The 57,671-nt window shown below is 54.7% G+C and carries 50 protein-coding genes (1 of these 50 running past the window's edge); 22 read left to right on the top strand and 28 right to left on the bottom strand.

Going from position 1 to position 57,671, the window contains the following annotated elements; genetic code table 11:
- Positions 1-457, bottom strand: partial view of a cobalamin-independent methionine synthase II family protein gene (locus QLG09_RS16420; RefSeq protein ID WP_047356507.1) — the beginning only. It extends 647 nt beyond the left edge of the window; only the first 457 of its 1,104 coding nucleotides appear in the window; it begins with the start codon at positions 455-457; the stop codon falls past the left edge of the window.
- 156 nt (positions 458-613) lie between these two features.
- Positions 614-1,027: a rhodanese-like domain-containing protein gene (locus QLG09_RS16415; protein ID WP_020884168.1), complete on the bottom strand. Its 414-nt coding sequence runs from the start codon at positions 1,025-1,027 to the stop codon at positions 614-616.
- Between the two features lie 73 nt (positions 1,028-1,100).
- On the opposite strand from QLG09_RS16415, the gene ftrA reads away from it, so the two are divergent.
- On the top strand, positions 1,101-2,102 hold the full coding sequence (ftrA, locus tag QLG09_RS16410; RefSeq protein WP_032670382.1) for a transcriptional regulator FtrA: 1,002 nt from the start codon (positions 1,101-1,103) through the stop codon (positions 2,100-2,102).
- A 158-nt stretch (positions 2,103-2,260) separates the two neighbouring features.
- Here the strand turns inward: ftrA and QLG09_RS16405 are convergent, their stop codons facing one another.
- Positions 2,261-2,623, bottom strand: a complete 363-nt coding sequence (locus QLG09_RS16405) for a hypothetical protein (protein WP_020884170.1) — start codon at positions 2,621-2,623, stop codon at positions 2,261-2,263.
- A 242-nt stretch (positions 2,624-2,865) separates the two neighbouring features.
- Between QLG09_RS16405 and QLG09_RS16400 the strand changes: the two genes are divergently transcribed.
- Complete coding sequence (locus tag QLG09_RS16400; RefSeq protein WP_025204219.1) at positions 2,866-3,096, top strand: DUF2554 family protein; 231 nt, start codon at positions 2,866-2,868, stop codon at positions 3,094-3,096.
- Here QLG09_RS16400 and QLG09_RS16395 read toward each other — a convergent pair whose 3' ends face one another.
- Together QLG09_RS16395 and QLG09_RS16390 are read right to left on the bottom strand one after the other, a co-directional pair.
- Positions 3,097-5,061 (bottom strand): U32 family peptidase, encoded by a 1,965-nt coding sequence (locus QLG09_RS16395; RefSeq protein WP_040017455.1) that lies wholly within the window; start codon positions 5,059-5,061, stop codon positions 3,097-3,099.
- 80 nt (positions 5,062-5,141) lie between these two features.
- Positions 5,142-5,669, bottom strand: a complete 528-nt coding sequence (locus tag QLG09_RS16390; RefSeq protein ID WP_185791222.1) for an XRE family transcriptional regulator — start codon at positions 5,667-5,669, stop codon at positions 5,142-5,144.
- A gap of 92 nt (positions 5,670-5,761) precedes the next feature.
- On the opposite strand from QLG09_RS16390, the gene QLG09_RS16385 reads away from it, so the two are divergent.
- Positions 5,762-6,928 carry a benzoate/H(+) symporter BenE family transporter gene (locus QLG09_RS16385; protein WP_185791223.1) on the top strand — a complete coding sequence of 389 codons (1,167 nt, stop codon included), beginning with the start codon at positions 5,762-5,764 and terminating at the stop codon, positions 6,926-6,928.
- Here the strand turns inward: QLG09_RS16385 and QLG09_RS16380 are convergent.
- Entirely contained in the window at positions 6,908-7,780 is an 873-nt protein-coding gene (locus tag QLG09_RS16380; protein WP_025204220.1) for an AraC family transcriptional regulator, read from the bottom strand. The two genes, QLG09_RS16385 and QLG09_RS16380, sit on opposite strands and share 21 nt — an antisense overlap.
- Positions 7,781-7,953: 173 nt before the next feature.
- Between QLG09_RS16380 and QLG09_RS16375 the strand changes: the two genes are divergently transcribed.
- Positions 7,954-8,850, top strand: coding sequence for an EamA family transporter (locus QLG09_RS16375; RefSeq protein WP_014170023.1), 897 nt, complete (start codon positions 7,954-7,956; stop codon positions 8,848-8,850).
- A gap of 33 nt (positions 8,851-8,883) precedes the next feature.
- Here QLG09_RS16375 and QLG09_RS16370 read toward each other — a convergent pair whose 3' ends face one another.
- Together QLG09_RS16370 and QLG09_RS16365 are read right to left on the bottom strand one after the other, a co-directional pair.
- Positions 8,884-9,558, bottom strand: a complete 675-nt coding sequence (locus QLG09_RS16370) for a DUF3313 domain-containing protein (protein ID WP_020884175.1) — start codon at positions 9,556-9,558, stop codon at positions 8,884-8,886.
- Between the two features lie 135 nt (positions 9,559-9,693).
- Positions 9,694-11,289 carry an ABC transporter substrate-binding protein gene (locus QLG09_RS16365; protein ID WP_025204222.1) on the bottom strand — a complete coding sequence of 532 codons (1,596 nt, stop codon included), beginning with the start codon at positions 11,287-11,289 and terminating at the stop codon, positions 9,694-9,696.
- A 111-nt stretch (positions 11,290-11,400) separates the two neighbouring features.
- Between QLG09_RS16365 and pepT the strand changes: the two genes are divergently transcribed.
- The gene (gene pepT, locus QLG09_RS16360; protein WP_282489086.1) at positions 11,401-12,630 is read left to right on the top strand and encodes a peptidase T; all 1,230 of its coding nucleotides are present in this window, start codon (positions 11,401-11,403) and stop codon (positions 12,628-12,630) included.
- Here the strand turns inward: pepT and tehB are convergent.
- Positions 12,627-13,220 carry a tellurite resistance methyltransferase TehB gene (tehB, locus tag QLG09_RS16355; RefSeq protein WP_282489085.1) on the bottom strand — a complete coding sequence of 198 codons (594 nt, stop codon included), beginning with the start codon at positions 13,218-13,220 and terminating at the stop codon, positions 12,627-12,629. The genes pepT and tehB overlap by 4 nt on opposite strands.
- Positions 13,220-14,221: a dicarboxylate transporter/tellurite-resistance protein TehA gene (tehA, locus tag QLG09_RS16350; protein ID WP_282489084.1), complete on the bottom strand. Its 1,002-nt coding sequence runs from the start codon at positions 14,219-14,221 to the stop codon at positions 13,220-13,222. The genes tehB and tehA overlap by 1 nt, the downstream gene beginning before the upstream one ends.
- A 122-nt stretch (positions 14,222-14,343) precedes the next feature.
- Between tehA and ydcK the strand changes: the two genes are divergently transcribed.
- On the top strand, positions 14,344-15,324 hold the full coding sequence (ydcK, locus tag QLG09_RS16345) for a YdcK family protein (protein WP_025204226.1): 981 nt from the start codon (positions 14,344-14,346) through the stop codon (positions 15,322-15,324).
- Here ydcK and rimL read toward each other — a convergent pair.
- The 4 genes from rimL to QLG09_RS16325 all read right to left on the bottom strand — a co-directional run bounded on the left by rimL (position 15,319) and on the right by QLG09_RS16325 (position 19,766).
- A complete protein-coding gene (rimL, locus tag QLG09_RS16340; RefSeq protein ID WP_025204227.1) occupies positions 15,319-15,867 on the bottom strand; it encodes a 50S ribosomal protein L7/L12-serine acetyltransferase in 549 nt (182 codons plus the stop codon). The two genes, ydcK and rimL, sit on opposite strands and share 6 nt — an antisense overlap.
- A 47-nt stretch (positions 15,868-15,914) precedes the next feature.
- Entirely contained in the window at positions 15,915-17,570 is a 1,656-nt protein-coding gene (locus QLG09_RS16335; RefSeq protein WP_282489083.1) for a glucan biosynthesis protein, read from the bottom strand.
- A 242-nt stretch (positions 17,571-17,812) separates the two neighbouring features.
- The gene (locus QLG09_RS16330) at positions 17,813-18,586 is read right to left on the bottom strand and encodes a transporter substrate-binding domain-containing protein (protein ID WP_025204230.1); all 774 of its coding nucleotides are present in this window, start codon (positions 18,584-18,586) and stop codon (positions 17,813-17,815) included.
- A 10-nt stretch (positions 18,587-18,596) separates the two neighbouring features.
- Positions 18,597-19,766 carry a pyridoxal phosphate-dependent aminotransferase gene (locus tag QLG09_RS16325; protein ID WP_014170012.1) on the bottom strand — a complete coding sequence of 390 codons (1,170 nt, stop codon included), beginning with the start codon at positions 19,764-19,766 and terminating at the stop codon, positions 18,597-18,599.
- A 113-nt stretch (positions 19,767-19,879) separates the two neighbouring features.
- On the opposite strand from QLG09_RS16325, the gene QLG09_RS16320 reads away from it, so the two are divergent.
- Positions 19,880-20,737: a LysR family transcriptional regulator gene (locus tag QLG09_RS16320; RefSeq protein ID WP_047356516.1), complete on the top strand. Its 858-nt coding sequence runs from the start codon at positions 19,880-19,882 to the stop codon at positions 20,735-20,737.
- Here the strand turns inward: QLG09_RS16320 and QLG09_RS16315 are convergent.
- Together QLG09_RS16315 and QLG09_RS16310 are read right to left on the bottom strand one after the other, a co-directional pair.
- Positions 20,709-22,214, bottom strand: coding sequence for a carboxylesterase/lipase family protein (locus tag QLG09_RS16315; RefSeq protein WP_050736770.1), 1,506 nt, complete (start codon positions 22,212-22,214; stop codon positions 20,709-20,711). The genes QLG09_RS16320 and QLG09_RS16315 overlap by 29 nt on opposite strands.
- A gap of 42 nt (positions 22,215-22,256) precedes the next feature.
- Positions 22,257-23,600, bottom strand: a complete 1,344-nt coding sequence (locus QLG09_RS16310) for a VOC family protein (protein ID WP_014170009.1) — start codon at positions 23,598-23,600, stop codon at positions 22,257-22,259.
- Positions 23,601-24,244: 644 nt separating this feature from the next.
- Here QLG09_RS16310 and QLG09_RS16305 point away from each other — a divergent pair.
- The 8 genes from QLG09_RS16305 (at position 24,245) to QLG09_RS16270 (ending at position 30,774) form a co-directional block, all read left to right on the top strand.
- Positions 24,245-24,424, top strand: coding sequence for a general stress protein (locus tag QLG09_RS16305; RefSeq protein WP_020884187.1), 180 nt, complete (start codon positions 24,245-24,247; stop codon positions 24,422-24,424).
- A gap of 91 nt (positions 24,425-24,515) precedes the next feature.
- On the top strand, positions 24,516-25,010 hold the full coding sequence (locus tag QLG09_RS16300) for a ferritin-like domain-containing protein (protein ID WP_020884188.1): 495 nt from the start codon (positions 24,516-24,518) through the stop codon (positions 25,008-25,010).
- Positions 25,011-25,033: 23 nt separating this feature from the next.
- Positions 25,034-25,237, top strand: coding sequence for a hypothetical protein (locus tag QLG09_RS16295; protein ID WP_020884189.1), 204 nt, complete (start codon positions 25,034-25,036; stop codon positions 25,235-25,237).
- 25 nt (positions 25,238-25,262) lie between these two features.
- Positions 25,263-25,769, top strand: coding sequence for a ferritin-like domain-containing protein (locus tag QLG09_RS16290; RefSeq protein ID WP_014170004.1), 507 nt, complete (start codon positions 25,263-25,265; stop codon positions 25,767-25,769).
- Between the two features lie 16 nt (positions 25,770-25,785).
- Positions 25,786-26,658, top strand: a complete 873-nt coding sequence (locus QLG09_RS16285; RefSeq protein ID WP_020884190.1) for a manganese catalase family protein — start codon at positions 25,786-25,788, stop codon at positions 26,656-26,658.
- A 68-nt stretch (positions 26,659-26,726) separates the two neighbouring features.
- On the top strand, positions 26,727-28,130 hold the full coding sequence (locus QLG09_RS16280) for a cytochrome ubiquinol oxidase subunit I (RefSeq protein ID WP_049023362.1): 1,404 nt from the start codon (positions 26,727-26,729) through the stop codon (positions 28,128-28,130).
- On the top strand, positions 28,130-29,140 hold the full coding sequence (gene cydB, locus QLG09_RS16275) for a cytochrome d ubiquinol oxidase subunit II (protein ID WP_282489198.1): 1,011 nt from the start codon (positions 28,130-28,132) through the stop codon (positions 29,138-29,140). The genes QLG09_RS16280 and cydB overlap by 1 nt, the downstream gene beginning before the upstream one ends.
- Before the next feature lie 8 nt (positions 29,141-29,148).
- On the top strand, positions 29,149-30,774 hold the full coding sequence (locus QLG09_RS16270) for an alpha-amylase family protein (protein WP_068794619.1): 1,626 nt from the start codon (positions 29,149-29,151) through the stop codon (positions 30,772-30,774).
- On the opposite strand, the gene QLG09_RS16265 is transcribed toward QLG09_RS16270, so the two are convergent.
- Genes QLG09_RS16265 through QLG09_RS16250 form a run of 4 tightly spaced genes read right to left on the bottom strand, consistent with a single transcriptional unit; the run spans position 30,775 to position 33,268 of the window.
- Complete coding sequence (locus tag QLG09_RS16265; RefSeq protein WP_025204235.1) at positions 30,775-31,761, bottom strand: SDR family oxidoreductase; 987 nt, start codon at positions 31,759-31,761, stop codon at positions 30,775-30,777.
- A gap of 17 nt (positions 31,762-31,778) precedes the next feature.
- Positions 31,779-32,297, bottom strand: coding sequence for a 2-oxo-tetronate isomerase (locus QLG09_RS16260; protein WP_014169998.1), 519 nt, complete (start codon positions 32,295-32,297; stop codon positions 31,779-31,781).
- 11 nt (positions 32,298-32,308) lie between these two features.
- On the bottom strand, positions 32,309-32,755 hold the full coding sequence (locus QLG09_RS16255; RefSeq protein WP_020884195.1) for a YetF domain-containing protein: 447 nt from the start codon (positions 32,753-32,755) through the stop codon (positions 32,309-32,311).
- Between the two features lie 9 nt (positions 32,756-32,764).
- Entirely contained in the window at positions 32,765-33,268 is a 504-nt protein-coding gene (locus QLG09_RS16250; protein WP_032678124.1) for a hypothetical protein, read from the bottom strand.
- A gap of 138 nt (positions 33,269-33,406) precedes the next feature.
- Here QLG09_RS16250 and QLG09_RS16245 point away from each other — a divergent pair, with 138 nt between their 5' ends.
- The 4 genes from QLG09_RS16245 to QLG09_RS16230 all read left to right on the top strand — a co-directional run bounded on the left by QLG09_RS16245 (position 33,407) and on the right by QLG09_RS16230 (position 38,519).
- Positions 33,407-33,796 carry a YdeI family stress tolerance OB fold protein gene (locus QLG09_RS16245; protein WP_020884197.1) on the top strand — a complete coding sequence of 130 codons (390 nt, stop codon included), beginning with the start codon at positions 33,407-33,409 and terminating at the stop codon, positions 33,794-33,796.
- A gap of 64 nt (positions 33,797-33,860) precedes the next feature.
- Positions 33,861-34,745 carry an SDR family oxidoreductase gene (locus QLG09_RS16240; protein ID WP_014169994.1) on the top strand — a complete coding sequence of 295 codons (885 nt, stop codon included), beginning with the start codon at positions 33,861-33,863 and terminating at the stop codon, positions 34,743-34,745.
- Positions 34,746-34,931: 186 nt separating this feature from the next.
- Positions 34,932-35,855, top strand: a complete 924-nt coding sequence (locus QLG09_RS16235; RefSeq protein ID WP_014169993.1) for a LysR substrate-binding domain-containing protein — start codon at positions 34,932-34,934, stop codon at positions 35,853-35,855.
- Positions 35,856-36,137: 282 nt separating this feature from the next.
- Positions 36,138-38,519, top strand: coding sequence for a glucose/quinate/shikimate family membrane-bound PQQ-dependent dehydrogenase (locus QLG09_RS16230; protein ID WP_160890622.1), 2,382 nt, complete (start codon positions 36,138-36,140; stop codon positions 38,517-38,519).
- Positions 38,520-38,575: 56 nt separating this feature from the next.
- Here the strand turns inward: QLG09_RS16230 and QLG09_RS16225 are convergent, their stop codons facing one another.
- The 4 genes from QLG09_RS16225 to QLG09_RS16210 all read right to left on the bottom strand — a co-directional run bounded on the left by QLG09_RS16225 (position 38,576) and on the right by QLG09_RS16210 (position 42,957).
- Positions 38,576-40,267, bottom strand: coding sequence for a methyl-accepting chemotaxis protein (locus tag QLG09_RS16225; RefSeq protein ID WP_025204238.1), 1,692 nt, complete (start codon positions 40,265-40,267; stop codon positions 38,576-38,578).
- 161 nt (positions 40,268-40,428) lie between these two features.
- On the bottom strand, positions 40,429-41,547 hold the full coding sequence (locus QLG09_RS16220; protein ID WP_014169990.1) for an S-(hydroxymethyl)glutathione dehydrogenase/class III alcohol dehydrogenase: 1,119 nt from the start codon (positions 41,545-41,547) through the stop codon (positions 40,429-40,431).
- Between the two features lie 33 nt (positions 41,548-41,580).
- Complete coding sequence (locus QLG09_RS16215) at positions 41,581-41,856, bottom strand: metal/formaldehyde-sensitive transcriptional repressor (RefSeq protein ID WP_014169989.1); 276 nt, start codon at positions 41,854-41,856, stop codon at positions 41,581-41,583.
- A 297-nt stretch (positions 41,857-42,153) separates the two neighbouring features.
- The gene (locus tag QLG09_RS16210; protein ID WP_020884201.1) at positions 42,154-42,957 is read right to left on the bottom strand and encodes a DUF6694 family lipoprotein; all 804 of its coding nucleotides are present in this window, start codon (positions 42,955-42,957) and stop codon (positions 42,154-42,156) included.
- An 802-nt stretch (positions 42,958-43,759) separates the two neighbouring features.
- Here QLG09_RS16210 and QLG09_RS16205 point away from each other — a divergent pair.
- Complete coding sequence (locus QLG09_RS16205) at positions 43,760-44,428, top strand: epoxyqueuosine reductase QueH (RefSeq protein WP_282489197.1); 669 nt, start codon at positions 43,760-43,762, stop codon at positions 44,426-44,428.
- A gap of 119 nt (positions 44,429-44,547) precedes the next feature.
- On the top strand, positions 44,548-44,820 hold the full coding sequence (locus tag QLG09_RS16200; RefSeq protein ID WP_014169987.1) for a CsbD family protein: 273 nt from the start codon (positions 44,548-44,550) through the stop codon (positions 44,818-44,820).
- Between the two features lie 32 nt (positions 44,821-44,852).
- Here QLG09_RS16200 and QLG09_RS16195 read toward each other — a convergent pair whose 3' ends face one another.
- Positions 44,853-46,316, bottom strand: coding sequence for an EAL domain-containing protein (locus tag QLG09_RS16195; protein ID WP_282489082.1), 1,464 nt, complete (start codon positions 46,314-46,316; stop codon positions 44,853-44,855).
- 290 nt (positions 46,317-46,606) lie between these two features.
- Here QLG09_RS16195 and QLG09_RS16190 point away from each other — a divergent pair, with 290 nt between their 5' ends.
- Positions 46,607-47,491 (top strand): MarR family transcriptional regulator, encoded by an 885-nt coding sequence (locus QLG09_RS16190; RefSeq protein WP_014169985.1) that lies wholly within the window; start codon positions 46,607-46,609, stop codon positions 47,489-47,491.
- A 35-nt stretch (positions 47,492-47,526) separates the two neighbouring features.
- On the opposite strand, the gene QLG09_RS16185 is transcribed toward QLG09_RS16190, so the two are convergent.
- The 3 genes from QLG09_RS16185 to QLG09_RS16175 all read right to left on the bottom strand — a co-directional run.
- Complete coding sequence (locus tag QLG09_RS16185; RefSeq protein WP_214578941.1) at positions 47,527-48,702, bottom strand: HlyD family type I secretion periplasmic adaptor subunit; 1,176 nt, start codon at positions 48,700-48,702, stop codon at positions 47,527-47,529.
- Positions 48,699-50,879 carry a type I secretion system permease/ATPase gene (locus QLG09_RS16180; protein ID WP_282489081.1) on the bottom strand — a complete coding sequence of 727 codons (2,181 nt, stop codon included), beginning with the start codon at positions 50,877-50,879 and terminating at the stop codon, positions 48,699-48,701. The genes QLG09_RS16185 and QLG09_RS16180 overlap by 4 nt, the downstream gene beginning before the upstream one ends.
- 76 nt (positions 50,880-50,955) lie before the next feature.
- On the bottom strand, positions 50,956-57,671 hold a 6,716-nt coding region (locus tag QLG09_RS16175; protein ID WP_282489079.1), incomplete at its 5' end, for an Ig-like domain-containing protein.

Genomic DNA, 57,671 nt, shown 5'->3' with positions numbered 1-57,671 from the left:
CAATGTCTTTGCGTCCACCGCGGAAATGCAGCACGCTCGGGCTGGGAATGGTCATCTTCGGCTGAGCATTCCCGCTAATGCTTTTCAGGTAGCGGAAATCCTCCAGCATCGGGTGATCGCCAAAGCCCAGCTTGCCGGTCACGCGCACGCCGTGGGCTTTGGTCTGTACACCGTTGAACTGAATACCCTGCTGAGAATCGTAACGCTCAACACCCTGCAGACCGTCGAAGAAATCAAAGTGCCACCAGGCACGACGAAATTCACCGTCGGTCACCACATGCAAGCCACAGGCGCACTGCTGCTCGACAACATGGCGGATCGCCTCATCCTCAACCGCACGAAGCTGCCCGGCATCAATTTCGCCGCTGGCGAATTTCAGGCGAGCCTGTTTGATGGCATCCGGACGTAAAAAGCTGCCAACTACATCGGCGCGGTATGGGGCATGGTGTCGTTGCATGGAAATCTCCTTTATCTGCCGACAATAATTGCCTGCAGTGATAATTCATTATTTGAATCTTTAGACTTCTGGATGTCTAAATGTCCAAAAAAGATGTCATACCTGCCGCCAGCCGGCAAACGAGAAAATTTCACGGGTGTTGAAAAAAATTCATCTTCACAGTGCGGAGAGCGATTCCTGGCTCGCAAACTCAAACTTTTCATCTTCCCAGCCGGTGATCCCACCGAGCATAATTTTCACCGGCAGCCCCAGACGCGCCAGCTTCAGCGCGGCTCTGTCCGCACCGTTGCAGTGAGGCCCGGCGCAATAGACCACAAAAAGCGTGCCGTCAGGCCACTGGGCCATGCGTTCGGCGGTGATCTGACGCCACGGCATATGTAGCGCACCGGGAACGTGACGGCGGGTGAACTGCTGCGGGCTCCCGACGACGTGCAGCAGGACGAAATCCTGCTCGTGATTCGTGATGGCATGATGCACATCGGCGCAATCGGTCTCGACGCTCAGGCGGCGCAGAAAATGGGTAACGGCTTCCTGGGGTTCAGCAGCCGGAAATTCAGTAACATAACTCATGATCCTTCCTCATCTTTGGCGTTTGTGTTAACACTACTCTATCCACAAATTCAGCCCGTGAATGCGCTCGCTTATGCCAGAAAACAGCAAAAAGATGACAAACTTAAGACAGATTTCCCGCCCTCAGGTCATTGTGCTGGCGTATGACGGTTTGTGTACCTTTGAGTTTGGCGTGGCAGTGGAAATCTTTGGTCTGCCGCGTCCGGAGCTGGGAGACGAATGGTATCGTTTTGCCGTCGCGGGTGTAGACAGCGGTGAACTTCGGGCGACCGGCGGGATTCGCCTCATCACCGACGGCGATTTAACCCTGCTTGAGACGGCCGACCTGATCGTTGTGCCCGGCTGGCGAGGACTGGATTCACCGGTTCCGCCCGCGCTCTGCGCGGCATTACGTAAGGCCAATGCGCGGGGATGCCAGCTTTTGTCGATCTGTTCCGGCGTGTTTGTTCTTGCCGCTGCCGGGCTGCTGGATGGGCGTAAAGCCACAACGCACTGGCGCTATATTGAGGCGCTTAAGGCCCGTTACCCGGCCATTGAAGTAGTTGAAGATGTACTTTATCAGGACGACGGCGACATTCTCACCTCGGCGGGCAGCGCGGCAGGCATCGATTTATGCCTGCACGTAGTCCGGCGGGATTATGGGATGGAAATCGCCAACACCGTAGCGCGTCGTCTGGTCATTCCCCCGCACCGGGATGGCTCACAGCCGCAGCAGCTAAGCCGCCCGGTGGCGCAACTGCGCGAAAGTCAGCGTCTCGGTCAGCTGTTTGATTTTCTGCACACCCATCTTGCCGTATCGCACAGCGTTGATTCACTGGCGCGTCGGGTCGGCATGAGTCAACGCACCTTTCTGCGCCGCTTTCAGGATGCGACCGGCACCACGCCCGCGCGCTGGCTGCTCAATGAGCGCCTGCTGAGGGCAAAAGATTATCTGGAAAGCAGTCGCTTAAGTATCGACAGCATCGCGGAGCAGACCGGATTCGGTCAGGCATCGACCCTGCGTCACCATTTTCGGCAGCAGTTTGCCCTTTCACCGGCCCAGTATCGCAAACACTATTCGCGTCCTGCCCGCTAGTGGCCGGATTGCAGACAAAAAAAACCGCCATAATATGGCGGTAAATGCTTGCATGGATAGATTTGTATTTTGGTCTCTACGTCCCGACACTCCATGGCCGGGCAGCGGATCTCTTACAAACTAACATCCATAGTCTCAATGAAAGGTAAACAGCCTGATTAACCCGCTTTGGTATTGATTTGCAAATAACGCATCAGACCCTGCTCCGCGCTCTGTTTTGCATCATCATTGATGGCTTCCAGATAAAACGAACGCGACACACCATACGGTGCTTTTTCAGACGGATAAACTGCGAACTCGAATGTTTTACCTCTTGCCTGATTGGTGCAGCCTAATTGCCAGCGCTGGTCATCAATTTTGGTGCTATTACAGGCCACGCGTCCGTAATCGCTGGTTAAATATGACCCAACACGCGCTTTCGCGGACTGAATATATTCTGGTTCGTCATTACTAATAGAGTAAATACCTGCACCCGCCCCAACAGCAACCACCAGCAGCGCAAGCGCTATCATTTTTTTCATTTAACAAGACCCATTCCTTAGCCAGAGTTTAACCATTATATAGGATTTATCCTTAAAGCTAGTGGCTAATTACGTACCAGAATTGGCGGTTAACAAACTTGATGCTAATTTTAGGAAAAGTCTCATCACGGCTGTCGCCGCACAGAATTTGACACTCTCTTTGCGCTAATTTTAATTTTTGAATAATTTCCCGACGAAATTATTGGCATGATAGTCCCGCGATGGCATTCAACGGTGAAATAATGATGAGAAAAGGGTTAACGCTGATATTGCTGGTGTGTGGATTATTTTCAGGTCAGCTGATGGCAGGACATAAAGGCCATGAATATGTGTGGGTAAAGAATGTGGAACATCAGCTCCGCCATGAAGCGGATAGCGATGAATTACGCAGCGTTGCAGAAGAGTCAGCGGAAGGTTTGCGCGAACACCACCTGTGGCAGAAATCGCGCAAACCAGACACACACTTTCGGTAATTAATTACCCTTACGCTTCGGCAGGGTTTTCATTAAATCGTCCGGGCTCACGGAGGCCACAACGCTACCCGGTGACGGCATTTTGAAAATATGATTTTTCATCTTGCCAATCACATGCATTTCGCACGGACGGCAGTCAAATTTCAGGGTCAGCACTTCGTCGCCATTCACCAGCTGCATCGGTGTGGCCTTCCAGCTTTTAATATTCCCTTTCGCCTGTTTCGGGCAGAGGTTGAAGGCGAAGCGCAGACAGTGCTTGGTGATCATCACCGGCACATCGCCCTTCTCTTCATGCGCTTCATAGGCTGCGTCAATCAGCTGTACGCCGTGACGGTGATAGAATTCACGCGCTTTGTGGTTATAGACGTTCGCCAGGAAGGACAAGTGCGTGTCAGGGTAAACCGGCGCAGGAACGGTTTCGGCCTTGCGGCTGCCGCGTGGATAGTTAGCCAGGCGGGCGGCATCCAGCATTTCTGCCGTCTCGCGGCGGAACTGATTCAGCTGGCTGTTCGGAACAAACAGGGCATCCGGCAGGTTAACGTCGATATGACGCGCGTAGTAAAGGGTCTGCCCCAGCTTCGCCACGCCATCCTTCAGGTTGTTAAGGGCTTTTTCCGCGTTGTTTGCCACCTCGAACAGACCATCAAGCGTATGCGTCACGCTGATACCGTCTTCACAGGTCATGGTCAGGATCAGCTGCTCTTCCCAGCCGCCCAGTTCAATGTCCACCGCGATACGACGTTCGCTCGAGGTTTTCAGCAGCGCCTGCTGCCAGTTGTGGTCAAGGTTACGGTTCAGTGCCGCGTTAGGGCGCGCTTTGTAGAGATCCGCAGGCATCTCGTTTGGCCATACGCGATAGCGATTTTCACCGGTTTTTTCCACCGTATTCGCACGGAAGCCCACCACTTCACGCTTGATCATCACGTTCAGGCCATCGCCGTTGGCCAGCGGCTCGGTCACTTCCACGTCGAGGTGATCTTTTGCCACTTTCAGCACTTCACCCACCGGTAAACCGATAAACTTCGGTGAATCAAACGCACCGATATCCCCTTTACGGGCATTCACAAAGTAGTCAGTGCTGCCGCGGTGGAAAGTTTTGTCCGTTGACGGAATAAAGAAATGCTCGGTACGACCGGCCGACGCACGCGCCAGGTCACCGCGATCTTCAATGATGGCATCCAGCATCTGACGATAGTGAGCGGTGATGTTCTTCACGTAGCTCATGTCTTTATAACGCCCTTCAATCTTGAAGGAGCGCACACCGGCGTCAATCAGCGCACCCAGGTTGGCGGTCTGATCGTTATCTTTCATCGAGAGCAGGTGTTTTTCGAACGCCACAACGCGGCCCTGATCGTCTTTCAGGGTATACGGCAGACGACATGCCTGAGAGCAGTCGCCGCGGTTGGCGCTGCGCCCCGTCTGGGCGTGGGAAATATTGCACTGACCAGAATAGGCGACGCACAGCGCGCCGTGGATAAAGAATTCAATGGTTGCGTCGGTCGCCTGGTGAATATCGCGGATCTGGTTCAGGTTCAGCTCACGCGCCAGCACGATCTGGGAAAAACCCACATCAGAAAGAAACTTCGCCTTCTCTACCGTGCGGATATCGCACTGGGTACTGGCGTGCAGTTCAATGGGAGGAATATCCAGCTCCAGCACGCCCATATCCTGCACAATCAGGGCATCGACGCCGGTCTGGTAGAGATCGGTAATTAAACGTTGCGCAGGCTCCAGCTCATCATCATGCAGAATGGTGTTCAGGGTCACGAACACTTTCGCCCCAAAGCGATGGGCGAACGGCACCAGTTCAGCAATATCGCTCAGGCTGTTGCTGGCGTTATGACGGGCACCAAAGCCAGGCCCACCAATGTAGACGGCATCAGCACCATGAAGGATCGCTTCACGGGCGATGGAGGCGTCGCGGGCCGGGCTTAAGAGTTCGAGATGATGGGATTGCAGGCGCATACTTCGTCGTTATCCGTTATGGTCAAAATGGCGGCTATTGTAGTCAGAAGTATGCGGCAGCGAAACAGTTTTGCGTCGCTTCAGCGGGGATAATGGATCAGGGAGTGAAAATGCACCGGCCGGTCGCTGCTGTTGCGGTAGGCGTGCGGTTTATCCCCGGCAAAACGCACCCCCGAATCGGCAGTAATGGTCTGCCACTCGCCATCGATGTTCATCTCCAGTTCGCCGCTGATCACCACCACGTGTTCAATCACGCCAGCCTCGTGGGGCGTGGATTCGCTCAGGGCGCCGGCAGCGAGGGTTATCGAAAAGTGGTCAAACTTTAGCGTCTCATCCCACGGGAATAACGGTTTCACCACCATCGCCTGCTGTTCCGGGTCGAAAACCGCCTGCCTGTCAGCTGCCGGCGTGATGAAGGCAGAAAAAGGGATGTTCAGCCCCGTGGCGATTTTCCACAACGTGGATACCGTCGGGCTGGATTCATTGCGCTCGATTTGCCCGAGCATGGCCTTTGAAACGCCGGTCTCTTCCGCCAGTCTGGCGAGGCTCCAGCCACGCGCCTGACGCTCAGTTTTCAGTATGTAAGCAAGATGTTGTGTGATGTCCATGTTCCCTCCTGATGCGACCGATCATACCACTTGTACGCTATAACGCACAGTGTTACCTTAGGGCGGACGTTATAACGCACAACGGAGTTTTCATGCGCCCTTTATCCTCACTCTTTCCTGCCGTTCTCGCCGGTTTTGTCGCCGTTCTGGTGGGATATGCCAGTTCCGCCGCCATTATCTGGCAAGCCGCCGCTGCCGCAGGCGCAAACGCGCAGCAGATCGCTGGCTGGATGACGGCCCTGGGGATAGGTATGGGGGTCAGCACGCTGGTGCTTTCCTGGTGGTATAAAGCCCCGGTGCTTACCGCCTGGTCCACCCCCGGCGCGGCGCTATTAGCCACCAGTCTGCATGGGGTAACGCTTGCCGAGACCATCGGGATTTTCATCTTTGCCAACGCGCTCATTCTGCTGTGCGGCGTAACCGGGTTGTTTGCTCGCCTGATGAAGCTTATCCCGCATTCCCTTGCCGCTGCTATGCTCGCCGGGGTGTTGCTCAGGTTTGGACTGCAGGCGTTCAGCAATCTTGAGGGGCATTTTTTACTGTGCGGCAGCATGCTGGCGGCATGGCTGTTCGCCAAAGCGCTGGCCCCTCGCTACGCCATTGTCGCCACGTTGCTGGTGGGCAGTATGGTGGCCTGGGCGGGAGGTGACATTGTCACAAAAGAGTTAACCCTTTCCGTGGTGATGCCCACGTTTATCGCACCGACCTTTACGTTAACCAGTCTGATAAGCATTGGCGTGCCCTTCTTTCTGGTCACCATGGCGTCCCAGAATGCGCCGGGCTTCGCCACGATGCAGGCTTCCGGCTATCCTCTGGCCGTATCACCGCTGATGATCGTCACCGGAGGGCTGGCACTGGTGTTATCCCCGCTCGGCGTCTTTTCCATCTGTATCGCCGCGATCACCGCTGCGATTTGCCAGAGCCCGGATGCGCACCCGGATGCCAGCAAACGCTGGCTTGCCGCCATGGCCGCAGGCGGGTTTTATCTGCTGGCGGGCATTTTTGGCGGATCCATTTCCGGGCTGATGGCCTCCCTTCCCCTGAGCTGGATCCAGATGCTCGCCGGCCTGGCGCTGCTGGGCACCATCAGCGGGAGCTTGTATCAGGCATTGAACAATGAAACGGAGCGCGACGCGGCAATTGTCACCTTTCTGATGACCGCCAGCGGCGTCACGATCCTGGGTATTGGCTCTGCGTTTTGGGGGCTGGTGTTGGGCGGCGTATGTTATACGGTCTTTTCACACCTTCGCCGCGCGTAGCTGCGAGGGCGTTATGCCCATCATGCTGCGAAAGCGGTTACTGAAATGGCTGGCGGAGTTAAACCCGCAGGCCAGCGCGATATCCGTGAGCGGTGTGGTTGTGTGCTGCACCAGCGCTTTGGCTTTCTCCATTCGACGCTGCATCACGTACTGATGCGGTGCCAGCCCCATGGACTGACGGAACATCCTGGCGAAATGATACTCGCTCAGCGCGGCCTGTTCGGCCAGTTCCGCCAGCGTTAGCGGCTGGGAAAGGTTCTCTTCGATAAACGCCAGAACGTTACGCAGCACAAACGGCGACAACCCGCCGGTCACCACCGGCAGTTTCCACTGCACGCTGGAGTAATTCTGTAACAGATGGGTCATCAACAGCGTAGACGCGGTACTCAGGGTGAGCTGGTTAGCTTTTTGCTGCCAGTCGCAGCCGAGCAAAAACTGACGGTAAAGCGCGGTAATTTTCGGGTCGCTGCCGAAAATCTTTTCATCCAGCGTCAGGGACAGCGGACGCTTGTCCCAGATTTTTTCCCCGACATCACGCAGATGCTCATCGGTGCAGTAGAGATGGACAAACGACAGGTCATCGCGAATATCCCACGTCGATTCACTCTCTTTTGGCATCAGACAGAAACGGTCCGGGCCGCCGCCGTTTTTCCAGCCGCCCGGCGTTTTTTGATAGCTCTCATAACCGTCCGCCACGTACAGGCTGAGGGTATGGTGATTACTTTTTACGGTTATCGTGTCGTGCTTGTTGTACCAGGCTGCCAGTTGAATACCGGAATTCAGTGCAACGGTTTCCCGCAGCACGGCGTTCTGCTGGCGTAGCGTTTCAAAGGTATCGTAAGCGCGAGACATAGCTATTAACGGGTGAGTAATCAGACTCTCAGTCTATGAAGTGTTGCGCCACGATGCCAGATCTGCAGCCACAAAAAAGCGCAAGAATATGCAAGTCCACCGCAAATCGGTGAAAGCAATGTCATGCCACTCGCGCCAGACTGCACTTTTCAGTATGTGAGAAGAGAGCAACAATGAACGCATTACTCTATGGACTGGTGGTGGTGATATGGGGAACAACCTGGATTGCCATTTTCCTGCAACAGGGACCAGTCGCAGCCCCGGTGTCAATTTTCTGGCGTTTTGCCGTGGCCTGCGCCACGATCATGATCGTCTTAATTGCCCTGCGCCGGCTTCGTAAGCTGGCCTTGCGGGATCATCTCTTTTGCATGCTGCAAGGATGCTGCGTTTTTTGCTTCAACTTCTGGTGTTTTTATACCGCCGCCGCGCACATTAATACCGGGCTGGAGTCGGTGATTTTCTCGATGGCCGTACTGTATAACGCCATCAACAGCTTTATTTTCTTCGGTCAGCGCCCACCCGCACGCTTCTGGACGGCGGCGGCCCTGGGGCTTATCGGGATCATCACCCTCTTCTGGGACGACCTGCTGGCGAGTGGCTGGAGTGCCTCCCTGCTGACGGGGATTGGTCTTTCAGCACTGGGGACCTACGGGTTCTCGCTGGGCAATATGATCAGTATGCGCCACCAGCGAAAAGGGCTGGAGACCATGACCACCAACGCCTGGGCGATGTTTTACGGTACGGTCATTATGGGCTGCATTGCCCTGTTCCGGGGTGACAGTTTTATCCCCGAGTGGACGGTGAGTTACATTGGCGCGCTGCTTTATCTCGCCATTTTTGGTTCGGTTATCGCTTTTGGCGCCTACTTCACGCTGGTGGGACGCATTGGCCCGGGCAAAGCGGCATACAGTACGCTGCTCTTCCCGCTGGTGGCGCTGTCCATCTCCACGGTCTATGAAGGTTACGTGTGGCATCTCAACGGCATCATTGGATTACTGCTGATTCTGGGCGGGAATATGGTGATGTTTACGAAACCGGAAACCTGGTTCAGACGTTTGCGTATGGCATAAAAAAAAGGCCTGCATTGCTGCAGGCCGTTTTGATTATTTCGCGGTTTTCTTAACATCAAACATGGTGGCATCCGTCGCCATGTCATCCACAACCTGTTTTAACGTTGCGAAGCCCATTGGCGTGTTTTCGTTCGCCAGCTCTTTACCTTCGCCTTTACGCACGACCTTCATGACCGGCTTATTCGTCGCCGAATCAATCAGCTCGCCTTCGAAGAAGAGATGGGTATCCATGGTGCGGTGCCCCGTTGCCATCTGCGTACCTGCAACCACTAACGCGACGGGCACTACTTCATAGAACTGCAGACCTTCTTTCTGTGAACTCACACCGGTAATCGCACCGCGGAAAATCAGGCTGTGTTTACCTGGTGTCGTAACAACAGGTTTACGCTGGCTGATTGCCGCTTTCATTTTGGTGTTGGTATAAGCCAGAAGCTCATCAAGCGTTTTTTGACCAATTTGGGTCGTTGGTTTTGGCGCTGGATAATAGGTGATTGGCGTCCATAAAATACTGTCGTAATTTGCCTCGTTATACGACGGGTCGACCCAACGCAGCGTCGGTTTACCCGTTGCGGACGTTGTTTGCTGCAATCCAGAATAATCTTTTAAAAAGCCTGAATATTGTTCGGGGGCGGCGACTTTAGACGAACAGCCCGCTAACGCCAACAGACCAGAAAGCACTGCAACTTTAAAAAAAGTGTGAGTACGCATGATGGTATTCCATGTTATCTGCAAGTATGCATTTGAAGTTATAGCAAAAGTCTGGCGGGTTTGTTGTGACAAAAAATGATGTAAGCAGCACAAATTGCGAAAAGATTGCCCGACTGCACGCCGGGCAGAGAAAAACTACTGATTAATATCAACCTGCCAGAACAAATGCTTGCCAAACGGATCGATTTCATAGCCCGTGACTTCCTTGCGCACCGGTTCAAAAATCGTCGAATGGGCAATCATTACTGCCGGTATCTGGTCATGCATCATCTGCTGGGCCTCTTTATACAGCGCCACGCGTTTATCATGATCGGTTATCGATTTCGCTTCAGCGATAATTTTATCAAATGGTTTGTAGCACCATTTGGCGGAATTAGATCCACCATTAGCCGAAGTACAGGTAAATAACGGACCAAAGAAGTTGTCCGGGTCGCCGGTTGCGGTGGTCCAGCCCATCAGCGCGGCCTGGTGTTCACCGCCCTTCACCCGCTTAAGATACTCACCCCATTCATAGGTGACGATTTTGGTCTGGACGCCAACCTTCGCCCAGTCGGCCTGAATCATCTCCGCCATCCGTTTTGCGTTCGGATTGTAGGGACGCTGAACCGGCATCGCCCATAAATCGATGCTGATGCCGTTTGCAAAACCAGCCTCCTTCAACAACGCTTTCGCTTTTTCAGGATCGTAGTCGTAATCCTTCAGTTCGCTGTCGGCGCTCCAGACGCCGGGTGGCAGCAGGTTTTTCGCCGCCGTGCCGGTGCCGTGGAATACCGCGTCAATAATGGCCGGCTTATTGATGGCCATTGCCAGCGCCTGGCGGACCTTCACGTTATCCAGCGGAGGTTTTTGCGTATTGAAGGCCAGAAAACCGGTATTCAGCCCGGCTTTACTCATCAGATTAATGTCTTTATTAGCCTTCATGCGCGGCAGGTCCGCCGGGTTTGGAAACGGCATCACCTGACATTCGTTCTTCTCGATTTTGGCAAAACGCACCGAGGCATCGGGCGTGATGCTAAACACCAGCCGATCCAGCTTCGATTTGCCCTGCCAGTACTCCGGAAACGCAGTGAACAGGATGCGCGAATCTTTCTGGTACTGCGCCAGCTTAAACGGCCCGGTGCCAATCGGGTCCATATCCACCTTCTCCGGCGTGCCGGCTTTCAGCATCGCGTCGGCATACTCCGCCGACAGGATCGAGGCGAAATACCACGCCAGATCGGCGACAAACGGCGCTTCCGGATGGGCGAGCGTAAAGCGCACGGTGTGCTCATCGACTTTATCAATGGCCGTGATCAGGCTACCGAACTCAAGGCTCTCGAAGTTGGAATAGCTGCCGTTAGAGACGTTGTGATAGGGATGGTTTACATCCTTCTGGCGCATAAATGAGAAAATCACGTCGTCGGCGTTAAAGTCGCGCGTCGGCCTGAACGATTTATTACTCTGGAATTTCACCCCTTTACGCAGATGGAAGGTATAAACCTTGCCGTCCTCGCTCACCTCCCAGCGTTCCGCCAGGCTCGGGACCAGTTCCGTTGTACCCGCCCTGAAATCGACCAGCCGGTTATAGACCGGCACGGCACTGGCATCCACGCTGGTTCCCGACGTGTATAACTGAGGATTAAAATTTTCCGGCGATCCTTCAGAGCAATACACCAGCGTTTTTGCCGCGACGGTGGAACTGACCGTGAGCGCAGCAAGTGCCAGCGTTAACATTGTGAGTTTGCTTTTCATCATTTATTCCTGTCTTTTTAATTCGACGGCTAATTAATTCTTTTGCCATTTCATAAATATCATTAAAGTGATGTAGCAAACACCTGAAAAATAAATACAGAAGGAATCACTATGGGCTCGGCACTATCCAGACAATTAACGCACCGCTTCTTCCGCTATCTCGCCATCACCAGCCAGAGCGATCCCAGAGTGAACACCCTTCCCTCTACGCCGGGCCAGCACGACATGGCGCGTGAGCTGGCTCAGGAGCTGGCGCAGCTGGGTTTAGACGATATTGTGATTGATGAATACGCGACGGTTACTGCGGTTAAAAAAGGTAATGTAGCCGGGGCGCCACGCATCGGTTTTATTACCCATATTGATACCGTCGATGTCGGTTTATCACCGGATATTCATCCACAAATATTAAAATTTGCGGGTGAAGACCTCTGTTTGAATAAAGAGAAATCAATCTGGTTACGCGTAAAAGAGCATCCAGAAATTCTGGCTTACCCGGGTGAAGAGATTATTTTCAGCGACGGGACCAGCGTATTAGGCGCAGATAATAAAGCCGCCGTCACCGTGGTCATGACGCTGCTGGAAAACCTGACGCCAGAACATCAGCATGGCGACATTGTGGTCGCGTTTGTGCCGGATGAGGAGATCGGCCTGTGTGGCGCGAAGGCGCTGGATCTAAACCGTTTTGACGTTGATTTTGCCTGGACCATCGACTGCTGTGAGCTGGGTGAGATTGTTTACGAGAACTTCAACGCCGCGGCGGCAGAAATTCGCTTTACCGGCGTAACGGCTCACCCCATGTCCGCCAAAGGCGTGCTGGTTAACCCACTGCTGATGGCGACAGACTTCATCAGCCATTTTGACCGCCAGCAAACCCCGGAATGCACCGAGGGGCGTGAAGGCTATATCTGGTTTAACGGCATTCAGGCGGGGCAAAACGAAGCCGTCTTAAAAGCGAATATCCGTGATTTTGATAAAGCACAGTTTGCCGCCCGCAAGCAGCAGATTACCGATGTCGCGGCGTTGATTGCCGGTCAGCATCCTACGGCAAAGGTGGAGTATCGCATTGAAGATACCTACAGCAATATCAGCAATGCGATTGGTGAGGATCGTCGCGCTATCGACCTGATGTTTGAGGCCATGGAATCCCTTGGGATCACGCCCAAACCGACGCCAATGCGCGGCGGTACTGACGGCGCAGCGCTCTCGGCAAAAGGCCTGCTCACGCCAAACTTCTTCACCGGCGCGCATAACTTCCACTCGAAGTTTGAGTTTCTGCCGCTGTCGTCGTTCGAGGCCTCATACAACACGGCCCTGCAGCTCTGCCTGCTGGCCGCCCGTTAAGCGGGCTTGCGCGCCAGCAGCGTGGCAAAACGCAGTTTGATGCGGTTACCGTTCTCGTCGGTGCGGTGCAGTTCGCCCACCTCTTCGTTGTACTTGAGCAACGCCCAGCCCTCGTAGTAGTTGCTCAGTTCACCGCTTTTGAACGCAAACGGGAAGCCGACGGTGCACGGGTAATCCGCCGTGTCCATCGCGGCAACAATCAGGTTATAACCGCCGGGTCTGGTGCAGCGCTGCATATTGCCGATCAGGCCCGGAATGGTTTTCGCTTCCAGGAACATCAGCACCACGGTAGAGAGAGTAAAATCGTATTCGCCCTCAAAGCTCAGGTTGTTCAGATCTTTGATTGCCGTCTGCAGGTTTACGATGCCTTCTTCCGCTTTGATGCGCTCAATATTATCGATACTCAGTGGATTTTTATCCCACGCGGTCACGTCGTAACCGTTGGCTGCCAGATAGAGGCTGTTACGCCCGTTACCACAGCCCAGATCCAGCGTTTTACCCGGTTTCACAATGCCCGCGCTGTACAGCACTTCTGAGTGCGTACGGGTTAAGCCATATTTCTCTGTGAAGTAATTTTCATCAACAGCCATTATTTTTCCTCAGATTGCATAAGCAGCGCTTTATCAGTGCGCACCAGAAGTTTGCCCTGTATCAGCAAGATAAACGTTCGTACCAGCAGCATCCCGATGATGACATTGGTAAAGATAAACAGTGGGACGGCAATGGCGTGGAAAAAGCCCGACGGACTGCTCTGCCCAAGATGAAGCCCCGTGGTGGCCAGGGCCGACACGCCAAACGAGAAGCTCCAGAACGAGGCGTTAAACGGCTGGGACAAATACCATGGCATCAGCCGTAACATAAACAGCAGTTGCAACAGGCCGTAGCCGAACAGCATTTTGGCAAATGTATCCGCCTCACCGCCATTGACGCTAAACCAGGCGCTGCAGGCCACCAGCGCGGGGGCCAGCTGAATACCCAGCGAGGTTCGCAGCGCGGAAGGTAACTCCCCGGCGCTACGAAGTCGTTGCAAAATCACCGGCTCAAGGCTGAGCCAGGAAAAAACGCCCGCCCCGAGAAACACCAGCCCGGCATCGTTAAACCCCAGCGTGCCGCACGCCATGGCGCTGATAAAGTTGTTTGCTACCGTGGGCAGATATAACCCCGGCGTGGTGGCCTCTTGCGGATGGTTACCGCGCCATAATCCGGCGCTTTGCCAGGCAGCATAAGCCAGCTGTATCACCACCCCGACGCCAAATAACACCAGTGACACCGGGCGCAGCCAGGGCACAAAACCGATGGCGACCAGCATCGTTGTGGCGGGAAAAAGGCTGACAAAACTGCTCATCACCGGGTGGCGCATCTCGGCCAGCACACTTTGTGGGAAACGGATCGCCCGGGCAATAAACGCCACCGTCAGCAAAAACCAAATCACAATCGCAAGGGCCACCAGGCTCTCACCCGGCCAGCGCGTCACGGGCCAGAGCGTGCTGGCGTATCGCCAGGCGAACCCCATCCCAATGATGCCAAGCACCATACCGAAGTAACCCGCGGGCAGGTTAAGCACTTGTTGAGCGTTGTTATTTTTATTCATTAATTTGAATTTTTAAAATGTATTTTAAATGCCATTTTAAGGGGTTTCCGCGGCGGATGCCAGCACTACGAAACGCCGAAAGTTTGCTACGTTTAGTGGAGACGCTTACCCGAGACTCCATGATGAAAAAGTACAGGCTCAGCGAGGACACCCGCCTCTGGCAATGGAAAAACGGCGAGACAACGCACACGACGTCGTTACGACAGATTATTGCCACGGCGAATTTTAACGACATCGTGAGCGGCACGAAAGGCGGCTGGGTTGAAGATGAGAGCGCCCTCGCGCACGAAGGCGACTGCTGGATCTACGATGAAAACAGCGTCGTCTTTGCCGGTGCGACGGTGTCCGGCAATGCGCGCCTTACCCTGCCTTGCATCGTCAGTCATGACGCGCAGATTGGCGACAACTGCTGGCTGGACGGCGCGGAGGTCAGTCACGGCGCGCGCATAAGTGACAATGTCACGATACAACAATCCTGCGTGCGCGGCGAATGCCATATTTTCGGCGAGGCGCGGGTGCTTCATAACAGCGTGGTAATTGCTGCCAAAGGGCTTACGCCGGACCATGAGCAGATCCTGAAAATTTATGACAAGGCGACGGTGAGCCAGTCCCGCATTGTGCATCAGGCGCAAATCTACGGCGAGGCAATGGTTAATTATGCCTTCGTTGAACACCGGGCGGAAGTTTTCGACAGCGCCATCCTCGAAGGCAACGATCTCAATAACGTCTGGGTATGTGACTGCGCAAAAGTGTACGGTAACGCCCGCGTCATTGCCGGTTTTGACGACGATGCCATCCCTACCGTCCGCTACAGCTCTCAGGTGGCTGAAAACGCGGTGGTGGAAGGAAATTGTGTCATTAAACACCACGTCCTGATTGGCGGTCAGGCCTGGCTGCGCGGCGGCCCTATCCTGCTGGACGATAAGGTCGTGATCCAGGGACGGGCGCGTATCAGCGGCGATGTGCTTATTGAGCATCGGGTTGAAATCACCGACGATGCGGTGATTGAGGCTTTTGCCGGTGAGAACATCCACCTGCGCGGCGAAAAGGTGATTAACGGCGACCAGCGCATCACCCGTACGCCTCTGTTAGGGGCGTTATAGCGGGTAAATTTTGCCGTAGAGATTCACATCGTCAAAACGGCCATTCAGGAACTCTGCTTCCCGCAGGCACCCCTCCAGCGTAAAACCGTTGCGCAGGGCAACGTTGTTGCTGTGTTTATTCGCCACCCGACACTTAATGACAAAACGGCGGATCTCGCCTCGCTCGACGTAATAGCGCATAAACGCCTGCAGCGCCTGCGACAGAATGCCCTGTCCCTGATGCGCCTCATCCAGCCAGTAACCGATGTATCCGGCTTTGTTGGCGGGTTCAATCGCATTAAACGACAGCACGCCGACCAGGTCCTCATCCTTGAAAATCAGAAACATTTTGGCGTAGCCGCGCTGGTGCAGCATCTGATTACTCAGCACATTACGACGGGTGTCATCTTCGGTGCCCACATGCTGCGCCCAGTCAAAGGCGGTTTGCAGCCAGGCTTTGTTTCTGATGACCATGTTGTGCAGATCGGCGGTATAGCGCTCTTCGACGGCGCGAAGCTCGAGATGGTCAGTCACCGGGATAATTTCAGATTCAGTGGCGGTCATGGTCCCTTCCCGTCACCCTCTCCCCGCCGGGGAGAGGGAATAAATGGTCAACGCATGATGCGATCGTCAACGTAGTTACGTTTGTCCGGCGCAGGCGGGAAATACTGATACAGCCAGGTCTCACTGATCGCATCCCCCTGACAGCGCAGGAACAGGCGCATATCCACCGGTTCGGTCGAATCCGAGGTAGGATACCAGTCGAACAGAATGCGATAGCCGTCAAACGGCTCAACGTAGAGGATCTCAACCTGCTTCGCTTCACCGCTGGAGAGGGTAATGACCGGCTCAATGCCTTTTGGCGCGGCAGCTTTCAGATCGCCCCCTACGAAGTCGATAGCAAAGCGACGGGCCCACACTTTCGGGTAGTTTTCGCCCGGCGCCCAGCCTTCCGGGAACCCACCCATACCGGTACGGGTCGCGAAGACATTCGCCAGTGGGGAACGGACCGGCGGCATGGCGCTCCAGTAAAGACGGTATTTAAAGTCCAGCTCATCGCCCGCTTTCACCGGTTTTTCTGGCTGCCAGAAGCAGACCACGTTATCCAGTGTTTCACCCGTTGTCGGGATCTCCATCAGGCCAACCGCACCTTTACCCCAGTCGTTACGCGGCTCCACCCAGAGGCCCGGGCGTTTGTTATACCAGCCCATGACGTCCTGATAATGCGAGAAATCGCGATCGAGCTGGAGCAAGCCGAACCCTTTCGGGTTTTTGTCCACAAACGCATTGAACTGCAGCTTCTGCGGGTTGTTCAGCGGACGGCAAATCCACTCCCCGTTACCGCGCCACATGGCGAGACGGTCGGAGTCATGAATTTGCGGGTGGATGGTATCGCACATGCGGCGTTCGTTTGTACCGCAGCTGAACATACTGGTCATCGGCGCAATGCCGAGCTGCTTAATGTCTTTACGCGCATAGAGATGGTTTTCCACCTCCATGATCACCTGGCTCTTCTCGCAGTGGATCACGAACTTATACGCACCGGTGATGCTTGGGCTGTCCAGCAGCGTATAGACGGTGAAGGTAGTGTCGCCCGGTTTGACGGTTTCGAACCAGAACGCGGTGAAGTCAGGGAACTCTTCCGGCGTGTTGGTAAAGGTATCCACCGCCAGACCCCGCGCGGAAAGACCATACTGATAGGTATCATCAACCGCACGGAAATAGCTCGCCCCAAGGAATGAGACGATATCGCGACGCGCCAGTTCCGGTGCCTTGAAGGCGCGGAAACCGGCAAACCCAAGATCGCTTTGCCCTTCCAGCTGCTTCGTATCAACACCGGTTTCACCGTAGCTGAACAGCTCAGGACGGAAGTGGATTTCGCGCGCCTGTGACGTTGACTGATCCAGCGAGAACATGCGCACGCGGCGACGGAAACCCATGCCCATATGGAAGAACTGCACGTCCAGCTGACGGCCTTCAATATTATTCCACAGTGACTGTTTTTCATCGTAACGGATGGCGTTATAGGCCTGCGGCGTCATGGTCGCCAGCGTGTCCGGTAACGGTCGCGGTGCTCCGCCCCACGGGGTTTTCGCCAGGTCATGGGCCATGGATTGCAGTACGGAGAAATCAAAACGACGGCTCTGACCGTCAGCAATGTCAGAGTCAGCAGCGTAAGCCGCTTTGGAAAACAGGGAAGCAAGGCCAGTTGTGCCGCTCAGGGCTGCCATTGCCAGCGAGCCTTTTAGAAAACGTCTGCGATTCATGCCTGGAAAAACGTCCTTATGGTCGTGTGAATGTGTTTCGCACTCGGCGAAATGACGGCAGGAAAGAACGCACAGCCTAAACAAAAATGGTTAAGAATCCAATTGTTGGGCGGCGATTATCTGTACAAAGTGCGAAATATTTTCTGTCGACCAGAACGACCCGAAAAAGGTGTAAAGAAAGGTATAAAGACGTGTATAAAAATGCCCCGGCTGGACATCGTCAGTCGGGGCAAATGAGGCGGTTATTTTACGCTGACATCGATACCTGGGAAGTACTTATCAGCGAGTTTAGCGATCGTGCCATCGGCACGCACTTTATCAATTGCGGCATCAAGTTGCTTTTTGGTGGCCTCGTCCCCTTTACGCAACCCAAAGCCGATCCCACTGCCGAGGATAGTGTCGTCCGACACCGGTTTGCCGATAAAGCCAAACCCTTTCCCCTGCGGCTTGCTGAGGAAACCTGCCTGCCCGGCCGCGGACATGACCAGCGAGGCGTCGATACGGCCATTCAGCAGATCGCCCCAGGCCATATTCTGATCTTTATAAGACACCACGGTGACACCCTGCTTTTCCCAGTGCTCTTTCGCGTAGGTTTCCTGAATAGAGCCCTGCAGGACACCGATGGTTTTGCCCTTAAGCCCCGCGGGCGTTGCCTCTACCGCGGTACCGGCCTTGCCGACGAGCTGCGACGGGATGCGGTAAATCGGCTGGGTAAAATCAATACTTTTACGTCGCTGTTCGGTGATGTTCATCGCCGAGTTAATGGCATCAAATTTCTTCGCCACCAGACCCGGTATTAACGCATCAAAAGAGGTTTCAACCCAGGTGCATTTCAGCGCTGCGGCTTTGCAGATGGCATTGCCCAGCTCAACGTCAAACCCTTCCAGTTCGCCAGCAGCATTTCGGCTTTCAAACGGCGGATATTCCGCCTCCAGCCCGTACCGCAGTTCGGTAGCCGCGAATGACGAAAACGTACACAGCAATCCCATGCCGACAACTAACGCGCGTAATTTCATCTCCAACTCCTTAGCGTGGTTTAACCCGACACAGGGCCTGGGCACCTGCCCGTAACGTCGCCTCATCTTTCGCAAAAGAGAGACGAATCAATTTATTATCCGTACCATCCGCATAAAACGCCGACAGCGGAATGGTGGCCACTCCATACTCAACGATCAGCCGTTTCACCAGTTCACTGTCGCGCTCATCGCTAAACTGGCTGTAGTCGGCCAGCAGGAAAAACGAACCGGCGCTCGGCAAGAGTCTGAACGGTGATGCTTCCAGCAAACTTTGCAGCAGATCGCGTTTGCGCTGATAAAACGCCGCCAGCGACAGCCAGGTTTGCGGGTCAATCATGTGCTCTGCAAACGCATGCTGCATTGGCGTATCGGCAGAAAACATCAGAAATTGATGGACTTTACAAATCTCATCCATCAGTACCGCCGGAGCAACACAGTAACCCACGCGCCAGCCGGTCACGTGATAGGTTTTTCCGAAGGAAGAGATAATGACGCTACGCTCCGCCAGCTGCGGATGTGTCGCCATACCGTGGTGCGGTTCACCATCAAAGACGACGTGTTCGTACACTTCGTCAGACAAAATAATGATATCGGTATTGCGGGTCACCGCCACCAGCTGCTGCAGGTCCTCTGCTGAGAAGACCTGCCCGCTCGGGTTGTGCGGGGTATTGATGATAATCATGCGCGTGCGCGGAGTGATCGCCGCACGGACTTCATCCCAGTTGACGGCAAAATCCGGCACCGTCAGTTTAATGGCAACCGGCGTGGCCCCCTGCAGGCGAACAATCGGGGCGTAACTGTCAAACGACGGTTCAAAGTAGATCACTTCGTCGCCCGGGTGCACCAGCCCGCTGATCGCCGAATAGAGTCCTTCACTGGCACTGGCGGTGACCAGCACTTCGCTGGCCGGGTCATAGTGCGTGCCGTAGAGGGTGGCAATTTTATCCGCAATACGCTCTTTAAGGGGCTGCAGGCCGGTCATTGCCGCGTACTGGTTGTGCCCTGCCTCCATCGCCCGGGTCACCCCGGCGACCAGTTTGGGATCGCAGGAAAAATTGGGTGCACCCTGAGAAAGATTGATGGCGTTATGCCGGGCGGAGAGCTGGCCGATAACGGTAAAAATCGTGGTCCCCACATCGGGTAATTTGGAACGGGTGTGCACCGGAGTGTGTAACGTCATCCTCTTTCCTTTCTCATGATGAATGCATAACTATTCAAACAACAAGTCAGTTGTCGGGACAATCGAATTGTTGTCATAATAGCCATGAGAAAAACGCATACCTGAGGTGGTTAATGTCGCGCCGTTCGCTCCCGCTTAATGCCATCGACGCCTTTTTAGTCACCGCGCGTCATCTGAATCTGACCCATGCCGCAACAGAGCTCTGTCTGACGCAGGGAGCCGTAAGTCGCAAAATCGCCACCCTTGAAGCGTGGTTCGGCTTTCCGCTGTTCGAGCGCCATGCGCGCGGCCTGCGCCTCTCCCCACAGGGCAGCGCCCTGCTTCCGGAATTGCAATCCACTTTTGAAACGCTGCTGACCCTGGCCGATCGGGCCCGTACCCAGCAAACCGTGATCCGACTCAAAGCACCCACCTGCGCCATGCGCTGGCTGGTGCCTCGTCTGCTGGAGGTGGAGCGTGAGCAGCCGGATCTGCAGATCGCACTGACCACTACCACCGACCATAACGTCAATTTCAAAACGGAATCTTACGACGCGGCCATTGTATTTGGCACCCATATGAGCGCGGGCGATCTGCTGTTTGAAGAGGCGTTAACCCCGGTAATGAGCCCCCTGCGAGCAGGTTGCGAACTGGGTGCGTTAACCTTCCTTCACCCGACACGGGATAAGACAGACTGGTCATTGTGGCTGGCGAAGCAGGAAGGCCCGGGGGTTGTTATGCACAAAAATCAACACTTCGACACGATGGACCTTGCCATCACGGCCGCCATTCAGGGGCTGGGGGTGGCCATTGCTGACGAAACGCTGGTGGAAGAAGATGTCCGCGCCGGGAGGCTGGCGCGGCCTTTTGCGAGCAGCATTAAAACGGGTGCGAGCTACAGACTGGTTCTGCGCGAATCGCCTGGCCAGGAAAATGGGCTGGCGGCGTTTCGCGCCTGCCTGCTCAGTCGAGGCTCACATGGTGTTTCATAACGCGCTTAAAGAGGCTCATGCGCGCGCGCATAAAGCGGTTTTCAAGCCTGAAACCTGCATGTTTATTCACGCCGATACGTAGCAGCACGTCCCTTCCTTTTCGACAGGCCGGCCAGTGCGTCGGGCCAGGAAGACTTTCCCGGTGACCGGCGTCACGCGCAAAACTCACCCAATAATCTGCAACCTGCGCTGCGAATTGCCGGTCTCGCGCATTAACGTAGTGGCAGGAAGGCTCAATCTCACCAAGGGTGTCAAACACGTACGGCACCTCATTACCGTGCCAGGCACCGTTGATATAGGTTGCGTGCTCTGCTTCCGCCACATAGTCGAACCAGTAACGCCAGCACAAGCCGCCCACGCGCTGCTGGGCCTGCATCACCACATATCCCATGGTGGTAAAAGCCATATCCCGGCACACCTGCCTGCCAAGCTCCACATCCCCTTTCACACCCGGATAGAGCAGTTTGATCAGCCCCAGTCCAAAGCGACGTTCACGGCGAAGCTTCTGGATCTGACCGGCGAGATCGATACCAAATACCGCCATCACGCTGGCTTCGTCACTGTTCGACCCGATCATCACCGGAACAGGATGCTGACGCGCGGCAAAGAACACATCGAGCATTGATTCCGGCAGAACACAGTCTCCGACGATGGGGGCCGGGGCGATGTTCAGCGGCGCGGCCAGCGGCCAGAACGCTTCGGGGGGAATGGCACGTAACTGTTCTGCTGACGCCTCCTCAAGGCCGAAATGCGCCGCCAGCGCTTCCCCTTTTTGCAGGGCCTGTTCCCGCGGCGTATCCGGCAGGGTGTATCCGCTTTGCACAATCGCCTTGTGGAAGAGTCCCTTCGCCAGCGGAGACGCCAGCAGCGACAGCACGCTGCGCGCGCCGGCGGATTCGCCAAACAGGGTCACGTTGTCAGGATCGCCACCGAAAGCGGCAATATTCTCCCGAACCCATTCAAGGGCAGCGATCTGATCCAGCAGCGCAAAGTTATGCACCACCCGGTCTTCTTCTCCCTCCAGCGCGGGATGGGCAAAAAAGCCAAGGTGACCAAGACGGTAATTGATCGTCACAACCACCACGCCACGCGTTGCCAGCGCCTTACCGTTATAGGGCGGCAGGCCACCCGCGCCAATGGTAAACCCCCCGCCGTGCAGCCAGACCATGACGGGAAGCGGCGTCGGGCGCTCGACGGGTGACCAGACGTTAAGATACAGACAATCTTCTGAAAACCTGCCGGGATCGCCACCGCCTAACGCCTGGCAATACTCACTGTTCTGCCAGCTTGAGGGCGAAAAAGCGGTGGCCAGACGCAGCCCCTCCCAGCGTTCAGGCGGCCGTGGCGAACGCCAGCGCCAGTTGCCAACGGGAGGCGCCGCATAGGGAATACCACACCAGAGATGAACGTTTTCATCCGTTAAACCAGACAGTGCGCCCTGGCGCGTTTCAATCACAGGGGCGGAGGGATTTTGCATAACAACCTTCTGTTTCCATCACACCCCAGAAGAGTAACGATTTCAGAGCAAACCGCAACGCTGTTTGCTACGGATTTCAGCTTCCTGATAGAGCATGAACTCATCGTACACTGGGCAACCCAGCGCCGCTTCGAACGCGTCGCGACTGGCGTTACCGTGGCTACGCGCCTGGGTTTCATTGCCCAGATTCGACTGGAAAATCCCTGCGGCACTGACCGGGAGGAAATCTTCATAGGTGATCGGCTGAGCGACAACCCACCCGCGCTCAATTAACGGCTGTGGATCGTCTCCCGGACGAAACGCATGTCGATGCGCTTCCCCGGATGGCGTCAGGCGATAGCGGAAATAGGCGAGTTCCTGACGGCGCATCAACAATTCGCTGTCCGGGAAGGCGCTGAAGATCTCGCGCAAATGGAGCTGGTGCGTCATGTTGTCTTTACCGGTACCGGCCTCTGCAAGCAGGCTGTCATAAAGCGCACGACCTTTTGGCGTCAGCGCCACGCCGCGCTGTTCAATTTCGCCAAAGCGCGCGGTATGCGTTCCTGTATGCTCCCCGGCAAACAGCACCGGCTCTTCAAGCGCTTTAAAGCTGGTCTGGCGCAGTAATACAGGAACCTCGCGGCGCGGTGGTCCTTCAATCAGAATTTTGGGTTCAATCCCGTACTTCGGCATCAGCTCCTGCACCCGGTCAATATCCAGCGTACGTGGCGTGAGGTGGTTAATATGGCACCCCGGGAAACAGACCACATCCGCAATCAGTCGGTGCTCGTTATGCAATGCCAGATAGGTCTCCTGGTCGACCGTCGCATGACGATGCCAGCGGAAGGTTTCTAACGCCTCCTGGACAAACGCCTGCGCCTGCGCATCCGTAAAGTGCCCTTCTGCCTCATGCAGCGCGATAAGCTCCAGACAACGCGGGGTAAAGATATTGCGGTGAGACAGGATCTCCGCGGCACGCTCACGCAGGACGACGTTGTCAATCAATTCGAGGCGCAGCAGCGAGGTAAAGATACGAAACGGATTTCGGCACAGCGCCGCATCATCGACCGGGCGGAACGCCGTGGAGTGGACGGGCACGCCCGCCTGAGAGAGGTCGTAATAGCTGACCGGGTACATGCCCATAATGGCAAACATACGACGCAAGGTCGAAAGCTCTTGCGCGGTACCCACGCGGATCGCCCCGTGACGCTCCACATTCAGGCGCGCCAGTTCATCCGCGTTCGCCAGTTGTTCATGTAATAGTGGGTTATTTTCCAGAACCGCCAGGTTTACGTCCGCAACCAGGTCGAGCAAGGTGCCGTACTGCGGAACTTCCTGCTGGTACATCGCCGACATAGCCTGCGAAAAGTGTTCCCGAATATCATCAGCCGTGATGGTGTTCGCCATGATGTCATGCCTCCAGTGAATATTACCTGGAGTGTAGAGAAACCCGTTCCCTCTGGGGGGAAGAATTTCCGATTTGTGATCTTAAGACAGGAGTGGTTAAAGCGTGTGCTGGCCTGCCCTGACACCCATATGACCTGGCAGATTCACCTTCTCTAAATGTAGATTCACCTTCTCTAAATAAAGCGTTTTCTGATCAAACTGTATTATTAATAACCTCATCGCTTAACCATTAAGAGGTAATAAATAGCATTATCTTAAGAGGTAATATCTCATTAAAAACAAATATCAGTGGCATATATCTTATTTCGTTAACGCAACAAGCGGATTTTCAATATTTCTCCTTAAGATTAGTCTGTAATTTTTAGACTGCCGCACGCGCTTCAGGCATAAACAATGCAAGAAAAACAGTTATCCTCTGCGGCTCGCGGATTAACTCCATGAAGACAGGCAGTTAACCGCAAGCCATCCAGGATATATTCATATTAAACGAAGCGTTAACCATCAGAAATATCTCAGCAACGAAGCGATGGTTTACAAAACATATTTGACGAATATGAAACACCGACTAAAGTTATTATTCGAACGACGAGTGATACGGAATATTTTCGTATCTTAACTGACATAACCAATATATGAGGTTTAATATGGCAGAGCATCGTGGTGGTTCCGGTAATTTCGCACAAGACCGTGAAAAAGCATCAGAAGCTGGACGTAAAGGTGGCCAGCACAGCGGCGGTAATTTTAAAAACGATCCGCAACGCGCATCTGAAGCAGGTAAGAAAGGAGGAGAAAACAGCCACGGTGGTGGCCGTAAAAACTCCTGATCTGATGTAAATCTCTTTTATTTAAAACAGAGAGCATGCTGCGGGCCTCCAGGCTCGCAGTACCCCTTCTTTATTTTACCGGAGCGTAATGATGAATATGAAAAGTGTCGAAGATGTGTTTATTCACCTCCTGTCCGATACCTACAGCGCTGAGAAGCAGCTGACCCGCGCGCTCGGCAAACTGGCTCGTGCTGCCTCCAGTGAAAAACTGAGCGCAGCCTTTAGTGCACACCTTGAAGAGACGCAGGGACAGATTGAGCGTATCGACCAGATTATCGAGCAAGAATCTGGCCTTAAGCTCAAACGTATGAAGTGCGTAGCAATGGAAGGCCTGATTGAAGAGGCCAATGAGGTCATCGAGAGCACCGAGAAAAATGAGGTGCGTGACGCCGCATTAATTGCCGCAGCACAAAAAGTGGAGCATTACGAAATTGCCAGTTACGGTACCCTCGCCACATTAGCAGAACAACTGGGCTATAAAAAAGCCGTTAAACTTCTGGCAGAAACGCTGGAAGAAGAGAAAGAAACCGATCTTAAACTTACCGACCTGGCCGTAGGCAATATTAACCAAAAAGCGCAAAAATGACGCTATAGCAAAGGTTAAATAAAATGAGCATCAGTCCCAGGACTATTAAACGGTGCCATTTAACGGCAGCAATAATATGGTTCATACTCGCTATCCCTTCCGTTTTATGGTGGAAGAGCAGCGTGCTATGGGTCATTATCATCAGTATCTACGCCAATATTGTCGGCCATTTATCTGGCTACAGTGCTGCGCGTGCCGATCAGGCTGCTGAGAGTGAGACCAAATAAGCGACACCATAATGAGGACATTATAATGAATCACGTAGAACACTACCATGACTGGCTACGCGATGCCCATGCGATGGAAAAGCAAGCCGAATCTATGCTGGAATCCATGGCCAGCCGTATCGATAATTATCCCGATGTTCGCGCCAGAATTGAGCAGCATATTAGTGAAACAAAGCGACAAATTACCTTACTGGAAGAGATCCTCGACCGTAATGATATTTCTCGTTCGGTTTTAAAAGATTCAATGAGTAAAATGGCGGCGCTCGGACAATCCATTGGCGGGATGTTCCCCTCTGATGAGATCGTCAAAGGGTCTATCAGCGGCTATGTTTTCGAACAGTTTGAAATAGCCTGCTACACCTCCCTGCTGGCCGCGGCCAAAAAAGCGGGCGACATGGCTTCCGTGCCCGCCATCGAAAGTATCCTGGCGGAAGAGCGCGAGATGGCCGACTGGCTGATTCGCCACATTCCACAGACCACCGAACAGTTCCTGCTGCGTTCAGACGCATCCGGTGTCGAAGCAAAAAAATAACCTCAGGAGAGAAGACATGTTTCGACACGTCAAACAATTACAATATACGGTTCGGGTTGCCGAACCGAATCCCGGCCTTGCCAATTTATTACTGGAACAATTCGGCGGCCCTCAGGGCGAGCTGGCCGCCGCCTGCCGTTACTTTACTCAGGGGTTGAGTGATGACGACCCGGGTCGTAAAGATATGCTAATGGATATCGCGACCGAAGAGTTAAGCCACCTTGAAATTATCGGTACCCTGGTGGGTATGCTTAATAAAGGGGCTAAAGGCGCACTGGCGGAGGGCGTGGAAAATGAAGCCGAGCTGTATCGGTCCATGACCGAAAACGGTAACGACAGCCATATCACCTCCCTGCTTTACGGTGGCGGTACTCCGTTGACCAACTCCGCCGGGGTGCCGTGGACGGCGGCTTATGTCGACACCATTGGCGAGCCGACCGCCGATCTGCGCTCAAATGTGGCAGCCGAGGCCCGAGCGAAGATCATCTATGAACGGCTGATTAACGTCACGGACGATCCAGGCGTGAAGGATGCGCTGGCGTTTCTGATGACGCGTGAGGCAGCGCATCAGCTCTCCTTTGAGAAGGCGCTTCAGTCCATTCGTAATAATTTCCCTCCGGGAAAACTGCCGCCAATCGAGGAATACACCAACAAGTACTACAATATGTCTGAAGGTGGAGAGGTTCGCGGAAGCTGGAACAGCGATAAACATTTCGACTACGTTGAATCCCCCCAACCTGCCGTTGACGGCGGTGACGGGAGTGCAAGCGTGACGCTGACGACCGAACAGGCCACGCTGGTCAAAGCGATGTCGGCCCGCACGAAGTCCGATCCACATTCCGACCCGCTGACCGGTGCCGAACTGGGTGCCGGGAAGAAAAAACCGTAACCAATTTTGCCAGGCAGCCCCGGACTGCCTGGCAATCCTCGTGCGCAACAGTTCCAGAGGTACGGACCATGTTCGAACTCGACGCATTTCATCTCGCCAGAATCCAGTTCGCTTTTACCGTCTCGTTTCATATTCTATTCCCGGCGATCACCATCGGTCTTGCCAGCTATCTGGTGGTGCTAGAAGGGATGTGGCTTCGCACCAAAAATGAGGTGTGGCGCTCGCTGTACCATTTCTGGCTAAAGATATTTGCCGTTAACTTCGGTATGGGGGTCGTTTCCGGTCTGGTCATGGCCTATCAGTTCGGCACTAACTGGAGCGGATTCTCACAGTTTGCCGGCAGTATCACCGGCCCCCTCCTGACCTATGAAGTCTTAACCGCCTTCTTCCTCGAAGCCGGATTTCTTGGCGTGATGCTGTTCGGCTGGAACAAGGTCGGCCCGGGCCTGCACTTCTTCTCGACCTGTATGGTCGCGCTGGGTACGCTGATGTCCACCTTCTGGATCCTCGCCTCCAACAGCTGGATGCACACGCCCCAGGGGTTCAGTATTCAGAACGGTCAGGTCATTCCAGAGGACTGGCTGGCCATCATTTTTAACCCCTCCTTCCCTTACCGTCTCATTCACATGGCTATCGCCGCGTTCCTGAGCAGCGCGCTGTTTGTGGGGGCGTCGGGCGCATGGCATCTGCTGCGCGGCAACGACACGCCCGCGATACGCACCATGTTTTCCATGGCGATGTGGATGGCCCTGCTGGTCGCGCCCATTCAGGCCGTCGTCGGTGATATGCATGGCTTGAATACCCTCGAACACCAGCCGGCCAAAATTGCCGCCATCGAAGGTCACTGGGAGAACCCGCCAGGCGAAGCGACACCGCTGCTGCTGTTTGGCCTGCCGGATATGGAGCAGGAGCGCACCCGCTACGCGCTGGAAATTCCTGCCCTTGGCAGTCTGATTCTGACCCACAGCCTGGATAAACAGGTCCCGGCACTGAAAGACTTCCCGAAAGAAGATCGCCCGAACTCACCGATTGTTTTCTGGTCATTCCGCATTATGGTCGGCATGGGTCTGCTGATGATCACGCTGGGTCTGGTCAGCGTCTGGCTACGCTATCGCCATCGACTCTACCAGTCGCGGCCCTTCCACTGGTTCGCGCTGTGCATGGGACCGGCGGGCCTACTGGCGCTGCTGGCCGGCTGGGTCACCACCGAAGTGGGTCGTCAGCCGTGGGTGGTGTATGGCTATCTGCGCACGATCGACGCGGTCTCGCTGCACAGCACGCTGCAGATGAGCATCAGCCTGCTGGCCTTCTTTGTGGTCTATTCGTCGGTGTTTGGCGTGGGCTACGTCTACCTGATTCGGCTTATCAAGAAAGGTCCGCAGCCCGTTGATACCTTGACGTCAAATACCTCGGGCACCCCTGCCCGTCCGCTGTCTGCCGCTGAGTCTGTTCCGGAACAGGAGAGAAAATGATGGGCGTCGATATCTCAGTTATCTGGTTTGCCATCATCGTATTCGCCACGCTGATGTATATCATCATGGATGGCTTTGATTTGGGCATCGGGCTGCTTTTTAACTTCGTGGGCGATGCCAGAGAGCGTGACGTAATGGTCAACAGCGTAGCGCCGGTGTGGGACGGCAACGAGACCTGGCTGGTGCTCGGCGGTGCGGGGTTATTCGGCGCGTTTCCGCTGGCCTATGCGGTGATTATCGATGCGCTGACCATCCCTCTTACCGCCATGTTAATTGGCCTTATCTTTCGCGGCGTGGCCTTTGAGTTCCGCTTTAAGGCAACGCCTTCGCACCGCAAATTCTGGGACTACGCCTTCGCCGGCGGCTCTTTGCTTGCCACCTTCAGCCAGGGGGTGGTGGTGGGAGCAGTGATTAACGGCTTTGACGTTGAGGGCCGGCGTTTTGTCGGCTCCGCCCTTGACTGGTTAACGCCCTTCAATCTTTTCTGCGGCATCGGGCTGGTAGTGGCCTACACCCTGCTCGGTACCACGTGGCTTATCATGAAAAGTGAAGGCGCGTTGCAAAACCGCATGCGTGAACTGACCCGGCACGTGCTGCTGGCGCTGGTGGTGGTGATCGCGGTGTTGAGTATCTGGACGCCGCTCGGCTGGCAGTACGTTGCCGACCGCTGGTTTACCTTCCCCAACTTCATCTGGTTCCTGCCGGTTCCCCTGCTGGTAGGCGTATTTAGCCTGTGGATCTGGCGACTGACGCGCAACCCGGCCAGCCACTCGCGTCCCTTCCTGCTGACCCTTGGGCTGATCTTCCTCGGATTTAGCGGTCTGGGCATTAGCCTGTGGCCTAACATTATTCCGCCGCACATTACCCTGTGGGAGGCTGCGGCACCACCGGCCAGCCAGCTGTTTATGCTGGTCGGAACGTTACTGATTATTCCGGTGATTCTGGTGTACACCGCCTGGAGCTACTACGTTTTCCGGGGCAAAGTTTCCGACACGGAAGGTTATCACTGAGGTGAACTATGGCAGACTGGCATACCCGAGCCATTATTTATCAGATTGATACTGCACTCTTTTATGATTTAAACGGCGATGGCTGCGGGGACATCGCCGGGATTGGCGCAAAGCTGCGCTACATTCGCCGCATGGGGGCGACGGTTATCTGGATCACCCCTTTCTACCTCACCCCGTTTCTGGATGAAGGCTACGACGTCAGCGACCATCTGCAGGTTGATCCTCGCTTCGGAAAGCTGGCCGACATTATCGCCTTTATTGAACAGGCCCGGGAGCTGGGTATGCAGGTCATTATTGAGCTGTTGATTCAGCACACCTCGGACGCCCATCCGTGGTTTCAGCAGGCGCGCCGCAACCCAACTTCACCTTTTCGTGACTACTATATCTGGTCGGATAATAACGAGGACGATACCTCCCCGATGTTTCCCGGCGTGGAAGAGAGCGTCTGGACATGGGATGACGAGGCCGGGCAATACTACCGACATATGTTCTATCACCACGAGCCCGACCTGAATCTGACCTGCCCCGCGCTGCTCAACGAGATCGAAAATATTATCCTCTTCTGGCTCAAGCTCGGGGTGTCGGGCTTTCGCCTTGATGCCGCAACGCACCTGACCGCGCAGGCAGGCGGCGGTGACGAGAAAAAGGGGTTATGGATCCTGGAGCATATGCGCCGCCTTATTGAAGCACGTAATCCGGAAGCGATCCTGCTCGGTGAGGTGGACGTCGACGTGGAGGCGTATAAAGACTATTTCGGCGAAAATAACCGTCTGAATCTGGTGCTGAATTTCTGGCTCAATAAGTATTTCTACGTCAGCCTTGCCAGGAAAAGCGCCCGACCGCTGCGCAATGCCATAAGGAAGATGATTGTCCCGCCTGACTCGTGCTGCTTTGCCAACTGGCTGCGCAACCACGATGAGTTAGATCTGGAAGGGATTGGTAAAAAAGAGAAACAGATTGTGGTCGACACCTTCGCCCCTGACGAAGAGATGAACGTCTACCAGCGCGGGATACGACGCCGTCTGGCACCGATGTTAAAGGGCGATCAAAAACGGCTGGCGTTCTGCCACGCGGTGCTCTTCTCACTCCCGGGCGTGCCGGTCATGCGCTACGGCGATGAGATTGGCATGGGTGATGATCTGACGCTGGAAGAGCGCTATGCCGTGCGTACGCCAATGCAGTGGGCGGGGTCAGAGGGCGGTGGCTTTTCAGCAGCGGATCCTGAGCGGTTTATCGCCCCGATCATCGATCGCGGTCCCTGGCGTTATCAGAAAATCAACGTGGCCGATTCCCTGCTGCACCGCAATTCCCTGCTGCACCGGATCATCGACATGGCCAATACGCGCTCTGAATTTCCGGAGATTGCTGTCGCACCGTTTCGTCTCATCAATATTGATGATGACGCGGTACTGGGCATTTATTACGAAGCCGAAGCGCGCAGTATCCTGACCTTCGTTAACTTTAGCGACAAGCCGGTCCAGTTTACCGCCCGCGGGATCCGTCACGCCACCTGGACCGCCTGCCTGGCGGATAAACGCTATGACGACACGCTGATCTGTGGCAAAACCGTCCAGCTTACCCTCAGCGGCTACGGCTATCGCTGGTTCTGGACTAACCGTAGCGCGCTGCGCTGATTACCTTTTACGCCGGGTCATGAGCCGCGTCAGCACAACGCCCGCCACCGCGAGGGAGCCTAACAGGACTTTCCCGGGCACACCTGACGTGATCGCCGTGGCGCGGTTTTTCGCTTCCGGGGTAAAACGCCCATGGATTTTGTGCAGGTCGTTGACCGGCTGGTCGAGATAATCCTGGCGATCCCGGTCATTCAGATCGTCAGTCATCTGACCTTCCCAGGCCTTCTTCACCATCAGCCGGTCCAGGAAACCCGGGAAGAGGAATTGTCCGACGATCGACTGAATGGTACTGCTGCCCACCCACAGTTCGCGCACCGGTTTTTGCGCGACCTTAAAAATCGCGCTCGCGGCAACTTCAGGCTCAAACACTGGCGGAACCGGACGCATAGCCCAGGCGAATTTGTTTCTTGCCCAGTCAAACTGCGGTGTATTCAGCCCCGGCATCTGCACCATTGAAAGCTGCACCCGGCTGTTCTCATGCATCAGTTCCGTGCGCACCGCATCGGTGAATCCCCGAATCGCCGCTTTGGCGCCGCAGTAGGCCGATTGTAACGGGATCGAGCGGTAGGCCAGCGCGGACCCGACCTGAATAATCACGCCGCGATCGCGTGGCACCATCAATTCCAGCGCGGCACGGGTTCCGTTTACGAAGCCAAGATAGGTCACGTCAGTGACGCGGCGAAATTCATCCGGCGTCAGGGTACGAAACGGTGCCAGCACCGCACCCATCGCATTGTTAACCCACACATCAATCGCGCCGAGGCGATATTCAATCTCGTTTGCCGCGTCCACCACCGCCTGGCTGTCGGCGACATCCGCCTGTACCGCACAGGCTTTGACGCCAAATCGCGTTAACTCCTCCTGGGTAGAGTGCAGGCTTGTCTCATCGCGGGCAATAATGCCCACATCGTAGCCTGCCTTTGCGAAGTGCAGCGCCGTTGCCTTTCCCACACCCGCCGTACCGCCGGTAATGACAATCACAGCCATAGAACCTCCGCGTTAATTTACTCGTTATCCCAGCCTGATAATCTGGTCACTAATTCAGACAATGAATACTGCACCGCCTTCTCAACCACATCCTGGCAGTCGCCGGAAAACAGGACGGTACGGGTTTCCGTGTGTCCGCGAAGGTTCCAGGCGAAGCAAACGGTCCCTGCCGCCGTGCCATCGTCGCCCCCTTCTGGCCCGGCATAACCGCTGATGGCAATACTGACATCCGCCTGGGCAATTTCCAGGATCCGGGCGGCCATTTCGGTCACCGTCTGTTCACTCACGGCCGTATACCGTTCAAGGGTCTCAGGACGCACGCCCAGAATGCGCTCTTTTGCGCCGTCACTGAACACGACCAGGCCGACATCATAAAATTCGGCCGTGTTCTCTTCAGCACAAAGGGCGACGGAGAGTTTTCCGCCGGTGCAGGATTCTGCCGTGGTTAAGCGAAGCCCTAAGTCTGTTAATTTGCTCGCCACTTTTTTGGTCAGTTCGGCGACGGTATAATTGTTATCATGGTGAAGGTTGCTCATTTCGTGGCCTCTTACTTCTCAAAAGGAATGATTGAAATATGGCCATTGCGTTCAAGAATGGCATATTTAATTTCACTCAGCTGCGTAACACCATTATTCTGGCGTGCCGATACCAGAATATCATCACAGGAAACGTCGACTTTTTTGAGTTTATCTGCTAACGGCACGCCGTTCTCAACCAATATCACCGGAGTGCCATCAAGAATATTTTCTACCGGTGAGAAATATTTTTTCATTATCCCAAAGATAATATCCACTACCACCAGCGTGGTAATGGTAATCATTGCGCCGGTGACCGAAAAATCTTCCCCGAGCAGCGCCTGTTGCGTCGCCTCACTGATAATTAACAGGAGAATCAGATCAAAGCTGGTCATCTGCAGCAAAGCGCGCCGTCCGGCAACTTTAAATACCACGACGAGGAACAGGTAAATAGCCAGCGCACGAAAGACCATATCCATATCAGCCTCCTACGGGTAAATAAATTGCCAGAAAGGGATTTCCGGCTCGTTGTTTATGCGAACGACATTGTCCCATTTACCTGCGCGTGCAGGGGTCGTGAAAAGTAAGACAGAGAAGTTGTCGGACATTTTCAGGTTGTTATAAACAAAAAAGAGCGTATTCCCGCGACTGAACATGCTGTCCGGTTGCGGCCAAACGCTTCCTGGCTCGTAAACATCGTTGCTCTCGCTGGTCACACTCAGGGTGTATTTCCCTTCTGTTCTAACCGGGAATGAAAGGTGGATCTTCGACTCCGTCTGGCGTCGACCAAAGCGCTCGTAGTTGATGGTCAGCGACTTTGCCGAGTTTGTTCTTTGCGTATCACTCACCACTCCGCTTGAAAAGAAGCCCGCTATCGCCGCAACGATAATGGCCAGCAGGACAATAAAACCCACCTGACGAAATCCATATTCAAACGTCAGCAATCGGTAATTCTCATCTATCCCAGGTAGCTTATCACTTTGACGCTTCATGGCGGCCATCACCGTTTCGCTTATTAACCGATATTTTTGATTTCAAAAGCGAATGTTTTTAAGACTTATCACATTTGCCACATAAAGGAATAGCAACAATACTTAATAAGTCAAGACACACAAAATGAAGGATATCAGATGAAATTATCGCTTATTTCCGCTTTTTTGATATTTCTGGTACCGGCCGCATGGGCAGATAATAACGGCGGGTTACAAAAAGGTGAAGCACCGCCACCGCCGCACGCACTGGATAGCGGTTATCGTGGAACCGATGACGCACGAATTATGACCATCGATCATGCAAAAGAAATGCATGATGGTGCGACTATTTCATTACGCGGAAACCTTATTGACGGTAGCGGCGATAAGTTTGTATTCCAGGATAAAACCGGAAAAATAGACGTTATTATTCCCCAGGCAGTATTCGACGGCAGAACAGTAAAACCCGATCAGATGATCAGTATCAACGGATCGCTTGATAAGAAATCATCGCCGCCTGTCGTGCGCGTCGATCATTTGCAGAAATAATTCAGCGAAGCGTTAACGCTGCAACTATCCATCAAATCTCACCCCTTGGCTTAAGGAGTCAGCTATGAGTGATACTACACAACGTCAGAACGCTTACCCGCAACCCCCTTTCCCGGAGCAACCGCAAACGCCGCCGGGACTGGCATCAGAAATGCAACCCGTACCCGACCACGGGGAAACGAGCTATAAAGGGCATGGCCGCCTTGCCGGCAAGAAAGCATTGATCACCGGAGGCGACTCCGGTATTGGTCGCGCAGTCGCGATCGCTTACGCCCGTGAAGGGGCTGACGTCGCAATTAACTATCTGCCTGAAGAAGAGAAAGACGCGGTTGACGTCATTGAGCTTATCAAAGCGGAAGGACGCATTGCCGTCGCGCTGCCGGGTGACATACGTGATGAGACGTTCTGCCAGAATCTGGTAGAAGAGGCGGTGGCCAAACTGGGGGGACTGGACATTCTGGTGAATAACGCCGGTCGTCAGCAATACCGGGAATCCCTTGAAGAGCTTACCACGGAAGATTTTGACGCGACCTTCAAAACCAATGTCTATGCGCCTTTCTGGATAACAAAAGCGGCGCTGCGCCATCTGAAACCGTCGGCCTCTATCATTAATACTTCCTCGGTCCAGGCGGTTAAGCCCAGCCCTGTGCTGCTGGATTATGCCCAGACAAAAGCCTGTCTGGCGGTATTCACCAAATCCTTAGCGAAACAGCTTGGGCCAAAAGGAATACGCGTCAACGCGGTTGCCCCGGGTCCTTACTGGACGGTGCTGCAATCCAGCGGCGGCCAGCCGATGGAAAAAGTGAAAGAGTTTGGGGGCGATACCCCGCTGGGGCGTCCGGGTCAACCTGTTGAAATCGCACCGCTCTATGTCACGCTGGCCTCGGATGAATGTTCATTTACCTCCGGTCAGGTATGGTGCTCTGACGGCGGTGATGGCGTGATTTAACCCGGCTATACACTGACGTAACGTTCTCAATGTGCTCGAAAAGAACAAGGACGTTCTTCCTCTCCCCCCTGCCAAAAAACATGTTGTAACTCAAACAGATCAAATGTTAAAAATATTTTGCTATCAAGTTATCAAAATTAAACAACTTAGCTTGTCACCCGCATCGCTCTGTTTTTAACATCGCCTATGGAAAAAAATGGTCTGTTCAGTCAGCGCATACGCTTGCGCCATTTGCATACATTTGTGGCCGTCGCTCAACAGGGAACGCTGGGGCGAGCGGCTGAAACTCTCAACCTAAGCCAGCCTGCGCTCTCCAAAACGCTGAACGAGCTGGAACAACTCACCGGAACCCGTCTCTTCGACCGCGGTCGGCTGGGGGCACAACTCACCCTCGTGGGTGAACAATTTCTTACGCACGCCGTCAAGGTTCTCGATGCGCTGAATACTGCCGGACAGTCGCTTAACCGCAAAGAGGAGCACGCCACGGAGATTGTGCGCGTGGGTGCCCTGCCAACGGCGGCACTCGGCATTCTGCCTCCGGTCATTGGGCAGTTCCACAAACATCAGCGGCATACCACTATTCAGGTTGCCACCATGAATAACACCATGCTGCTCGCCGGGCTAAAATCCGGCGAACTGGATCTCGGTATCGGGCGCATGTCCGACCCCGAGCTTATGGGCGGGCTTAACTACGAGCTGTTGTTCCTGGAATCCCTGAAGCTGGTCGTGCGTCCCGGTCACCCCCTGCTGCAGGATACGGTGACGTTAAGCCGCGTAATGGAGTGGCCGGTGGTAGTATCCCCAAAAGGCACCGTTCCGCGTCAGAACGCCGAGACACTGCTGCAGATGCAGGGCTGCTCACTGCCTTCAGGTTGCATCGAAACGCTGTCGGCCTCGCTTTCGCGCCAGCTTACGGTGGATTATGACTACGTCTGGTTCGTTCCCTCCGGCGCGGTGAAAGATGATCTCCGCCAGGGCACGCTTACCGCACTGCCGGTAACGTCGCCAGGTGCGGGCGAACCTATCGGTATATTAACCCGCGTGGATACCCCGCTCTCCCCGGGTGCGCAGACGCTGCTCAGCGCCATCCGCAAATCCATGCCTGCCTGAGACGCCTTTACAACCTCAACCACTAACCCGTCCTGTCGACGGGTTTTTTGTTTCTGTGGTCAAAAAATGCGAAATCATCCATTAACAATTGCGTAAAACAATTTAACAGTTTTATCATAGCCTCGAATTCACCAAATGGTTCGCATGCTATTTGTTAAACAGGAATTCAACCGCACATGATGCGGATAAACCGTATAAAACCTCATCCCCCTCCGCGATTATTACCCAATTGGTACATATTCGGCACCGTTCCGCAACGCGGGGGATTTAAAGGAGACAGAAATGGCATTTGGCAGCGCGCCACGTGGGATACCCCGTATCCTGCAGTGGCTCCTTGCCGGACTGATGACGCTCATCGGTCTGGCTGTTGGCGGCTTAGGTTTAAAGCTTGTTACCGTAGGCGGAAGTGGGTACTTCCTGATCATGGGCGTGGCGATGGTGATTGCCGCCGTCCTGATTTTCATCAACCGCGCCAGCGGGATCGTCCTCTATGGCATCGCGTTTATCGCCTCGCTGTTCTGGGCCGTCAGCGATGCCGGATGGGATTTCTGGCCGCTCTTCTCGCGCCTCTTTACGTTTGCCGTGCTGGCCTTCCTCTGTGCCATCGTCTGGCCGTTTATGCGCGCAGCAAACCACAACGCCCCGAACAAAGCACCGGCGTTTGGCGTCGCGGCCGTTCTGGCGGTCGTGATGCTGGTGAGCCTCGGCTGGATGTTCAAGCCGCAAACGCTGGTGGCGGCGAATGAGCCGGTACCGGTAAAACCGGTCGCACCGGGTCAGGAGCAGAAAAACTGGGCGCACTGGGGCAATACCACCCACGGTGACCGCTTCGCCGCCCTCGATCAAATTAACAAACAAAACGTGAACGATCTGAAGGTGGCCTGGGTTGCCCACACGGGGGATATTCCTCAGAGCAACGGCTCCGGTGCGGAAGATCAGAACACCCCATTGCAAATTGGCGACACGCTGTATGTCTGTACGCCGTACAGTAAAGTCCTGGCGCTGGACGTCGACTCCGGTAAAGAAAAATGGCGTTACGACGCGAAAGCCTCGGCACCGAACTGGCAGCGTTGCCGCGGTCTGGGTTATTTTGAAGACCACAGCAGCGTGACAACGTCACAGGGAGATACACAACCTGCGGCCTGCCCTCGTCGTCTGTTCCTGCCGACCACCGATGCGCGACTGATTGCCATCAATGCGGATAACGGCAAAGTCTGTGAAGACTTTGGCGATCGTGGCACCGTTGACCTGAGCATCGGGATGGGGGAAATCAAGCCGGGCTACTATCAGCAGACCTCCACGCCGCTGGTCGCGGGGAATGTGGTGGTGGTCGGCGGTCGTATCGCGGATAACTTCTCCACCGGTGAACCGCCGGGCGTCGTGCGTGCGTATGACGTTCATACCGGTAAGCTGGCATGGGCATGGGATCCGGGTAATCCGCAACTGACCGGCCTTCCACCGGAAGGACAGACCTATACACGCGGCACGCCGAACGTCTGGTCTGCCATGTCTTACGATGCAAAACTGAACCTGATCTATCTGCCAACCGGCAACGCCACGCCAGATTTCTGGGCGGGTGAGCGTACGGCGCTGGATGACAAGTACAGCTCCTCCATCGTGGCGGTGGACGCCGCCACCGGCCAGGTGCGCTGGCATTTCCAGACCACCCACCACGACCTGTGGGACTTTGATCTCCCTTCCCAGCCGCTGCTGTACGATTTACCCGACGGTAAAGGTGGCACCACGCCGGTGCTGGTGCAGACCAGCAAGCAGGGCATGATCTTTATGCTCAACCGCGAAACCGGCAAGCCCGTGGCGAAAGTGGAAGAGCGCCCTGTACCGGCCGGTAACGTTGAAGGTGAACGTTACTCCCCGACCCAACCGTACTCTGTTGGCATGCCGATGATTGGCAACCAGACGCTGACCGAATCGGATATGTGGGGGGCGACACCAGTCGACCTGCTGCTGTGCCGCATTCAGTTTAAAGAGATGCGTCACCAGGGCGTCTTCACCCCACCGGGTCTCGACCGTTCCCTGCAGTTCCCGGGCTCCCTTGGCGGGATGAACTGGGGCAGCGTCTCAATCGACCCGAACAACAGCCTGATGTTCGTTAACGATATGCGCCTGGGACTGGCAAACTACATGGTACCGCGTGCCAACGTGGCGAAAAACGCCAGCGGCATCGAGATGGGTATTGTGCCTATGGACGGTACACCGTTCGGGGCTATGCGTGAACGCTTCCTGTCGCCGTTGGGCATTCCGTGTCAGAAGCCACCGTTTGGCACCATGTCAGCCGTTGACCTGAAATCAGGCAAGCTGGTGTGGCAGGTTCCGGTCGGTACGGTGGAAGATACTGGCCCGCTTGGCATTCGCATGCATATGCCGATCCCAATCGGTATGCCGACACTGGGCGCGTCCCTCGCTACCCAGTCCGGTTTGCTGTTCTTTGCCGGCACTCAGGATTTCTACCTGCGCGCGTTTGATACCGCCACCGGGAAAGAGATCTGGAAAGACCGTCTGCCGGTCGGTAGCCAGTCCGGACCGATGACTTATGTTTCACCGAAAACCGGTAAACAGTACATCATCATCAACGCGGGGGGTGCCCGTCAGTCGCCGGATCGCGGTGATTACGTGATTGCCTACGCGCTACCGGATAAGCAGTAACGCAATAAAAAAGGGACCTGACGGTCCCTTTTTTTCACCCGTTTACCCCGGACGACTCAGAACGTTTCCCAGTTATCACCCGACACCGCAGGCGCAGGACGTAAAGGTGCGTTTTTCACCGCTGGCGCAGACGAGACTGAACGGCCAGGCTTTGCGCCACTCAGACGAAATGCCCCGACTGCCTCGGTCAGACGCGCGCCCTGTTCTTCCAGGGAGGCCGCCGCCGCAGAGGCTTCCTCCACCAGCGAGGCGTTCTGCTGCGTCACTTTGTCCATCTCCGAAATCGCCTGGCTGACCTGCTCGATACCGCGGCTCTGTTCGTCGGAGGCGGCGGCAATTTCCAGCATAATATCGGTGACGCGTTTCACCGCATCGACGATGTCGTTCATGGTGTTGCCCGCGGCGACCACTTCACCGGAACCCTGATCGATCAGGGAAACCGACTCGTTGATCAGGCTTTCAATCTCTTTCGCGGCATTTGCACTTCGGCTCGCCAGGGTACGCACTTCGCTCGCCACCACCGCAAAGCCGCGTCCTTGTTCACCCGCACGCGCTGCTTCTACTGCCGCATTGAGCGCCAGGATATTGGTCTGGAACGCAATGCTGTTAATCACCGCAGTAATCTCAGAGATCTTCTTCGAACTGGTGGAGATATTGCTCATCGTTTTCACCACGCCGGAGACCATCTGGCCGCCACGGCTGGCTTTACCGGAGGCATCTTCCGCCAGCTTGCTGGCATGGTGCGCGTTATCGGCATTCTGTTTCACCGTCGCGGTCAGCTGTTCCATACTTGCGGCAGTCTGCTCAATGGCGGCCGCCTGCTGTTCGGTACGGGATGAGAGATCGGTGTTGCCAGCCGAGATTTCACTGGTTCCACGATAGATCTCTTCCGCCCCCTGGCGTACGGTGCCAACCGTGGTCTCCAGCGAGTGCTGCATGGTTTGCAGGTCGCGCGTCAGCCGGCCAATTTCGCTGCGCCCGGCGACATCATCCGGCATCGTCAGGTCGCCTTTTGCAATGTTCTCGATTCGCGTGGCAGCACGCTGAAGCGGATTGATGACCGTGCGGCGCAGCACGATAAAGGTCAGCGCGGTCAACACCAGCGCCAGGGCAAACGCCCCGACCATAAACATCAGGCCCAGCTGCGTGCGGCTGTGCGCCTGCGCCGTCAGGGCATTGGCCCGGTCGGTACGGATCTTAATCGCCTTCAGCAGGACGGCGTTATAAGCGTCATCCAGCGGGCGCGCGGATTCGTTTTCATGGTTAATGATCGCTTCAAACATGCCGTTTTTGGCAAATTTAACCATCGGCTGAAGGCCCGCGATATAGGCGTCAAAGCGTGTTTTCAGTTCGGCATCCAGCGCTTCATCCTCCGCCGTACGAACGGGGCGGTTCATGTACGCATTAAAGCCATCCTGAGACTGCTTAATACGTTTTTCCGCCTCGCTGATGTTCTGCTTCATTGCATCCATCTCGGCGATACGGCTGGCCGCGCCAGCGTGGATCATATTGATACGCGCGGTGCGAAGATGGTTAGAACTGTTCGACAGCCCCATACGCACCTGAATTTCTGATGTGACATCCTGCTGATCGGCGTCTGCCTGCAGCAGGAAATAGCCCGCCAGACCTGAGCTCAAGGCGAACAGCAAAATAATGCCACCGAGAATGGAGGAAAACAGCGGAACCAGCCTGATATGATGCAAAAAGCTCAGCGTGCGCTGCGCCTGCATCGTTGTTGTGTTGTCCATGACCGTCGACTCTCTTGTAGGTAAGATGCGTAAAAACACGCCTGTAAAATAGTCATCGGCACGGCTGGAGATTAGCTTACGGCTAAAAGCGCAAGGCAGGTCACACTTTAGAGAAGATTATGCAGGAAACGCCAGCGGCAAAAAAACCGCTGGCAGAAGAGTTACTTGTCGCCGAAGTGAATCACGGTACGGATGGACTTACCTTCGTGCATCAAATCGAACGCGTCGTTGATTTGCTCCAGCGGCAGGCGATGGGTAATGAACGGGTCGAGCTGAATTTTCCCGACCATTGCATCTTCCACCATGCCCGGAAGCTGGGTGCGCCCTTTCACGCCGCCAAACGCTGAACCACGCCACACACGGCCGGTCACCAGCTGGAATGGACGGGTTTTGATCTCCTGGCCCGCACCGGCAACGCCAATGATGATGCTCTCACCCCAGCCTTTGTGGCAGCATTCAAGCGCGGAACGCATCACGTTAACGTTACCGATACATTCGAAGCTGAAGTCAACGCCGCCATCGGTCATCTCAACGATCACATCCTGAACCGGCTTATCGTAGTCTTTCGGGTTCACGAAATCAGTGGCACCCATTTCGCCTGCCAGTGTGAATTTCTCCGGGTTAGTATCGACAGCGATAATACGACCCGCCTTCGCCTGCACCGCCCCCTGGATTACCGCCAGACCGATACCGCCCAGACCGAACACCGCAACGGTGTCGCCCTCTTTCACTTTTGCGGTGTTATGCACCGCGCCAATCCCGGTGGTCACGCCGCAGCCCAGCAGGCAAACTTTATCCAGCGGCGCCTGTGGGTTCACTTTCGCCAGCGAAATTTCCGCGCACACGGTGTATTCGCTGAAGGTACTGGTGCCCATGTAGTGATAGATCGGCTCACCGTTATAGGAGAAGCGAGTGGTACCGTCTGGCATCAGACCTTTACCCTGAGTAGCGCGAACCGCCTGGCAGAGGTTAGTTTTGCCGGATTTACAGAACTTACACTCACCACATTCTGCCGTGTACAGCGGAATCACATGGTCACCCGGTTTCAGGCTGGTCACGCCCTCGCCGACTTCCACCACAATCCCGCCGCCTTCGTGGCCGAGTACCGCCGGGAAAACGCCTTCAGGATCGTCACCCGAAAGGGTAAACGCATCGGTATGGCACACGCCGGTATGGGTAATTTTGATCAGGACTTCGCCTTTCTTCGGCGGAGCCACGTCGATTTCAACGATTTTGAGCGGCTGGCCGGGGCCAAATGCGACAGCAGCGCGAGATTTCATAATGTCTCTTCCCTTATTGTGAGGTCTGTGGGTTTATTTTAGATAAGAGCGCAGCAAATGACCGACTTCTGCCATGCGAACGGCCCGCTGGTCCGGCGTTGTTTCCCCGGTCACCAGCTCATCTTTGAGGTGAATTTCAACCATTTCGCCCATCAGCCCATTCGCAGCACCGCGCACGGCGGCAATTTGCTGCAGGATGGCCAGACAGGGGTCGCCCGATTCCAGTGCACGCTCAAGAGCATCAACCTGCCCTCGAATGCGGCGGACGCGCGTCAGAATACGTTTTTTATCTGCGGGTGAATGCGGCATACGCCCTCCTGATACTATAGGGGGGTATTGTATCTTTTAAAACAGGTTTATGTAAACATTAGCTTTTACGTGGTTATCGTGTAGTTAGCTGAGGGGGTCATCAGCCAGAATTGCTGCTCAGGGTTAGTTCATCTCCTGCGATTTGCTCATAACCACGACCAAAGGATGCAGAACGAATCGTGTGGCTAAATTTCCCTTTCTGCCCGTATCTGGGTTCACCAGGTGAATATATCTGTCGCCACGTTTCCTCCGGACGTAAAAAAACCCGCCTAAGCGGGTCATTTTTTTAGCTAAAAATCACGGGTATTTTTTCTTCAATTCATCAAGCTTGTTACCGTCTTCCTCTGTAAACATTGTTGCATCAAACAACGCCCGCTTATCAGTACCGTCTACTCTCATGACTGTCACAGTGAAAACAGCGTCGCTTGGGGCATAAAGTTGACCCCATTCAGAATTTTTAGGCGGAGCCAGAGCCCATGTAGCTTCTTCATTCGGTTTAAGCCCGTCAGGAATATCGTAAAAGAACTTACTTTCCAACCAGGGATCTGAGTGTCCGCTGCTTGCTATCACTCCATGCAGGTAGGCTCTGGAAATAACGTTTTCACTCTTGTTTTTTACAACCAGTCTAATTACGGGTTGTGGCTCACCGTCTGCCTCAGGCTCCCTGGTAAATCTGGCTGATAAAACCTGGATTTTCTTCAGCTCCTCTTTAGCCATATCTGAGTCAGCTTTTTTCTTTTCTAGCGTTTTAATTTCCTGAATTGCCTGTTCTTTCTGCTTAAGCTCTCTCTCAGCTGTTACTTTCTGAGCATAAGAAATGACTTCCTCAGCAGTCTTTCCCGACAGGGGTTCGCGCATCTTTTTGCTGAGGTCTTCTTTGTCATTGTCTGATGAAGCATGCATGAGATCAGCCATGTTGATGTTACTGAATGCCACAACTTGCAGAGCGCTATCAAACTCCTCCCGCTTATTCTCCGGAAGTGACTCTCTGACTTTAGCTATAGACGATTTCATTGCATCATCAGTTGATGAGTCAATTTTAGGTTTATCGCAACCGGCAAGTAAGCAGGAAAGTAATATCACGCCAACAATTTTTTTCATGTCCCTATTCCATCAGTAAAAATTAGGAACAATCTTATCAGGAATTGGTGCATTGATAAAATAAGCATATAGAACATTAACTTGATTCAGTTGCATTCCACACGTCTGGTGATTATCAACGCCAGGCGCAGGGTCGTTTTCACCATGCCTTCTGCGTTTTGGCTGCGGCCATCACATCCCGCTCATTCATCACAATAAAAAAGGCCACCGAATGGCAGCCCTGGTCGTTAGGTATTTATCAATATCGTTTCATGGTGCCGACTGGCGTCCTTTCTGACCAATCAGGCCTCTCACCAGCCATGATCGCACGCTGTTGGGATGGTGTCACAGACTGGGTTATCTCTGGCATAGCCTTGTATTCAGGTTTTTGAGGTGGGCTGAGAACCAGATCGGAACTACAACCTGTCAGCAAAAAAATCGCAAGAAGAGAGGAATTAAACTTGTGCACTCTATACCCTTCCAATGGGATAAAAAAATAAAGAAAGAATCGTGGTGCCGGGTGCATCCCAGTGACTCTCCCCTGGTAAGCAAAGACGCGTGCATACCTGCGGACAGCAGTAGTCCGGAACGCCCTCTCGTCAGAGAGGATTCACCACAGAAATAAATTATGTCGAATTTATTCCTTCGGTCAATGCATGATTGCTGCGAGTCGTCGCAGGATCGGGGGAATACGAGGTGACGTGATCGGAGCCATAGAAAAGAAACGTGGATGTTTACGTTCGCCGGGGTTTGCCCTGAACGTTCACTTTCTTCGGTTACGGGACTACAATTCAATAAATTTCATTCACATAGAGTTGATATGATGAGTACAACCCCCTTTATCCGCCCTCAACTTACCCTGCCAGACGGTGCCGACAAACTGCTGCTGCACTCCTGTTGCGCCCCCTGCTCGGGAGAAGTGATGGAGGCCATCCAGGCGTCGGGAATTGATTACACCATATTTTTCTATAACCCCAATATTCATCCACAAAAGGAATACCTCATCCGTAAGGAGGAGAATATTCGCTTTGCGGAAAAACACGGCGTGCCGTTTGTCGATGCCGATTACGACACCAATAACTGGTTTGAACGCGCTAAGGGCATGGAATGGGAACCCGAGCGCGGCATCCGCTGCACCATGTGCTTCGATATGCGTTTCGAACGCACAGCGTTGTATGCGGCAGAAAATGGTTTTCGCGTCATCAGTAGTTCATTAGGGATCTCCCGCTGGAAGAATATGCAGCAGATAAATGACTGCGGCCAGCGTGCGGCAACGCGCTATCCGGGGATGGTCTACTGGGACTACAACTGGCGCAAACAGGGCGGTTCCTCACGCATGATTGAGATAAGCAAGCGAGAACAGTTTTACCAGCAGGAATATTGCGGGTGCGTGTATTCGCTCAGGGACAGTAACCTGCACCGCAAATCTCAGGGCCGCCCGCTTATCCGGATTGGGAAACTGTATTACGGTCAGGATGAGAATGAGAAATAAAGGGTTTATGGCATAGAGATATATCCGAAAACAGGAGGATTTTGTGCCAAATTCCGCCCTGCGTCCCTTAAAACGCAAAAGAGAGGCTATCCTTATACTATCAACACAAGGAGGCAAAAATGACTGATTTCAATACTGATAAAAATACACAGTTTGCAGAAGACAAAGCGAAAAATAAACTCGATGAACTGGCAGGCTCAGCCCAGCAGCAGTTTGGCGATTTCGTTGATTCCCCTAAGCATCAGGTTAAAGGTGCTGCCAAAAAATATGCCGCGCAGGCCAGCGACGCCGTTTCCGATGTCACTGAAGCGGTGAGGAACAATCCCCTGACGGGTTTAATTGCTGCGGGGGCGGTAGGTATTGTTCTCGGCCTGTTACTGGGTCGAAAATAAATAAAGGCCCTTCGGGGCTTTATTTTTGCGCTTTAGCTAAACAATCTGACCATGCGATCTAATTCGTCTTCTTTCACGGCCCGCGACAGATAATAGCCCTGAAAACTTTTAACCCCAAGGGCGACTAACTTTTCAAACTTCTCTTCGCTATCCACCCCTTCAGCAATACAATCCGTGCCGGTCATATCGCTGTATATCTGTATTGCTTTAATAAGATTATAATCGTTGTCATTCGCCACAAAATGCTCGACGATATCCCGGTCAAGCTTTAATCCATCAAAATGCACCTGCCTTACCGGGAACATGGTTTGATGGTTGGAAAAGCAGTCATCGAGAAACAGCCGGCACCCGGTATTGCGTAAACGCCGCATGGTTTCTGGGATCGTCCTATCCTTGGTTACATCAATATCTTCGGCAAATTCAAAGACCAGCTTGTCGGCCCACTGCGGATTGAGCAGCATCGCCACAGCCTTTTTGGCCATGTCGGGAAGTGCATTACCCGAGGCAAGTCGCGGGGGGATATTGACGGAAAAATAATATTTACCGTTATATTTATTAATACCCGACACCGCAGCATGAATCACTAGCGCAGTAATTTTTAGCCATATTTCCTGGCTTGAAATATCAGTAAGAAAATTAACTGGCTTGATAATTTTACCATTATTATTCCAGCGAATGAGTATCTCAAACCCCACCCCCTTCTTATAACGATCGGTTATGATCTGATACGCAGGGAATATCTCTCTTTTTAGCAATGCATTATAAACCGCCGTCTCTTTGGCAGAGAGACTTTCTTTTTGCGTTAACCGTTCCGTGCTGCCTTCCATTCTTAAGGCATGCGGATCTTTCAGCCAGCGTCGGATCTGGTGTAATTTTTTAACCCCTTCCTTACGATGGGTATAAACCGTTTTATTAGACAGCCCCATTTTTTCACATTGCTCTTTTACTGACATTCCGCGATAAAAATTTAATAAAACGCTTACCTCTCTTTCGGTTAAACCTTTTACGTTTTCCTGAAAAGACAACCCCCAGTATTGGTCACGCAATGAACGTGAGTTATCCTTAAATACGTCATTATGCATACGAAAACAGGTCATAACATCAGACACGCTGGCTATACGAATCAATGAAAGCTGGAAAGTATTATTTAACAGATTCCCCAGCGTTCGATACAGCCAGCCATCCGGCATTTCCCCGTACAGGGTTACCTTTCGAATAACAGGAAGTTTATTTAGCACGCAAGCGAGTCGCTTCAGGCTCTCCAGCAGAGAGACCACACCTTTTCCGAGGAACACCGAGATTTGAGCATTTTGACTGCTAAGGATATTTTCCAGATCCTGCCGGGAAGGTTCATCCCCCTCAAAACGAACGTGCGAAGCGTCTATACCGTACTGTTTGAGTAACAGACTGTACCCCTGAAATGTGAAATGGCAGGTTGAGATGACAAATTTTTGCTCATAAAAAGCAGCATTTCTGAAAGAAATATTTTGGGTCATAACCTGCTCCTGGGCACAAAAAAACATATCCCATTTGTGAATGTAACAAAATATAAAAAACCCTGTTGTTGATAATAATTTTACAGTACACCATCAGGTTAAGAAACCGTTATCAACGTGACTCACGAGAACATCTTTGTGTTAATCACCGCCTGTATCCATATGCAGTATAAATATAAAATTCGCATCAAATAATAACGGTAAATATGTCAATCTCAAGGTATAATGAAAAATCCGAAAGAAGACTGGATACTTCATCTATCGGCTCATTCATATAAGAGACAAACGCTATGGATAATCATATCTCATCCAGGGCCTTGCTACATCGAAGGGATGTCATTAAAAACAATCCGCGATTCAGTGAGGCAATAACAGAGCACTACACCATTAATGACGCCATCTACAAAAAACAACCTTTGTTCTACAAAACGATGCTTCAGGAATCACGGTTCAACATTATTCTTTCCATGTGTTGTTTTATCTTTGGAAATCAGGCTGAGTCAGTATCAGAAATTAAAGAATTATGTTCCCGTTATAAAATAGCCAGCCCCAACAGTGTGATTGCGATCATCACCTTGCTCAGAACCACCGGGCGCATCAAGACCTGGCGCTGCAGTGAAGACAGACGCAAAACGAGAATCGCACCGACTGAAAAGGGACTTAATGAACTTAAACGCTACATGTCCGGCGCATTTTTGCCGGTAAGTATTCTTTTCCCAAAGTTTAATATCAACGTTAATCTGCTGGATAACGACATCCTGCGAAATAACTTTTTCCGTCGCGCAGCGGAATACCTTTTCAGGGGATTAACGTTCAGGAAGGTTTTGCCTGAAGTGGGATTGTTTATTGATAAAGACGGAGGGCGAATGATAATGTTATATCTTTACCTGCAGGCCATAAAAAATAAAACCGCACATGGTGCAGTAATACCTTATTCAGCCAACTTACTGGCTAAAGAATTTTTTGTTTCACGGATCCACGTCAACCGTATTATCAAATCGGCGCAAGAGGCGGGTTATCTTAAAGATCAGGGTGATGGCCAGATGTCGATTTACCCGGCGTTTATAGAACTGGTCGAAAACTATGCCGGATTATACTTCGCCTATGTGACTCACTATATCAACGTCGTTCCTAAAGAACGACGCCACGTTGTTAACGTAACGTCGACGGTATAATGTTTCTGGCGTTCGGTTTCCCGAACGCCCTTTGTTTACCGTTCCCGCAGTGCCTCTTTCGCCTTATTAAGCGGTTTCAACAGATAATCCAGAATCGTTTTACTGCCTGTTTTAATATCAACGGTCGCAATCATCCCCGGAAACACCGGGAAGGCTTTGCCTTGTTTATTGGTCAGATGGTTACTGTCAGTGCGGATATAGACCCGATAGTAATACACATCCCTTTTCACCTCATCCTGAAGCGTATCCGGCGAAATCATGGTCACCTCGCCCTCTAGCCCACCGTAAATGGAGTAGTCATAGGCGGTCACTTTCACCAGCGCTTTTTGTCCCGGATGAATAAAGGCGACATCGCGCGGCGAGATTTTCGCTTCAATCACCATCTGGTCATCAAGCGGAACCAGGCTCATCAGCTTGCCGTTTGGCGGAATCACCCCTCCCACGGTTGTCACGTCGATATCCTTAACGATCCCGCGCACCGGCGCATTGAAGGTCAGTCTGGTCAACGAATCTTCACGCCCTTTCATCACTGAACGTTGCGCTTCAATCTCCGCGTTCGCTTTCGCCAGCTCTTCACGGGCGCGAACGTAATACTGGTTTTTCATCTCGGTGATTTTGTTCTCAAACTCATTTTTTTGACGCTCAAGACGTAACACCTCCACCTTACTGGCTGCCCCCTGCGTCACCAGCGGACGGGTCAGCGACAGCTCACGCTGCACCAGCTCGGCCCCCTGCCGTAAACCCGCCAGCCCTTTCTCAAGACTTTCGCGACGAGACTGATACAGCGCCGTTTCCTGTTTGACCAGTTCAACGTCATCATCCAGCTCTGCCGGAAAAGCCAGTGCCGTGTCGTTCACTTCGGCCTTCAGACGCGAGGCGGTTGCCAGCGCGGCATTCAGGCGCGATTCACTTTCCAGCACGCTTGATTCGGTTTTCGTCCGGTCAAGCTGTGCCAGCTGCTGACCACGCTCAACGATGTCGCCTTCACGCACCAGCAAACTGTGAATAATGCCCCCTTCGAGGGACTGGATCACCTGCTCGTGGGAAGAGGGGATCACCTTGCCGCTACCGGTGGTGACCTCATCAAGGCTGAACAGGCTTGCCCAGGTGATAAATACCGCCAGCAGGGCGAACAGCGACCAGGCGACCCAGGTTGACCGCGGCAAGCGTGGCTCCTTCAGGCGGCTGTTGACGCGAGAGAAATCAGTCATGCTACGCCCTCCTCTGCTACTGGTGTCGGTTTCATGGTCACGGTACGCTGTGAGGCTTTTTGCGGCGCCATACCGTGCTGGCGAAGGATGGCGTCGCGCGGGCCATCCATGATCACCTTGCCGTTTTCCAGCACGATGATACGGTCAACCAGTTCCAGAATAGGCAGACGATGGGTCGCGACCACCAGCGTCCGGCGCTTGCCCAACCACGGTTTAAGGTGCTGGATAAACTGCTTCTCACTCATCTCGTCAAGCCAGGCGGTAGGTTCATCCAGCAACAAAATGTTCGGAGAGGTGATCAGAGCACGAGCCAGTAATAACGCCTGACGCTGCCCGCCGGACAGGCCCGCGCCGCCTTCGTTGATAATGTAGTTGAGCCCCATTTTCTGTTTGCGGACAAACTCCAGCGCACCACTGTTCACCAGCGCCTGATGGATCTCATCGTCGGTGGCCAGCGGGTTGCCCATCAGAATGTTGTCCCGCACGGAGCCAAAGAACAGCCGCGCCTGCTGGCTCAGCAGCTGCATGTCGCGGCGCACGTCAGCCGGGTCCAGATGGTTCAACGCGATATCATCCAGCAGAATGCTGCCCTGCTGAGGCTCCTGCATCCCTGCCAGCAGTTGCAGCAGCGTGCTTTTGCCGGAGCCATTGCGTCCGAGCACCGCCACCCGCTCACCGGCGCGAATCTGCAGTTTGCTGATGTTCAGAACGGTGAGTTTTTCTTCATCGTCGTACCAGAACCCCACCTCTTCCAGCGCATAATCCCCCCGCAGATGGGCTTTATGCACCTTCTTGCCCTGCTGAGGATCGTCAATCGGGCGCTGCATCAGATCGTCGAGTCCTTTACGCGCCACTTTCGCCGACTGCCAGCGGGAGAGCACGCCTGAAATTTGCGACAGCGGCGCGATGGTCCGCGACGCGAGAATAGAGGTCCCCACCAGCGCACCGGTGGTCATGTCCCCGCTGATAACCAGGTAACACCCCACCAGCAGCACCACGGCATACACAATCGACTGCACCTCCTGCGTCCAGGTCAGCAACAGCCCGGTCAGCCAGCGCTGCTTCATGCCGACGTTAGCGGCAACATCATTGGTGTTATTCCACTGATTCTGGAAGCGCTGTTCAGCGCGCATCAGCTTGATGTCTTCAATGCCCTGAACCGCCTCCACCAGCGTGGCGTTACGAATGGCAGACTCGCGCATCCCTTCGCTGGACAGTTTGCCCAGCGGGCGCTGGACCAGCAGGCCCGGGATAAGCAGCAGCGGCACGGCAAGCAGGACAACCAGTACCAGCGGTCCGCCAATCATCCACAAAATGAACACAAACAGCAGGAAGAACGGCAGATCGGAGATGGCCGCAATGGTAGTGGACGTGATCAGTTCACGAACCGACTCCAGCTCGCGGATCTGGGCAATGAACGACCCGGTTGACTTAGAGCGGGCCCCGTTTTTAATCCGCAGCGCGTGTGCAAAAACGCGTTCAGAAATACGCAGGTCGGCGCGTTTACCCACCACATCCGAAATGTGCACGCGCAGCATGCGCATGATGAATTCGAAAACAATGGCGATCATCACGCCGCCAAACAGGACCCACAGCGTGGCTTCCGATTGCGAGGGCACCACCCTGTCATACACCTGCATGGAAAAGACCATGCCGGAAAGGGCCAGGACGTTAGCGACCAGCGCCACCAGCATAATATCGCTGTAGCGTCGCCAGTCCTTCAGGGCCAGCTGCCAGAACCAGTTTTTCTCATACGGTTTGATGTAATCATCCACCCGGGCATCCGGCGTGGACTCGAGCGGGCGCAGCACCAGCAGTCCTGTCAACCGTGAGCACAGCGCATCACGCGTCAGCGTCGTCTCCAGGCCGCCGTCACCGCTGAACTGCAGGCTCACGTTGCCCTCGCTGTCCATGCGGTTAATGACCGCGATTTGTCCGCCGGTAAATTCCGCAAGCAGAGGTAAACGCCACGGGTCGAGGGAGACCGCGTCGGCCGCCACCATACGCATCCCTAACCCAAGCTGGCGTGCCATCTCTTCCAGCACCAGCTGGCGTGGAGACTGGCTTTCATGGTTAATCGTGACCCGAACATGCTCTGCCGAGAAGTCCAGCCGATAGTGCTTCGCGATGATGAGCATGCCCTGCAACCAGGATTCGTACTGTGGATGTGTCTTCATAATGTTGTGAAATCTTTTATCGCTCTTCGTTGTAGCCACGCAAAAGGCCGCGAGGATCGCTCCTCGCGGCATAGTTTTACGCAATTAACAGTTGATGATTTGCCAGCAGCGTAGCCAGATCGGTCTGCACGCCGTTCAGCGTGACCAGCGTTGTGGGTGAGAACTGGCCGCCGCTACCGTCCAGGTCAACCTGGATTTCGGTATTGCTGCCGTTTTGCACCACGCGGATGTAATCGGTGATATTCCCCGCACTGCCGTCCAGCGTGGCGACCCCGTTCACATAGCTCGCTGAGCCCGTACCGGTGTAGCCGCTGCCTGAAAGCAGGTCGCGCAGGTCAATACGATCCGTATCCGCCGTGCCTTCCCAGGTGCCTACCGTAAAGCCGTTCACCACATCACTGCCGTTACCGCCTGTGGCATTGGAGGCGTTGATCAACGTGTAGAGCAGCGTATCGTGACCGCCGCTGCCAATATTGAACGTGTCGTTACCGCCACGGCCTTCGAACTGGTTGTTACCGCTGTTGCCGGTAATGACATCGTCAAAGTCCGAGCCGTTAATGCCCTCAATGTTCAGCAGGCGTGAGGTACCAAACCCGGTGTCCTGCGCGGTAGAAAGACGCAGATCGACGGTCACGCCGGACGTCGCATTGCGGTAGTCCACCACGTCCATCCCCCCGGTGTTACTCCAGGTGTCGTGATCCGAGTGGGTCGTCCAGCCGCCGGAACCGTTATAGGTATACGTGCCGTCCTCGGCGATAAAGGTGTCGTTATACCCGGTACCGGTAAGCGTCCCGCTGTGCCCCCCGGTTGCTGCTTCGGCAGTGAGCACGTAGCCCTCTTTGCCGTTGCCGGCTTCCAGACCGCTCCAGGTGACGTTATCCGACACGCCATTGGTGATTTTCAGGATCTCGGCCGAGTAAGTTTCATTCGGATCCAGACCGTAGAAACTCACCAGTGCAGAGGTATCGTTCGAACCAATACCGGACTGGGCGTTGATGATCTGCGAGGCCACCAGTACGCCCGCCGCGTTATACAGATTGACCGTATTACCGTAGTAGGCGTTGATACCCTCACTGTCGACAATGTGCAGATGCATTGCCGTGCCGTCGGCAACGGTTTTGCTGTTTTGCACCAGCACCACTTTGCCGTTCTGCTGCGACACCAGCAGATCCTGCGCGCCGTCCCAGTTGTAATCCACGGCGGCCACACCGGTGACGTTCGCCAGCCCTGAAGCCAGCTGACTTGCTGTCCAGCTTGAACCGTAACCGTTGTTGGTAAACAGGGTTGCGGTCTGCGATCCGCTGTAGGTACTGAGCTTGATGACGTCCATCTGGCCGTCAGCGTTCCAGTCCACCGCCACCGACAGATACCCTGCTGACGCGTTAGACGCCTCAACCGCGCTCTTGGTGGTGGACAGTTTCCCGGTACCGTCGTTGTAGTAGATCACCCCGCCGTTGTTGTTGTAGCTGCTGCCCAGGTACAGATCCATGTAGCCATCGCCGTTGAAATCCGCCCACGTCATCGACGCCGCCGTGGTGGTATTCGCCACGTTTGCCACAAACACGTTAGTCAGGTTCTGACCGAGGGATAACGTCCCGTTACCGTTGTTGTTAATCACGGTAAGCGAGTACGCGCCGCTGCGGTTGGTGTGCTGAACCACATCCACGGTGCCGTCGTTATTCAGGTCAACGCCGGAGATTTCACGCATGGTGGTGAATTGTCCCCAGAACCCGGCGCCGCCATAGTTCCCATCCGGCGTGAGTACCCCCTTGTTGTTAATAAGGTAGGTAATGGAGTCCGCACCGGCATCGCCATACGCAAGGTCCAGATACCCGTCACCGGTTTTATCGTAGGCAATGACACCGCCGTACCAGATAGTGGTTCCCATACCCAGTTGGCTGGCGTTGTAAGTGCTGCCATCGTAGGTCCACATCACCTGTGTAGACCCGCCGTAGGTGGTTTCAGTCGCAAAGATGTCCTGCGTGCCGTTACGGTCGAAATCGGCGGCGGTCTGGCTTACGGCAGGGAAGCCACGCGTATTGGTTAGCGCGTTCGCCGCGTAGGTTGAATCATCACTGCTGGAATAGGACTGTCCGTTAGCAATGATATTCCACAGGCCGCTGCTGTTCATGCCGACGGTCATGGTCGAGTTATCGCTGTTACCCGCCGTGGTGGCCCAGCTGGTATTCACCGTGGTGGTGTCAATCACCAGGCTGCCGCTCGCCGTCCCGGTGGTATTGCCGTTACCCGCGCTGCTCTTCACCTGTGCCGTTACGTTATAGCTGGCAACGCTCAGTGCATCGCTGTCCGGGATCTGCAGATACCAGGTGTTGTGATCCGGGTCGACCACCACCGCGCCGCCCGTCTGCGAGGTGTAGGTTTTACCGTTCACATTCACCACCAGGTACTCGCCGTTCACCAGATCCGCGGAGACCGTTCCGCTGACAATCGGCGTGGTATCCGATGTTGTCTGCGCGATAATTGCCGCCGTGGTGGTCGGGATACTGGTATCGACGTTCAGTACAAACCCGTCCGATTCCGTATAGTTACCGGCTTTATCGGTTACCCGCAGGATATACGTATGATTGCCATCGCTCAGGCCGTTATCCTGGAAGGACCAGCTTGCGCTACCGTTCATCGTGACCTGGCCCAGCAGGATCCCGTCACGATAAAGCTGCACAATCTCACCGTCATCCGGCGCGCGGTTCAGCGTTCCGTTGATCAGCGGCGAGCTGTCATCCGTCGCCATCGCGCTGCCAAAGGAGCCCAGACGCTCACCTTCGTCATCGGTATAGCTCACCACGGTGCCCACGGTGGTTGGCGGCGTGGTATCCACCGTCACCACCTGCGATGAGGTTGAGCCCACGTTGCCCGCCTGGTCGATAATCCGCACCTGGTAGGTGTAATCACCGTCAGCCAGATCGCGGGTATCGGTGTAGCTCCAGCGCTGGTTGGTTACCGTTGCATCTGTCCAGGTATTCCCGCCGTCCAGGCTAATCTGCACGCGTTCATCATTGGCCAGCGCGCTGCCAAGCGAGCCGTTGAGCGTAAGCGTGGTGTCCATGGTGATGAAATCAGTGCCGGACTGCCCGGTATCTTCACTGATGCTGTCAATGGTGATGCCGTACTGAGGCGCGTGGGTATCAACCGTGACCGTCTGCGACGTGGTTGCCCCGACGTTACCGGCCAGATCGACCACCCGCACCTGATAGTTGTAGCTACCGTCGGCCAGGGTACGCGTGTCGTTATAGCTCCACTGTGTGCCATTCACCGTCGCGTTAACCCAGGTGGTGCCGCCATCCATACTGACCTGAACATACTCGCCCGCACCGGGTTGCGCCCCCAGCGTCCCGTTCAGGGTGTAGGACGTTGAACTGGTCAGGAAGTCGTTGTTGTCAAAGCCGGTATCCACGGTGATGTTATCCACGGTCACCGTAATCGCCGCATCCGGGGCGACCGTATCGACAGTCACCTGCTGATGGGCACTGGATCCCACGTTACCTGCGGCATCCACCACGCGCACATAATAGTCATAAGTGGCATTACCCAACGTACGGCCGTCCACGTAGTACCAGCTGTTGCCGGTGACAATCACGTTCTGCCAGGTCACTCCACCGTCGATGCTGATTTGCGCATATTCGCCGTCAGCCAGCGTCGCGCCGAGCGAGCCATGCAGCGTTAGCGAGGTATCATGGGTGATAAAGTCGCTGCTGCTCAGGCCGGTGTCATCGCTGATGCTGTCAATGGCGATGGTTTTACTGGCATCGGGTGCCACGGTATCAATGGTAACCACCTGGCTGGTGGTGGCGCTGATATTGCCCGCATCGTCAATCACGCGAAGCTGATAGTTATAATCGCCGTCCGCCAGCGTGCGGGTATCAACCCAAGTCCAGCTCAGTCCGCTGACGCTGACATCCGTCCAGGTTACGCCGCCATCGAGGCTGATCTGCGCGTGATCGCCACTCCCCAGCGCCGCACCGAGCGTCCCTTTCAGGCTGATCTGGTTATCGCTGGTGATAAAGTCGCTGCCAGACAAACCGGTATCCTGACTGACGGAATCGACCGTAATGGTCGTCGCCGCAGGCGCGGTGAGATCCACCACCACGTTCTGGCTGTCCGTTGCCCCTACGTTACCCGCGTTATCAATCACGCGGACCTGGTACTGATACGTACCGTCCGTCAGGGTGCGGCCATCGGTGTAGCGCCAGGTGGTGCCCGTGACGGCCAGGTCAATCCAGCTCGCCCCGCCGTCCACGCTGATCTGCGCTTTCTCGTTATTGCCGAGCTGCGCGGTCAATGAACCGTTAACAATAATCTGGCTGTCGTTGGTGATGAAATCACTCGCGCTCAGCCCGGTATCGTTTTGCAGGGCGTCGATACTGATCCCCATTGACGGCGCGGTCAGATCCACGGTCACGGTGTGATCGTCGCTGGCAGTGTTACCGATGGTATTACTCACCTGGGCATGGATCACATACGATCCTCCGTCTGCCAGCGCGGTCACGTCTGCACTGCCTACGGTATAGTTCCAGCTACCGTCAGCCTGCACGGTTGTGGTGTAGGTTTTGCCGTTCAGGGTGATGGTCACCGTCTGGCCCGCAGGCGCGTCGGTGGTACCACTGACCACCAGAGGGATACCATGTTCAGCGGCGCTGACGATATCGTCCTGCGCAAAGGTGTGGATAGTTATGCTCGGGACATCACCGTTTAGCGTCACGTCGTGCGTCGCGCTGCCCGAGTTACCGGCCTTATCGTTCACCGTCGCCGTTAGGGTGTAATTCCCGTCGCTCAGGCCGAGGAAATCATGCCCCGGCACAAAGACCGACCACGAGCCGTCCGCCCCCACGGTCGCCTGATAGCGGTGATCGTTGAAGGAAACCGTCACCGTCTGGCCCTGCTCCGCCGTGGTGGTGCCGCTGATGGTCTGGCCTGCCAGCTGCTCGGCGTTATTGACAATATCGTCATCCGCCACAGTGCCGATGGTTACGGTTGGCGCCACGGTATCCACCGTCAGGGTGTGAGTGGTCTGTCCGCTGTTACCCGCTTTATCGTTGACTGAAGCGGTCAGCGTCAGCGCCCCTTCATTCAGGGCCGCCAGGTCGGCGGCCGGCACATCCAGCGTCCACGTACCATCGTTCGCCACCGTTGCGCTGTAGGTTTTACCCCCCAGCGTTACGGTAACGGTCTGCCCGGCTTCCGCGCTGGTAGAACCGTGAACGGTCAGCGGCTGCTGTGCTTCCGCTGCATTTAACACGTCGTCGCCAGAGAGCGTATTCACACCGATCACCGGCGCGGTGGTATCCACGCTGATGCCGTGCGTTGCCGACGCGCTGTTGCCCGCGCTGTCCTGGGCAGCAACGGAGACAGGATAATGTCCGCCATCGGTCAGTGCGCCCACATCAGCAGCCGGCACGGTAGTCGTCCAGGAGCCGTCGCTCTGAATGGTGGCGGTGTAGCTTTTACCGTTCAGGGTTACCGTGACCTGCGTCCCGCTGGCAAACTGTGCGCTCGAGCCGTTAATCACCAGCGAGGTGCCAGCTTCTGCCGCGTTGATCACGTCGTCGCCGGCAATGGTATTCACGGTCAGCGCCACCGAGGCCGTGTTGACCACCACATCATGGGTCTTCGTGCTGCTGTTGCCCGCACTGTCGGTAATGGTTGCGCTGAGGGTCGCAGTGCCGTCAGCCAGCGAGGAAATGACGCTGGCCGGTACGCCCACACTCCAGTTGCCGCTCGCATCTACCGTTGTCGTGTACTGATGAGACCCGACGGTAATCACCAGCCTGTCGCCGACGTTTGCACCGGTTGCGCTACCGCTGACGATCTGCGCCTGCGCATGCTCCACGCTGTTGATCACATCATCAACGGCGACCGCGTTAAAGCTGATAACCGGTGGCGTGGTGTCAAGGGTAATGGCTTTAGCCGCACTGCCTGGGTTACCGGCCGCATCGCTCACGCTAACCTGTACGGTGTAGCCGTTGTCGGCCATCGCGGTCAGGTCGGCCCCGGGCACATTCACACTCCACGTGCCGCCTGCCTGAACCTGCGCGGTGTACTGCTTATCACCGAGCGTTACGGTGACCGTCTGACCCGCTTCTGCCGTGGTGGTGCCGGTGATGGCCACACCTGCAGACGCTTCGCTGGCGTTGATCACGTTGTCGCCGGCAACCGTATCAATCGTCGCGGCAGGCGCGGTCGCATCGACGCTGTATTCGCGCCCTGCTGAGGCGCTGTTGCCGTTCACGTTGGTGACGCTCACCTGTACGCTGGCATCGCCCTCTTTCAGACCGGCCAGGTCAGCAGACGGTACCGTCGCCGTCCAGTTACCGCTGGCATCAACGGTGGCCGTGTAGTGCTTGCCGCCAAAGGTGATGCTGACGGTCTGGTTGGCTTCCACGTTGCTGGTGGTGCCGGAAAGCAGCAGATCTGCCCCTTTCTCCGCCGCGTTAATCACATCGTCAACGGCAATGGTATCAATGCTGATGGCGACGGTCGCCAGATCAACCGTGACGTCATGGCTGATGGTCACCGGATTGCCCGTGGTGCTTTGGCCTGCAACGGTAACGGTTACCGTTCCTGCCGGCAGCGCGCTTACATCCGCCGCCGGAATAGCCGCGTTCCAGGTCCCGTCCGCCAGTACGGACGCCGCATAGGTTTTGCCGTTCACCGTTACCGTAAGCATGGTCCCCGCCGCCAGCCCATCGCTGGAGCCGCTGACAATCAGGTTCTGACCATGCTCGATGCTGTTAATCACATCGTCGCCTGCCACGGTATCGACACGCAGGCCCGGCA

The organism is Enterobacter sp. V89_11, from assembly GCF_029967775.1.
Lineage (GTDB): Bacteria > Pseudomonadota > Gammaproteobacteria > Enterobacterales > Enterobacteriaceae > Enterobacter > Enterobacter ludwigii.
This window is presented reverse-complemented; position numbering and strand designations above follow the sequence as displayed.

Excerpts from the sequence above, each read along its gene's own strand:
- QLG09_RS16195 (WP_282489082.1), bottom strand. The coding sequence starts at position 46,316 with ATGACCCAAAATATTTCTTTCAGAAATGCTGCTTTTTATGAGCAAAAA.
- QLG09_RS16270 (WP_068794619.1), top strand. The coding sequence starts at position 29,149 with ATGGCAGACTGGCATACCCGAGCCATTATTTATCAGATTGATACTGCA.
- QLG09_RS16250 (WP_032678124.1), bottom strand. The coding sequence starts at position 33,268 with ATGAAGCGTCAAAGTGATAAGCTACCTGGGATAGATGAGAATTACCGA.
- QLG09_RS16225 (WP_025204238.1), bottom strand. The coding sequence starts at position 40,267 with ATGGACAACACAACAACGATGCAGGCGCAGCGCACGCTGAGCTTTTTG.
- QLG09_RS16235 (WP_014169993.1), top strand. The coding sequence starts at position 34,932 with ATGGAAAAAAATGGTCTGTTCAGTCAGCGCATACGCTTGCGCCATTTG.
- tehA (WP_282489084.1), bottom strand. The coding sequence starts at position 14,221 with ATGAATAAAAATAACAACGCTCAACAAGTGCTTAACCTGCCCGCGGGT.
- cydB (WP_282489198.1), top strand. The coding sequence starts at position 28,130 with ATGGGCGTCGATATCTCAGTTATCTGGTTTGCCATCATCGTATTCGCC.
- QLG09_RS16295 (WP_020884189.1), top strand. The coding sequence starts at position 25,034 with ATGAGCATCAGTCCCAGGACTATTAAACGGTGCCATTTAACGGCAGCA.
- QLG09_RS16265 (WP_025204235.1), bottom strand. The coding sequence starts at position 31,761 with ATGGCTGTGATTGTCATTACCGGCGGTACGGCGGGTGTGGGAAAGGCA.
- ydcK (WP_025204226.1), top strand. The coding sequence starts at position 14,344 with ATGAAAAAGTACAGGCTCAGCGAGGACACCCGCCTCTGGCAATGGAAA.
- QLG09_RS16405 (WP_020884170.1), bottom strand. The coding sequence starts at position 2,623 with ATGAAAAAAATGATAGCGCTTGCGCTGCTGGTGGTTGCTGTTGGGGCG.
- QLG09_RS16375 (WP_014170023.1), top strand. The coding sequence starts at position 7,954 with ATGAACGCATTACTCTATGGACTGGTGGTGGTGATATGGGGAACAACC.
- QLG09_RS16210 (WP_020884201.1), bottom strand. The coding sequence starts at position 42,957 with ATGAAAAAAATTGTTGGCGTGATATTACTTTCCTGCTTACTTGCCGGT.
- QLG09_RS16400 (WP_025204219.1), top strand. The coding sequence starts at position 2,866 with ATGATGAGAAAAGGGTTAACGCTGATATTGCTGGTGTGTGGATTATTT.
- QLG09_RS16215 (WP_014169989.1), bottom strand. The coding sequence starts at position 41,856 with ATGCCGCATTCACCCGCAGATAAAAAACGTATTCTGACGCGCGTCCGC.
- QLG09_RS16390 (WP_185791222.1), bottom strand. The coding sequence starts at position 5,669 with ATGGACATCACACAACATCTTGCTTACATACTGAAAACTGAGCGTCAG.
- QLG09_RS16280 (WP_049023362.1), top strand. The coding sequence starts at position 26,727 with ATGTTCGAACTCGACGCATTTCATCTCGCCAGAATCCAGTTCGCTTTT.
- QLG09_RS16180 (WP_282489081.1), bottom strand. The coding sequence starts at position 50,879 with ATGAAGACACATCCACAGTACGAATCCTGGTTGCAGGGCATGCTCATC.
- QLG09_RS16385 (WP_185791223.1), top strand. The coding sequence starts at position 5,762 with ATGCGCCCTTTATCCTCACTCTTTCCTGCCGTTCTCGCCGGTTTTGTC.
- QLG09_RS16300 (WP_020884188.1), top strand. The coding sequence starts at position 24,516 with ATGAATATGAAAAGTGTCGAAGATGTGTTTATTCACCTCCTGTCCGAT.
- QLG09_RS16255 (WP_020884195.1), bottom strand. The coding sequence starts at position 32,755 with ATGGATATGGTCTTTCGTGCGCTGGCTATTTACCTGTTCCTCGTCGTG.
- QLG09_RS16200 (WP_014169987.1), top strand. The coding sequence starts at position 44,548 with ATGACTGATTTCAATACTGATAAAAATACACAGTTTGCAGAAGACAAA.
- ftrA (WP_032670382.1), top strand. The coding sequence starts at position 1,101 with ATGCCAGAAAACAGCAAAAAGATGACAAACTTAAGACAGATTTCCCGC.
- QLG09_RS16260 (WP_014169998.1), bottom strand. The coding sequence starts at position 32,297 with ATGAGCAACCTTCACCATGATAACAATTATACCGTCGCCGAACTGACC.
- QLG09_RS16365 (WP_025204222.1), bottom strand. The coding sequence starts at position 11,289 with ATGAAAAGCAAACTCACAATGTTAACGCTGGCACTTGCTGCGCTCACG.
- QLG09_RS16205 (WP_282489197.1), top strand. The coding sequence starts at position 43,760 with ATGAGTACAACCCCCTTTATCCGCCCTCAACTTACCCTGCCAGACGGT.
- QLG09_RS16185 (WP_214578941.1), bottom strand. The coding sequence starts at position 48,702 with ATGACTGATTTCTCTCGCGTCAACAGCCGCCTGAAGGAGCCACGCTTG.
- QLG09_RS16240 (WP_014169994.1), top strand. The coding sequence starts at position 33,861 with ATGAGTGATACTACACAACGTCAGAACGCTTACCCGCAACCCCCTTTC.
- QLG09_RS16335 (WP_282489083.1), bottom strand. The coding sequence starts at position 17,570 with ATGAATCGCAGACGTTTTCTAAAAGGCTCGCTGGCAATGGCAGCCCTG.
- QLG09_RS16310 (WP_014170009.1), bottom strand. The coding sequence starts at position 23,600 with ATGGCGAACACCATCACGGCTGATGATATTCGGGAACACTTTTCGCAG.
- QLG09_RS16230 (WP_160890622.1), top strand. The coding sequence starts at position 36,138 with ATGGCATTTGGCAGCGCGCCACGTGGGATACCCCGTATCCTGCAGTGG.
- pepT (WP_282489086.1), top strand. The coding sequence starts at position 11,401 with ATGGGCTCGGCACTATCCAGACAATTAACGCACCGCTTCTTCCGCTAT.
- QLG09_RS16415 (WP_020884168.1), bottom strand. The coding sequence starts at position 1,027 with ATGAGTTATGTTACTGAATTTCCGGCTGCTGAACCCCAGGAAGCCGTT.
- QLG09_RS16245 (WP_020884197.1), top strand. The coding sequence starts at position 33,407 with ATGAAATTATCGCTTATTTCCGCTTTTTTGATATTTCTGGTACCGGCC.
- QLG09_RS16320 (WP_047356516.1), top strand. The coding sequence starts at position 19,880 with ATGTCGCGCCGTTCGCTCCCGCTTAATGCCATCGACGCCTTTTTAGTC.
- QLG09_RS16315 (WP_050736770.1), bottom strand. The coding sequence starts at position 22,214 with ATGCAAAATCCCTCCGCCCCTGTGATTGAAACGCGCCAGGGCGCACTG.
- QLG09_RS16395 (WP_040017455.1), bottom strand. The coding sequence starts at position 5,061 with ATGCGCCTGCAATCCCATCATCTCGAACTCTTAAGCCCGGCCCGCGAC.
- QLG09_RS16220 (WP_014169990.1), bottom strand. The coding sequence starts at position 41,547 with ATGAAATCTCGCGCTGCTGTCGCATTTGGCCCCGGCCAGCCGCTCAAA.
- tehB (WP_282489085.1), bottom strand. The coding sequence starts at position 13,220 with ATGGCTGTTGATGAAAATTACTTCACAGAGAAATATGGCTTAACCCGT.
- QLG09_RS16330 (WP_025204230.1), bottom strand. The coding sequence starts at position 18,586 with ATGAAATTACGCGCGTTAGTTGTCGGCATGGGATTGCTGTGTACGTTT.
- QLG09_RS16290 (WP_014170004.1), top strand. The coding sequence starts at position 25,263 with ATGAATCACGTAGAACACTACCATGACTGGCTACGCGATGCCCATGCG.
- QLG09_RS16370 (WP_020884175.1), bottom strand. The coding sequence starts at position 9,558 with ATGCGTACTCACACTTTTTTTAAAGTTGCAGTGCTTTCTGGTCTGTTG.
- QLG09_RS16380 (WP_025204220.1), bottom strand. The coding sequence starts at position 7,780 with ATGTCTCGCGCTTACGATACCTTTGAAACGCTACGCCAGCAGAACGCC.
- QLG09_RS16190 (WP_014169985.1), top strand. The coding sequence starts at position 46,607 with ATGGATAATCATATCTCATCCAGGGCCTTGCTACATCGAAGGGATGTC.
- QLG09_RS16305 (WP_020884187.1), top strand. The coding sequence starts at position 24,245 with ATGGCAGAGCATCGTGGTGGTTCCGGTAATTTCGCACAAGACCGTGAA.
- QLG09_RS16325 (WP_014170012.1), bottom strand. The coding sequence starts at position 19,766 with ATGACGTTACACACTCCGGTGCACACCCGTTCCAAATTACCCGATGTG.
- QLG09_RS16285 (WP_020884190.1), top strand. The coding sequence starts at position 25,786 with ATGTTTCGACACGTCAAACAATTACAATATACGGTTCGGGTTGCCGAA.
- rimL (WP_025204227.1), bottom strand. The coding sequence starts at position 15,867 with ATGACCGCCACTGAATCTGAAATTATCCCGGTGACTGACCATCTCGAG.